Origin of the sequence: Cryobacterium adonitolivorans, from assembly GCF_004402695.1 — a bacterium.
Classification (GTDB): Bacteria; Actinomycetota; Actinomycetes; order Actinomycetales; family Microbacteriaceae; genus Cryobacterium; species Cryobacterium adonitolivorans.
In genome coordinates this window covers 57,426-112,200 of sequence record NZ_SOFL01000028.1, presented here as the reverse complement: position 1 = coordinate 112,200, position 54,775 = coordinate 57,426, and the positions used below count along the sequence as shown (strand labels likewise).

Annotated in this window: 56 protein-coding genes, 4 tRNA genes and 1 pseudogene (1 of these 61 running past the window's edge); 37 read left to right on the top strand and 24 right to left on the bottom strand. The window is 67.9% G+C overall.

Features of this window, described 5'->3' with window-relative positions; all coding sequences use genetic code 11:
• Nucleotides 1-10: 10 nt before the first annotated feature.
• Both E3O42_RS08665 and E3O42_RS08660 read right to left on the bottom strand, forming a co-directional pair.
• Complete coding sequence (locus E3O42_RS08665; protein WP_134453548.1) at nucleotides 11-1,066, bottom strand: sigma-70 family RNA polymerase sigma factor; 1,056 nt, start codon at nucleotides 1,064-1,066, stop codon at nucleotides 11-13.
• Nucleotides 1,063-1,410 carry a hypothetical protein gene (locus E3O42_RS08660; RefSeq protein ID WP_134453547.1) on the bottom strand — a complete coding sequence of 116 codons (348 nt, stop codon included), beginning with the start codon at nucleotides 1,408-1,410 and terminating at the stop codon, nucleotides 1,063-1,065. Before E3O42_RS08660 ends, E3O42_RS08665 begins: the two co-directional genes overlap by 4 nt.
• A gap of 185 nt (nucleotides 1,411-1,595) precedes the next feature.
• Here E3O42_RS08660 and E3O42_RS08655 point away from each other — a divergent pair, with 185 nt between their 5' ends.
• The 3 genes from E3O42_RS08655 to E3O42_RS08645 all read left to right on the top strand — a co-directional run bounded on the left by E3O42_RS08655 (nucleotide 1,596) and on the right by E3O42_RS08645 (nucleotide 4,768).
• On the top strand, nucleotides 1,596-2,507 hold the full coding sequence (locus tag E3O42_RS08655) for a 1,4-dihydroxy-2-naphthoyl-CoA synthase (RefSeq protein ID WP_134453546.1): 912 nt from the start codon (nucleotides 1,596-1,598) through the stop codon (nucleotides 2,505-2,507).
• Nucleotides 2,508-2,515: 8 nt separating this feature from the next.
• Complete coding sequence (locus E3O42_RS08650) at nucleotides 2,516-3,661, top strand: AMP-binding protein (protein ID WP_174844238.1); 1,146 nt, start codon at nucleotides 2,516-2,518, stop codon at nucleotides 3,659-3,661.
• Nucleotides 3,662-3,865: 204 nt separating this feature from the next.
• Nucleotides 3,866-4,768, top strand: a complete 903-nt coding sequence (locus E3O42_RS08645; protein ID WP_134453545.1) for a 1,4-dihydroxy-2-naphthoate polyprenyltransferase — start codon at nucleotides 3,866-3,868, stop codon at nucleotides 4,766-4,768.
• A gap of 39 nt (nucleotides 4,769-4,807) precedes the next feature.
• On the opposite strand, the gene E3O42_RS08640 is transcribed toward E3O42_RS08645, so the two are convergent.
• Nucleotides 4,808-5,098 (bottom strand): DUF4229 domain-containing protein, encoded by a 291-nt coding sequence (locus E3O42_RS08640; RefSeq protein ID WP_134453544.1) that lies wholly within the window; start codon nucleotides 5,096-5,098, stop codon nucleotides 4,808-4,810.
• Nucleotides 5,099-5,168: 70 nt separating this feature from the next.
• Between E3O42_RS08640 and E3O42_RS08635 the strand changes: the two genes are divergently transcribed.
• From E3O42_RS08635 to E3O42_RS08625, 3 genes are all read left to right on the top strand, one after another.
• Nucleotides 5,169-5,603 (top strand): PLD nuclease N-terminal domain-containing protein, encoded by a 435-nt coding sequence (locus E3O42_RS08635; protein ID WP_134453543.1) that lies wholly within the window; start codon nucleotides 5,169-5,171, stop codon nucleotides 5,601-5,603.
• On the top strand, nucleotides 5,596-7,362 hold the full coding sequence (menD, locus tag E3O42_RS08630) for a 2-succinyl-5-enolpyruvyl-6-hydroxy-3-cyclohexene-1-carboxylic-acid synthase (RefSeq protein WP_134453542.1): 1,767 nt from the start codon (nucleotides 5,596-5,598) through the stop codon (nucleotides 7,360-7,362). Before E3O42_RS08635 ends, menD begins: the two co-directional genes overlap by 8 nt.
• A 122-nt stretch (nucleotides 7,363-7,484) precedes the next feature.
• The gene (locus E3O42_RS08625; RefSeq protein WP_134453541.1) at nucleotides 7,485-7,793 is read left to right on the top strand and encodes a hypothetical protein; all 309 of its coding nucleotides are present in this window, start codon (nucleotides 7,485-7,487) and stop codon (nucleotides 7,791-7,793) included.
• 39 nt (nucleotides 7,794-7,832) lie between these two features.
• Here the strand turns inward: E3O42_RS08625 and E3O42_RS08620 are convergent, their stop codons facing one another.
• Nucleotides 7,833-9,065 carry an isochorismate synthase gene (locus E3O42_RS08620; protein ID WP_241984730.1) on the bottom strand — a complete coding sequence of 411 codons (1,233 nt, stop codon included), beginning with the start codon at nucleotides 9,063-9,065 and terminating at the stop codon, nucleotides 7,833-7,835.
• A gap of 66 nt (nucleotides 9,066-9,131) precedes the next feature.
• Here E3O42_RS08620 and E3O42_RS08615 point away from each other — a divergent pair, with 66 nt between their 5' ends.
• Genes E3O42_RS08615 through E3O42_RS08600 form a run of 4 tightly spaced genes read left to right on the top strand, consistent with a single transcriptional unit; the run spans nucleotide 9,132 to nucleotide 13,203 of the window.
• Nucleotides 9,132-9,857 carry a class I SAM-dependent methyltransferase gene (locus E3O42_RS08615; RefSeq protein ID WP_241984729.1) on the top strand — a complete coding sequence of 242 codons (726 nt, stop codon included), beginning with the start codon at nucleotides 9,132-9,134 and terminating at the stop codon, nucleotides 9,855-9,857.
• A gap of 31 nt (nucleotides 9,858-9,888) precedes the next feature.
• Nucleotides 9,889-10,959 (top strand): polyprenyl synthetase family protein, encoded by a 1,071-nt coding sequence (locus tag E3O42_RS08610; protein WP_134453540.1) that lies wholly within the window; start codon nucleotides 9,889-9,891, stop codon nucleotides 10,957-10,959.
• 10 nt (nucleotides 10,960-10,969) lie between these two features.
• A complete protein-coding gene (locus tag E3O42_RS08605; protein WP_134453539.1) occupies nucleotides 10,970-12,367 on the top strand; it encodes an FAD-dependent oxidoreductase in 1,398 nt (465 codons plus the stop codon).
• Between the two features lie 14 nt (nucleotides 12,368-12,381).
• Nucleotides 12,382-13,203: an alpha/beta hydrolase gene (locus tag E3O42_RS08600; RefSeq protein WP_134453538.1), complete on the top strand. Its 822-nt coding sequence runs from the start codon at nucleotides 12,382-12,384 to the stop codon at nucleotides 13,201-13,203.
• 75 nt (nucleotides 13,204-13,278) lie between these two features.
• Here the strand turns inward: E3O42_RS08600 and E3O42_RS08595 are convergent, their stop codons facing one another.
• On the bottom strand, nucleotides 13,279-13,767 hold the full coding sequence (locus E3O42_RS08595) for a YajQ family cyclic di-GMP-binding protein (protein ID WP_134453537.1): 489 nt from the start codon (nucleotides 13,765-13,767) through the stop codon (nucleotides 13,279-13,281).
• 50 nt (nucleotides 13,768-13,817) lie between these two features.
• The gene (locus E3O42_RS08590) at nucleotides 13,818-14,834 is read right to left on the bottom strand and encodes a LacI family DNA-binding transcriptional regulator (RefSeq protein WP_134453536.1); all 1,017 of its coding nucleotides are present in this window, start codon (nucleotides 14,832-14,834) and stop codon (nucleotides 13,818-13,820) included.
• A gap of 156 nt (nucleotides 14,835-14,990) precedes the next feature.
• Between E3O42_RS08590 and E3O42_RS08585 the strand changes: the two genes are divergently transcribed.
• From E3O42_RS08585 to E3O42_RS08575, 3 genes are all read left to right on the top strand, one after another.
• Nucleotides 14,991-15,072, top strand: a tRNA-Tyr gene (locus E3O42_RS08585).
• A 131-nt stretch (nucleotides 15,073-15,203) separates the two neighbouring features.
• Entirely contained in the window at nucleotides 15,204-16,037 is an 834-nt protein-coding gene (locus tag E3O42_RS08580) for an inositol monophosphatase family protein (RefSeq protein WP_134453535.1), read from the top strand.
• 245 nt (nucleotides 16,038-16,282) lie between these two features.
• Nucleotides 16,283-17,629, top strand: a complete 1,347-nt coding sequence (locus tag E3O42_RS08575; protein ID WP_134453534.1) for a M23 family metallopeptidase — start codon at nucleotides 16,283-16,285, stop codon at nucleotides 17,627-17,629.
• A gap of 115 nt (nucleotides 17,630-17,744) precedes the next feature.
• On the opposite strand, the gene E3O42_RS08570 is transcribed toward E3O42_RS08575, so the two are convergent.
• Both E3O42_RS08570 and E3O42_RS08565 read right to left on the bottom strand, forming a co-directional pair.
• Nucleotides 17,745-18,506, bottom strand: a complete 762-nt coding sequence (locus tag E3O42_RS08570) for a GTP pyrophosphokinase (RefSeq protein ID WP_241984728.1) — start codon at nucleotides 18,504-18,506, stop codon at nucleotides 17,745-17,747.
• A gap of 131 nt (nucleotides 18,507-18,637) precedes the next feature.
• Nucleotides 18,638-20,308 (bottom strand): glycoside hydrolase family 13 protein, encoded by a 1,671-nt coding sequence (locus E3O42_RS08565; RefSeq protein ID WP_134453533.1) that lies wholly within the window; start codon nucleotides 20,306-20,308, stop codon nucleotides 18,638-18,640.
• A 173-nt stretch (nucleotides 20,309-20,481) separates the two neighbouring features.
• Between E3O42_RS08565 and E3O42_RS08560 the strand changes: the two genes are divergently transcribed.
• The 6 genes from E3O42_RS08560 (at nucleotide 20,482) to E3O42_RS08540 (ending at nucleotide 24,912) form a co-directional block, all read left to right on the top strand.
• Nucleotides 20,482-21,714, top strand: a complete 1,233-nt coding sequence (locus E3O42_RS08560; protein ID WP_134453532.1) for a sugar ABC transporter substrate-binding protein — start codon at nucleotides 20,482-20,484, stop codon at nucleotides 21,712-21,714.
• Between the two features lie 125 nt (nucleotides 21,715-21,839).
• Complete coding sequence (locus tag E3O42_RS08555) at nucleotides 21,840-23,465, top strand: ABC transporter permease subunit (RefSeq protein ID WP_174844237.1); 1,626 nt, start codon at nucleotides 21,840-21,842, stop codon at nucleotides 23,463-23,465.
• 1 nt (nucleotide 23,466) lies between these two features.
• On the top strand, nucleotides 23,467-24,384 hold the full coding sequence (locus E3O42_RS08550; RefSeq protein WP_134453530.1) for a sugar ABC transporter permease: 918 nt from the start codon (nucleotides 23,467-23,469) through the stop codon (nucleotides 24,382-24,384).
• Between the two features lie 154 nt (nucleotides 24,385-24,538).
• The gene (locus E3O42_RS18330) at nucleotides 24,539-24,682 is read left to right on the top strand and encodes a hypothetical protein (RefSeq protein WP_206751225.1); all 144 of its coding nucleotides are present in this window, start codon (nucleotides 24,539-24,541) and stop codon (nucleotides 24,680-24,682) included.
• A 53-nt stretch (nucleotides 24,683-24,735) separates the two neighbouring features.
• Nucleotides 24,736-24,807, top strand: a tRNA-Thr gene (locus E3O42_RS08545).
• 31 nt (nucleotides 24,808-24,838) lie between these two features.
• Nucleotides 24,839-24,912, top strand: a tRNA-Met gene (locus E3O42_RS08540).
• Nucleotides 24,913-25,514: 602 nt separating this feature from the next.
• On the opposite strand, the gene E3O42_RS18490 is transcribed toward E3O42_RS08540, so the two are convergent.
• The 7 genes and pseudogenes from E3O42_RS18490 to E3O42_RS08515 all read right to left on the bottom strand — a co-directional run bounded on the left by E3O42_RS18490 (nucleotide 25,515) and on the right by E3O42_RS08515 (nucleotide 30,513).
• The gene (locus tag E3O42_RS18490; RefSeq protein WP_241984727.1) at nucleotides 25,515-26,159 is read right to left on the bottom strand and encodes an ice-binding family protein; all 645 of its coding nucleotides are present in this window, start codon (nucleotides 26,157-26,159) and stop codon (nucleotides 25,515-25,517) included.
• Between the two features lie 90 nt (nucleotides 26,160-26,249).
• Nucleotides 26,250-26,510, bottom strand: a pseudogene (locus E3O42_RS18950) (Ig-like domain-containing domain); the annotation flags it as partial.
• A 576-nt stretch (nucleotides 26,511-27,086) separates the two neighbouring features.
• A complete protein-coding gene (locus E3O42_RS18175; protein ID WP_174844236.1) occupies nucleotides 27,087-27,275 on the bottom strand; it encodes a hypothetical protein in 189 nt (62 codons plus the stop codon).
• 203 nt (nucleotides 27,276-27,478) lie between these two features.
• Complete coding sequence (locus E3O42_RS18725) at nucleotides 27,479-27,610, bottom strand: hypothetical protein (RefSeq protein ID WP_255455024.1); 132 nt, start codon at nucleotides 27,608-27,610, stop codon at nucleotides 27,479-27,481.
• A gap of 40 nt (nucleotides 27,611-27,650) precedes the next feature.
• Nucleotides 27,651-28,769 carry a Gfo/Idh/MocA family protein gene (locus E3O42_RS08525; protein WP_134453528.1) on the bottom strand — a complete coding sequence of 373 codons (1,119 nt, stop codon included), beginning with the start codon at nucleotides 28,767-28,769 and terminating at the stop codon, nucleotides 27,651-27,653.
• Nucleotides 28,769-29,476: a ThuA domain-containing protein gene (locus tag E3O42_RS08520; protein ID WP_134453527.1), complete on the bottom strand. Its 708-nt coding sequence runs from the start codon at nucleotides 29,474-29,476 to the stop codon at nucleotides 28,769-28,771. The genes E3O42_RS08525 and E3O42_RS08520 overlap by 1 nt, the downstream gene beginning before the upstream one ends.
• 35 nt (nucleotides 29,477-29,511) lie before the next feature.
• Entirely contained in the window at nucleotides 29,512-30,513 is a 1,002-nt protein-coding gene (locus E3O42_RS08515) for a LacI family DNA-binding transcriptional regulator (protein ID WP_134453526.1), read from the bottom strand.
• A 201-nt stretch (nucleotides 30,514-30,714) separates the two neighbouring features.
• On the opposite strand from E3O42_RS08515, the gene E3O42_RS08510 reads away from it, so the two are divergent.
• The 8 genes from E3O42_RS08510 (at nucleotide 30,715) to E3O42_RS17970 (ending at nucleotide 40,155) form a co-directional block, all read left to right on the top strand.
• Nucleotides 30,715-32,022: an ABC transporter substrate-binding protein gene (locus E3O42_RS08510; RefSeq protein ID WP_420897874.1), complete on the top strand. Its 1,308-nt coding sequence runs from the start codon at nucleotides 30,715-30,717 to the stop codon at nucleotides 32,020-32,022.
• An 8-nt stretch (nucleotides 32,023-32,030) separates the two neighbouring features.
• Nucleotides 32,031-33,041 carry a carbohydrate ABC transporter permease gene (locus E3O42_RS08505; protein ID WP_134453525.1) on the top strand — a complete coding sequence of 337 codons (1,011 nt, stop codon included), beginning with the start codon at nucleotides 32,031-32,033 and terminating at the stop codon, nucleotides 33,039-33,041.
• Nucleotides 33,041-33,925 carry a carbohydrate ABC transporter permease gene (locus E3O42_RS08500; RefSeq protein ID WP_134453524.1) on the top strand — a complete coding sequence of 295 codons (885 nt, stop codon included), beginning with the start codon at nucleotides 33,041-33,043 and terminating at the stop codon, nucleotides 33,923-33,925. Before E3O42_RS08505 ends, E3O42_RS08500 begins: the two co-directional genes overlap by 1 nt.
• 62 nt (nucleotides 33,926-33,987) lie before the next feature.
• A complete protein-coding gene (locus tag E3O42_RS08495; RefSeq protein ID WP_478213363.1) occupies nucleotides 33,988-36,408 on the top strand; it encodes a beta-xylosidase/alpha-l-arabinosidase in 2,421 nt (806 codons plus the stop codon).
• Nucleotides 36,409-36,619: 211 nt separating this feature from the next.
• Complete coding sequence (locus tag E3O42_RS08490) at nucleotides 36,620-37,753, top strand: acyl-CoA dehydrogenase family protein (protein ID WP_134453523.1); 1,134 nt, start codon at nucleotides 36,620-36,622, stop codon at nucleotides 37,751-37,753.
• Entirely contained in the window at nucleotides 37,750-39,204 is a 1,455-nt protein-coding gene (locus E3O42_RS08485; RefSeq protein WP_241984726.1) for a bifunctional PIG-L family deacetylase/class I SAM-dependent methyltransferase, read from the top strand. The genes E3O42_RS08490 and E3O42_RS08485 overlap by 4 nt, the downstream gene beginning before the upstream one ends.
• A complete protein-coding gene (locus tag E3O42_RS08480) occupies nucleotides 39,201-39,902 on the top strand; it encodes a glycosyltransferase (protein WP_166787934.1) in 702 nt (233 codons plus the stop codon). The genes E3O42_RS08485 and E3O42_RS08480 overlap by 4 nt, the downstream gene beginning before the upstream one ends.
• A 91-nt stretch (nucleotides 39,903-39,993) precedes the next feature.
• Nucleotides 39,994-40,155, top strand: a complete 162-nt coding sequence (locus E3O42_RS17970; protein ID WP_166787933.1) for a hypothetical protein — start codon at nucleotides 39,994-39,996, stop codon at nucleotides 40,153-40,155.
• 56 nt (nucleotides 40,156-40,211) lie between these two features.
• Here E3O42_RS17970 and E3O42_RS08475 read toward each other — a convergent pair whose 3' ends face one another.
• Complete coding sequence (locus E3O42_RS08475; RefSeq protein ID WP_241984725.1) at nucleotides 40,212-40,958, bottom strand: SGNH/GDSL hydrolase family protein; 747 nt, start codon at nucleotides 40,956-40,958, stop codon at nucleotides 40,212-40,214.
• A gap of 54 nt (nucleotides 40,959-41,012) precedes the next feature.
• A complete protein-coding gene (locus E3O42_RS08470; RefSeq protein ID WP_134453519.1) occupies nucleotides 41,013-41,567 on the bottom strand; it encodes a HEAT repeat domain-containing protein in 555 nt (184 codons plus the stop codon).
• Nucleotides 41,568-41,674: 107 nt separating this feature from the next.
• On the opposite strand from E3O42_RS08470, the gene E3O42_RS08465 reads away from it, so the two are divergent.
• A complete protein-coding gene (locus tag E3O42_RS08465; RefSeq protein ID WP_134453518.1) occupies nucleotides 41,675-41,917 on the top strand; it encodes a MetQ/NlpA family ABC transporter substrate-binding protein in 243 nt (80 codons plus the stop codon).
• Nucleotides 41,918-41,973: 56 nt separating this feature from the next.
• Here the strand turns inward: E3O42_RS08465 and E3O42_RS08460 are convergent, their stop codons facing one another.
• Complete coding sequence (locus E3O42_RS08460) at nucleotides 41,974-42,450, bottom strand: GNAT family N-acetyltransferase (protein WP_166787932.1); 477 nt, start codon at nucleotides 42,448-42,450, stop codon at nucleotides 41,974-41,976.
• 109 nt (nucleotides 42,451-42,559) lie between these two features.
• Between E3O42_RS08460 and E3O42_RS08455 the strand changes: the two genes are divergently transcribed.
• The 3 genes from E3O42_RS08455 to E3O42_RS08445 are packed head-to-tail and all read left to right on the top strand — an operon-like array spanning nucleotide 42,560 to nucleotide 44,619.
• Nucleotides 42,560-43,006, top strand: a complete 447-nt coding sequence (locus E3O42_RS08455) for an FAS1-like dehydratase domain-containing protein (RefSeq protein ID WP_134453516.1) — start codon at nucleotides 42,560-42,562, stop codon at nucleotides 43,004-43,006.
• Complete coding sequence (locus E3O42_RS08450) at nucleotides 43,003-43,443, top strand: MaoC family dehydratase (RefSeq protein ID WP_134453515.1); 441 nt, start codon at nucleotides 43,003-43,005, stop codon at nucleotides 43,441-43,443. Before E3O42_RS08455 ends, E3O42_RS08450 begins: the two co-directional genes overlap by 4 nt.
• A 6-nt stretch (nucleotides 43,444-43,449) precedes the next feature.
• Nucleotides 43,450-44,619 (top strand): UDP-N-acetylmuramate dehydrogenase, encoded by a 1,170-nt coding sequence (locus E3O42_RS08445; RefSeq protein WP_134453514.1) that lies wholly within the window; start codon nucleotides 43,450-43,452, stop codon nucleotides 44,617-44,619.
• Nucleotides 44,620-44,723: 104 nt separating this feature from the next.
• Here the strand turns inward: E3O42_RS08445 and E3O42_RS08440 are convergent, their stop codons facing one another.
• The 5 genes from E3O42_RS08440 to E3O42_RS08420 form a co-directional block, all read right to left on the bottom strand.
• Complete coding sequence (locus tag E3O42_RS08440) at nucleotides 44,724-45,341, bottom strand: response regulator (RefSeq protein WP_134453513.1); 618 nt, start codon at nucleotides 45,339-45,341, stop codon at nucleotides 44,724-44,726.
• Nucleotides 45,338-46,627 carry a sensor histidine kinase gene (locus tag E3O42_RS08435; RefSeq protein ID WP_134453512.1) on the bottom strand — a complete coding sequence of 430 codons (1,290 nt, stop codon included), beginning with the start codon at nucleotides 46,625-46,627 and terminating at the stop codon, nucleotides 45,338-45,340. The genes E3O42_RS08440 and E3O42_RS08435 overlap by 4 nt, the downstream gene beginning before the upstream one ends.
• Nucleotides 46,628-46,655: 28 nt before the next feature.
• Complete coding sequence (locus E3O42_RS08430; protein WP_134453511.1) at nucleotides 46,656-47,528, bottom strand: ABC transporter permease; 873 nt, start codon at nucleotides 47,526-47,528, stop codon at nucleotides 46,656-46,658.
• On the bottom strand, nucleotides 47,525-48,421 hold the full coding sequence (locus E3O42_RS08425; protein WP_134453510.1) for an ABC transporter ATP-binding protein: 897 nt from the start codon (nucleotides 48,419-48,421) through the stop codon (nucleotides 47,525-47,527). Before E3O42_RS08425 ends, E3O42_RS08430 begins: the two co-directional genes overlap by 4 nt.
• A gap of 240 nt (nucleotides 48,422-48,661) precedes the next feature.
• Nucleotides 48,662-49,882 carry a pyridoxal phosphate-dependent aminotransferase gene (locus E3O42_RS08420; protein WP_166787931.1) on the bottom strand — a complete coding sequence of 407 codons (1,221 nt, stop codon included), beginning with the start codon at nucleotides 49,880-49,882 and terminating at the stop codon, nucleotides 48,662-48,664.
• A gap of 197 nt (nucleotides 49,883-50,079) precedes the next feature.
• Between E3O42_RS08420 and E3O42_RS08415 the strand changes: the two genes are divergently transcribed.
• From E3O42_RS08415 to E3O42_RS08390, 6 genes are all read left to right on the top strand, one after another.
• Nucleotides 50,080-50,152 (top strand) — tRNA-Trp (locus tag E3O42_RS08415).
• A gap of 42 nt (nucleotides 50,153-50,194) precedes the next feature.
• A complete protein-coding gene (gene secE / locus E3O42_RS08410; RefSeq protein WP_066592261.1) occupies nucleotides 50,195-50,467 on the top strand; it encodes a preprotein translocase subunit SecE in 273 nt (90 codons plus the stop codon).
• A 105-nt stretch (nucleotides 50,468-50,572) separates the two neighbouring features.
• Complete coding sequence (gene nusG, locus E3O42_RS08405) at nucleotides 50,573-51,541, top strand: transcription termination/antitermination protein NusG (RefSeq protein WP_134453509.1); 969 nt, start codon at nucleotides 50,573-50,575, stop codon at nucleotides 51,539-51,541.
• 108 nt (nucleotides 51,542-51,649) lie between these two features.
• Nucleotides 51,650-52,081: a 50S ribosomal protein L11 gene (gene rplK, locus E3O42_RS08400; RefSeq protein WP_066592266.1), complete on the top strand. Its 432-nt coding sequence runs from the start codon at nucleotides 51,650-51,652 to the stop codon at nucleotides 52,079-52,081.
• Between the two features lie 137 nt (nucleotides 52,082-52,218).
• Nucleotides 52,219-52,908: a 50S ribosomal protein L1 gene (gene rplA, locus E3O42_RS08395; protein ID WP_134453508.1), complete on the top strand. Its 690-nt coding sequence runs from the start codon at nucleotides 52,219-52,221 to the stop codon at nucleotides 52,906-52,908.
• A 234-nt stretch (nucleotides 52,909-53,142) separates the two neighbouring features.
• Nucleotides 53,143-53,787, top strand: coding sequence for a GntR family transcriptional regulator (locus E3O42_RS08390; protein WP_166787930.1), 645 nt, complete (start codon nucleotides 53,143-53,145; stop codon nucleotides 53,785-53,787).
• 11 nt (nucleotides 53,788-53,798) lie between these two features.
• On the opposite strand, the gene E3O42_RS08385 is transcribed toward E3O42_RS08390, so the two are convergent.
• Nucleotides 53,799-54,775, bottom strand: the 3' portion of a protein-coding gene (locus tag E3O42_RS08385; RefSeq protein ID WP_134453506.1) for an ABC transporter permease subunit. Its footprint extends 691 nt past the window's final position; 977 of the gene's 1,668 nt are visible here — the last part of the coding sequence; its start codon lies off the right edge, out of view; it ends in the stop codon at nucleotides 53,799-53,801.

The following is a 54,775-nucleotide window of genomic DNA, read 5'->3' as shown; positions in this document are numbered from 1 at the left end:
GTTTTCGCTTCTAGTCCCTGAGATATCGCTCGAGTCGTGGCACCTTTAGGAGGGCCAAAGCCCGCTTCTCGATCTGCCGGACCCGCTCCCGCGTCACGCCCTGGATTACCGCGATCTGGTCGAGGGTGCGCGGCTCCTCACCTGTGAGACCGAAGCGGGCCGTGAGGATGGACCGTTCCCGGTCGGGCAGGGCGTCGAGATAAAACGTGATGTCGGCCGCTCGCAGCGTGATGGTGGCGCACTCGTCGGGCTGGGGTAGATCGTCGTCGATGATCAGCTCGGCGATGTCGCCGATGCCGTCGCCGACCGGGGCGTGCAGCGAGATGGGCTCGTTGTCGTACTGCAGCAGGCGGGACACGTCGCGCACCGCGATCTGTGACAGCTCGGCGATCTCCTTGAGCGTCGGTTCCCGGTCGAGTGTGCTCGTGAGGTCCCGGCGGATGCGCTTGATCTTGTTGAGCTTCTCGGCGGTGTGCACCGGAATGCGGATCATGCGCGACTTGTCGGCCATGCCGCGGTGGATGGCCTGGCGAATCCACCAGGTGGCGTAGGTGGAGAACTTGAAGCCGGTCATGAAGTCGTACTTTTCCACCGCCCGCACGAGGCCGATGTTGCCGTCCTGCACGAGGTCCATGATCGGGACGCCACGACCTGAGTAGTGCTTGGCGATGCTCACTACGAGACGCAGGTTGGCCTCGATGAAGTGGTTCTTCGCCCGCCGGCCCTCGAAGACCAGGCAGGTGAGCTCCCGCTTGAGCTCGGGGTTCACTGCGGTGCCCTCAGCTTCGGCGCGGGACATCTTCTCTTCGGCGAACAGTCCGACCTCGATCTTGCGGGCCAGATCCACCTCGTCCTCTGCGGAGAGCAGGGGGCCCTTGCCGATGCGGCGCAGGTAGTCGCCGAAGGCATCCGTGGACGCCCGGCTGTATCGGGAGGTGGCCGCGGCACTGGCGGCGGCCGACGGCGAATACGACGATGGGGTGGACTCAGCCGGCGGCGCTGCCGGGGCCTGGGTCCTGGTGCGAGCGGTTGCTCGGGCGATGGGCGTCTGAACGATGGTTGTCATGCGAGGACCCCCCGGGTGAGAAGACTGGCTGTTGCACGGTCAAAAGAAGTGAAGTAGGCACGTTCCCGTGGGCGACCGAGGTTGGTCACCTCGAAGGCGCTGCCGACGATCTGGATGAAGCCGAGCAAGGCGGTCGGGTCGTCCTGCTCGATGGCATGGTCCGCGACCCGCCATTCCGTGGGGGAGAGTTCGGTGATCTCGACGTCCGCGAGGGCAACGGCTGAACTCTCGACGGTGCCGTTGGATATCGGTGTCAGGACAGGAGCAGTGTGGGTTTCGGCGCTGGTGACGGATGCGTGTTTGGGTAACGCGGTGTCGGGTGCCGAGGGGCTGTTGTGAAACATGACCACCTCCAGGTCTTTCGGGTGAGATAAGTACACAACTCGGCGTCTGGCCCATTCAAGGGGTTGACGGGGACGACGCCGAGGAGGTACACCTGAAGAGCCCTCATGTTGTGTGAGCGGTCCCAGGCGTCCGACCGACCCTTCCGCCTACCCCGCAGCCAGAACCTGCCGCGTAGGCTGAAGCCATGCCCGACCTGGTTTCAGAGATCTTCGACCCGACCCAGTGGCGTTCGGTGGATGGCTTCGGCGCTCTCGCCGACATCACCTATCACCACGACCTCACCGGCCGCATCGCCCGCGTGGCCTTCAACCGCCCGGAGGTGCGCAACGCCTTCCGGCCGCAAACCGTAGACGAGCTTTACGCCGCCCTCGAGGATGCCCGCACCAATCCGCACATCGGTGTGGTGCTGCTCACCGGCAACGGACCGAGCCCGCGTGACGGCGGCTGGGCGTTCTGCTCGGGAGGCGACCAGCGCATCCGCGGTCGGGACGGCTATAAGTACGGTGAGGGCGAGACCGCCAGCGGCATCGACAAGGCCAGGGGCGGTCGCCTGCACATCCTCGAGGTGCAACGCCTGATCCGATTCATGCCCAAGGTCGTCATCGCCGTGATCCCGGGTTGGGCGGCCGGCGGCGGGCACTCGCTGCACGTGGTTTGCGACCTCAGCATCGCCAGCGCCGAGCACGGCAAGTTCAAGCAGACGGATGCCGATGTCGGCTCCTTCGACGGAGGTTACGGCAGCGCCTACTTCGCCCGCCAGGTCGGCCAGAAGGCGGCCAGGGAGGTCTTCTTCCTCGCCCGGGAGTATTCCGCCCAACGCGCCTTCGAGATGGGGGCGATCAACGCCGTCGTGCCGCACGCCGAGCTGGAGAACGAGGCGCTGGACTGGGCGCGCACCATTCTGACCAAGTCGCCCACGGCCATCCGCATGCTCAAATTCGCCTTCAACGCGGTGGACGACGGCATGGTCGGGCAGCAGGTCTTCGCGGGGGAGGCCACCCGCCTGGCCTACGGCACCGACGAGGCCGTCGAGGGCCGGGACTCGTTCCTTGAGAAGCGCGAACCGGACTGGTCGCCGTACCCCTGGCAGTTCTAGGAGATGCGGTGAGGCCCGTTCGCGTCGTTCCCGTCGGGGATCCGCTGCACCTGCTGGCAGAGTTGCGCCTGGCGCTCTCCGCCACCGGCGACGCGCTGCTGCCGGCGCCTTCGGCCCAGAACGGAACCGGCTCCGGCCGGGACTGGCTCGGGCTTGTGCCGCGCCGCGTGGCCGTGGTGATCGAAACGTCGGGCTCGACGGCCGCGCCCAAGCGGGTGATGCTCAGCACCGACGCGTTGCTAGCCTCCGCGGCGGCATCGAGCGTCGCCCTCGGCGGCGACGGTCAGTGGCTGCTGGCCCTGCCCGCTCATTACATCGCCGGGGTACAGGTGCTCGTGCGGTCGATCGCGGCCGGCACCGAGCCCGTACTGCTTCCGCCGGGTCACTTCGACCCGGTTGTGTTCGCCGAGTATGCCGGCCGCCTCGCCGAACCGTTGCGCTTCACCTCGCTGGTGCCCGTGCAGCTGGCCCGGCTGCTGGATGCCGCGGACGCCGACCCGGCGATCCTGGCCGTGCTCCGCCGGTTCACCGGCATCCTCGTGGGCGGCCAGGCCGTCGCCCCGGCTCTGATCGACCGGGCCGCACGGCACCGGATCCGGGTGTTGCGCACCTATGGGTCGTCGGAGACCGCCGGCGGCTGCGTGTACGACGGCGTCCCGATCGGCAACACCCTGGTGCGCGCCGTCGACGGTCAGCTCGAGATCAGCGGTGCGGTGCTCTCCGACGGGTACCTCGACGACGCGGAGCGCACCGGCGACAGATTCCTGGACGACCAGGGCGTGCGCTGGTACCGCACGGGCGACCTGGGCACGGTCGCCGCCGACGGCACCGTGAGCGTCACCGGCCGGGCCGACAACGTGATCGTCTCCGGCGGCGAGAAGGTGTCGCTGGATGCCGTCGAGACCCTGGTGCGCACCCTTCCCGGCCTGGGCGAGGCCTTCGTCGTGCGCGCGGCCGACCCTGTCTGGGGGCAGGCGCCGGTGGTCGTGCTGGCCGCGACCGTGGCGCCGGCGCTGGAATCCGTGCGCGCCGCCGCAGCTTCGGCTCTGGGCCGAGCCGCCCGCCCCGCTCGCATCGTGACCGTCGAGACCATCCCGCTCCTGGCCTCCGGAAAGCCGGACCGGCAGGCGTTGGAAGCGCTGATCGCGCGCTGAGGCGGCGGCCGTACCGGATGCCGGGGAGCCCGGCGGGCACCCGGACGCGGCCAGTAACATGATGGCGTGGCTAATGGAGCGCGGCCGAACGAGCCGAAACAACAGAAATCCCGTCAGACCGGCCAGAACGGTGCCCGGAACGCGGCACCGGTCGGGCACAGGAACTCGGCGAAGTCGGGCAATCCAGCCCGGAAGAACGGTGCGATGACCGGACCCGGACGCAGCGGACCGGCCACAGCCGGCGACTGGATCTCCGGCGCGCGCCTCCGCACCCTGCCTCTGGCCGTCGCACCCGTGGCGCTGGGAACGGGAGCCGCCGTCGTGGCCGGTGGCGCCGGCGAGTTCCACTGGGTGCGGGCACTGCTCGCGTTGGTGGTGGCGGTGAGCCTGCAGATCGGCGTGAACTACGCGAACGACTATTCCGACGGCATCCGCGGCACCGACAACCACCGGGTCGGCCCGGCCCGCCTCACCGGCGGTGGAGCCGCCAAACCCCGCGCCGTGCTGACCGTGGCGCTGGCCTTCTTCGGCGTCGCCGCCGTCGCCGGACTGGTGCTCGTGGTCGTGAGCCAATACTGGTGGCTGCTCACCGTCGGAGCCCTGGCCATCGTGGCGGCTTGGTTCTACACCGGCGGCAAGAAGCCCTACGGCTACCTGGGCCTGGGTGAACTCTTCGTGTTCGTCTTCTTCGGCCTGGTGGCCACCACCGGAACCACCTACGTACAGGTGGGCACCGTCAACGTGGAGAGCTGGCTGAGCGCCGTGGCCATCGGCCTGATCGCCTGCGGCGTCTTGATGGTGAACAACCTGCGCGACATCAAGCCGGACAAGGTGGCCGGCAAGCGCACCCTCGCCGTGTGGATCGGCGCCAGGGCCTCCCGTGTGGTGTTCTGCGTGTTCCTGCTGGTGCCCTTCGCCATCGCGGGCTTCTTCGCGCTGTTCTACCCGCTGGCCTGGTTCACCTTCTTCGTGCTGCTGCTGGTGCTGCCGGCCTGCCTGATCGTGGCGACCGCGAAGACGGCCAAGGAACTGATCCTGGCGCTCAAGCTCACCAGCCTGGCGGCGCTGCTCTACGGCATCCTGCTCGGGCTGGCCTTCGCCCTGTAACCTCACAACAGAGCGGCGTGCTGCCGGCTCAGCGGAGGGTCAGGGCGCAGGCGGGGTGTGGCCGGCCTCAGCGCGGTCGACCGCGGCGTCCTCGGACTCGGCGTCCGGGTGCACAGGTTCCTTGTCGCGGTGCCGCACGGCGTAGAGACCGCGGGCCACGGTGTCGCGCCGGGCGCGAAGGAAAATGTAGGACAGGCACAGGCCGATCACGGCGGCGAGCAGTGCCGCCAACCAGCCCTCGATGCCCAGCAGCGACAGGATCACGAACGGCACGGCGAACATCAGGACTCGGAGCACGGTGAACACCAACCAGGCTGGAACAGCTTTCATACCTGCAGCTTAAACCGTGCCGCTGTGAGTACTCACCGATCTCTCGGCTGACCGGCCTACAATTGGCCGTATGTTCCGCCTGTTGTTCGGCCTCGGAGTCGTTGTCGTCATTCTCACCGTCTATGCAGTGGTGGATTGCGCGCTGTTCGACCGCAATCGCATACGTGGCGTGCCCCGGTGGGCATGGATCCTGATGATCATCCTGCTTCCTGTTCTCGGCGCCGTCCTGTGGCTGGTGATCGGCCGCGGCCGCCGCAGCAACACCGCCAACCCCGGCGGCAGGGTCACCCGGTCGATGGCCCCCGACGACGACCCTGACTTTCTGCGTGGTCTGGACCGCGTGAAGGACCAGGACCAGCGCATCCGCGATCTCGAGCAGGAACTGGCCGATTTCGACAAGATGGACCCGCCGGCCGACGAGGCGCCCCGTCCCGGCACCGCCGGAGTCGACCCCAAGAAAACCGAACCCGGTGAGGGCGACCAGCCGGGCCGACGGGATGCCTGAGACCACCGAGGACATCGGTTCGACCACCCCGCCTGACACGGCACCCGTGCATCAGGTTGCGGCCAGCAGCCCCGCCACCGACTTCAGCGTGGCGTTGCTGGCCGAGTTCGTGAGCCTCGGCGTGCGCGACATCGTGCTCAGCCCGGGGTCACGGTCCCAGGCGCTGGCCCTGGCCGCTGCCGAATTCGAACGCCTCGGCCTGCTGCGCCTGCACGTGCGTATCGACGAGCGCGGCGCCGGGTTCCTCGCGCTCGGGCTTGCCATCGAGAGCGGGCGCCCCGCGCTCGTGGTCTGCACCTCCGGCACCGCCGTGGCCAACCTTCACCCCGCGGTACTCGAGGCACACCACTCCGTGGTGCCCATGATCCTGCTCACCGCCGACAGGCCGGCCGAGCTGCGGGGCATCCGCTCGAACCAGACCACGGTGCAGCCGGGCATCTTCGCCGGGGCCGTGCGCCTCTGCACGGACGTGGCCGCCCCCGACGGAACCGTGGGGGAGTCCGAAGCCGCGACCGCCCTGGCGCGGCTTGCGTACGCGACGGCGCTGGGTACCCAGACGAACAACCCCGGACCCGTGCAGCTGAACCTGGCGTTCCGCGAGCCGCTGTCGGCCGCCGTCGACCTCGCAGCCGTCGCCGCCGATGCGTCGCCTAGCCGGCCGGATGCGGCGGCGCCCGCTGTCAACGCCGGCCCGCCGCTTGCGTTGCCGCCAGGTCCCCGCACCGTCGTCGTGGCCGGCGCGGGTGCCGGGCCGGCCGCGGAGGAGCTCGCCCGTCTCGCCGGCTGGCCGCTGATCGCCGAGGTCTCCAGTGGTGCCAGGTTCGGCCCGAACCTTGTCGTGGCCTACCGCGAACTGCTCGGGCACGCCGACTTCGGAGGCCAGGTGCAGCGCGTGATCGTGTTCGGCCACCCCACTCTCAGCCGGGAGATCCCGGCGCTCGTGCTGCGCGATGACGTGGAGACCATCGTCGTGGCCCCCGCAGGTCTCGAGTGGTACAACCCCGGCCACCGGGTTGCCAGGTTCGAGCGTGCCGTCGTCGCCTCCGACACGGCGATCGCCGTTGCGGGCACTCGCGAGGCCCGGGCCTGGGCGGGCAGGTGGGTGATGGCGAGCAGGAACATCCTGGCCCAGGACACCCAGCTCGACGCCCCGGCTTTCGGTGCCCACGGCATGACCAAGGCTGAGTTCGCCGCGATGAGGGCACCGGTCACCCGGGCGATCCTCGCCGACGCCGTCTGGCGCGCGTCCTGGCCGCACGACCGCCTGGTGCTCGGCGCATCCAGGCTGATCCGCGAGCTGGACACCCGGGTCACCGGCAAGAAGATCCCCGTGCACTCCAACCGGGGCCTGGCCGGCATCGACGGCACCATCGCCACGGCGCTGGGCATCGCGTTGGCCAGCCAGGCGGGTGCGCATCCGCTTTCGACGGGCACGACCCGGCTGCTCGTCGGCGACGTGACCCTGCTGCACGACGTCGGCTCACTGCTGATCGCGCCCGGTGAGGTGCGGCCGCGGCTGCAGGTGATCGTGGGCAACGACGGCGGCGGCACCATCTTCGACGGTCTCGAGGTGGCGGCCACGGCCGCCCCGTCCGCCATCGACAGGGTGCTCTTCACCCCGCATCAGGTGAACCTCGAGGCCCTCGCCACCGCCTACGGCTGGGACTACACGCGCGCCGCCACCCGCAGCACCCTCGAATCGGCGCTCACTGCCCCGGCCAGCGGCCCGATCCTCGTCGAGGTACCCCTGGCCCGCTAGCTGCGGAGACGGGCCTCTTCTGTTGCACTCTCCCCGGGAGGCGGCGGTGCGGGGCGTTGGCGGGTTTGGTACCGTTGCTCTCATTCCCTGCCAGATGTGCGGGAACGGCCAAGGAGCGCGCCATGCCCGGTAGAACCGCATCACCAGCACCGGCCGCCTTCCCACCGGCCCGCGCCCGCGCCGACACACTCGCGGTGTCCGCCATGATAATTGGCGTCGTCGCTTTCCTCGGCGGCTGGATGCCCGTGCTGGGCCTGATCCTCGGCACCACCGGCGTGACCCTCGGCCTCGTGGCGAGGCGTCGCTCGAATCGTCCGGAGCTGGGCCTGACCGCCCTGATCCTCTCGATCCTGGCCGTACTGACCAACATCGTGGTCGACGTGATCGTGGTCGTCTCCATGGTGACCCAGGTCAACAACCTGCCCGGATAGGCGCAGTCTGCGGCCGGCCCGCGGATGTCTGGGCGGCTGCTAGCCGAAGGCCTCGACCACGGGGCGAAACTTCATCTTGGTCTCGGCCAGTTCGCGGTCGGGAACCGAATCCAACACGATGCCGCAGCCGGCGTAGGCCGTGACGTCCCCGGCGGGGGAGACCTGCGCGCAGCGGAGCGCGATGGCCCACTCGCCGTCGCCGTCGGCGCCCACCCAGCCCACCGGCCCGGCATAGCGACCACGGTCGAAGGGTTCGAGTTCGCGGATGAGCGCGAGCGCCTCCCGGGTTGGCGTGCCGGCGACGGCCGCGGTCGGGTGCATTGCCGCGATGAGGTCGAGCGACGTGGAGCCGTCGCTCAGGGTGCCCTCGAGGTCGGTGGCCAGGTGCCACAGGTTCGGCAGCTTCACCGTGAACGGGATCTCGCTGGTCGTGAGAACCGAGGTGTGCGGGCGCAGCGCGGCCAGCACGCTCTGCACGGCGAACTCATGTTCGTCGCCGTCCTTGCTCGACGTGGCCAGCGCGAGCGCGGCCTCGATGTCGGCCGCCGCATCCGCCCCGCGGGAGATGGTGCCGGCGAGCACCCGGGCGTTGACCTCGTTGTGGTCCGCCCGGATGAGGGTCTCCGGGCTGGATCCGACGAGGCCGTCGACGGCATAGGTCCAGCAGTCCGGGTACCCCAGCGCCAGCTCGGTCAGCAGCCGGCGCAGGTCGGACTCGGCCGGCAGGTGGCCGACGAGGTCGCGCGCCAGCACCACCTTGCTCAGGTCCTGGGCGCCGATGCGCGCAACGGCGGCCGCCACCGCGTCGCGGTAGCCGGCCGGCTTCAACGCGCCGGGCAGGAGCGAGATGCGGTACTCGTCGCCGAGCGGGCGCATGGCCAGCGGAGTCTCGGGAGCGGCCTGGCCGGTGGGCCAGATCCGGGTGACCCAGCACTGGCCGTCCTCGCGGCCCACGATCAACTCGGGCACGATCAGCACGCTGGTCTGGCTGGAGGAGTCGTCGAAGGCGAAGGTGCCGAAAGCCAGAAGCCCGGTCCCGGTGCGGGCGAGCGGGTCTGTGACCGTGGCGGCCGCGACGACGTCGCGCCACGCGGCGGCGGCATCCGTCATCCGGGTGGGCCCGGAAAACTCGAGGCGCAGTGCGCTGCCGAAACCGGCGAGGCCCTGATTGCGGCGCATCCAGAGCAGCGGCGTGCGCTCGTCGAGCAACAGGATCAATTGGCGAATGTCGGCAATCGGGGAGGTTTCAACCGTTAGAGCGGGCGCATTCACTCGTCTACCCTACGCCCGCGCCCGCGGATACCCGGTCTGCGGCCCAGCGCAATCTAGAATGGGCGGGTGAGTAGAGCAGATCTTAATAAGCAGCCAGCACAGGTCGCAGCCATGTTCGATCTGGTCTCGACGCACTACGACCGCACCAACGCGTTGCTGTCCGTGGGCAATGCGTCCCTGTGGCGCGTCGCGACCACGCGGGCCGTCAACCCGCAACCGGGCGAGCGGATTCTCGACATCGCCGCCGGCACGGGCACCTCGAGCGTGGCGCTGGCGCACACCGGCGCCCATGTCGTGGCCGCCGACTTCTCCGAGGGCATGATCAAGGTCGGCCGTGAGCGGCACGGCGACAACCCCAATGTGGAGTTCGTGCAGGCGGATGCGACCAAACTGCCGTTCAAGGACGGCGAGTTCGACGCCGTCACCATTTCGTTCGGGCTGCGCAACGTCGTCGAGCCCAGGAAGGCCATCGCCGAGTTCTACCGGGTCACCAAGCCCGGCGGCCGGGTGGTCATCTGCGAGTTCTCCACCCCGCCGTTCACGCCGATCCAGCTGGGTTACTTCGCCTACCTGAACCACGTGATGCCGCGCATCGTCAAGCTGGCCTCCTCCAACGCCGAGGCCTACGACTACCTGGGTGAATCGATCGCAGCCTGGCCGGACCAGCCCACGCTCAGCGCCTGGCTCCGCGACGCCGGGTACGACGCCGTCGCGTACCGCAACCTCACTGTCGGTATCGTGGCTCTGCACCGCGGAATCAAGACCGCCGACGCCCCCGAAACAACCTCCTGAAACTCCCAGATCCGATAGTTAGGCTGACAGAGTGAAATTGACCGCCCCCGTGGCCCGCCGGAGCCCGTCGGTAACGTCGCAGCTGGGCCTGAGCGATCGCATCTTCTCCACCTCCGCCGACCGCGGTCTGGCGGCCAGCATCGAGTCAGGGTTGGACAACGTCACGACGACCCTGCTGGGCGAACTCGTGTTCGCAGACGAAATCGCTTCGGTCACGAGCCGGTACCTGCTCGATGCCGGCGGCAAGCGGGTGCGTCCGATGCTCGCGCTGCTCACCTCGCACCTCGGCGACGGCACCGTACCCGATGTCATCAAGGCCGCCGCCGCCATCGAGATCACCCATCTCGCCTCGCTCTACCACGACGACGTGATGGATGACGCCGAGAAGCGTCGCGGAGTACCCAGCGCCCAGGTGGTCTGGGGCAACTCCATCGCCATCCTCGCCGGTGACCTGCTGTTCTCCCGCGCCAACCAGCTGATGGGCCGACTCGGCGAACGCGCCGTGCGGCTGCAGGGCGACACCTTCGAACGCCTCGTGCTGGGCCAGCTGCACGAGACCATCGGCCCCAAGGACGGTGAAGACCCCGTCGATCACTACATCCAGGTGCTCGCCGACAAGACCGGTTCCCTCATCGCTGCCGCGGCGCAGGCCGGCATCATCTTCTCCAACGCCCCCGCGGAGTTCGAGGAACCCGTCGTGCAGTTCGGCGAGCGGATCGGCGTTGCCTTCCAGCTCATCGACGACGTGCTGGACCTCTCCCCGCAGCCGAAGGAGACCGGCAAGGTCCCCGGCACCGACCTGCGCGCCGGCGTGGCCACCCTGCCGCTGCTGCGCCTGCGCGAGCGGGCCGCCACGGATGCGGGGGCCGCCGAGCTCGTCGCCCGACTCGAGGCCGATGTGATGAAGAGCCAGGGCGTGGCCACCGAGGCCGCAGACTCGGCCATCACAGCGCTTCGGGAACACGACGTGACCACCCAGACCCTCGCGGAGGCCCACGGTTGGGCCCGTGATGCCGTTGCCGCCCTTGCCCCGCTGCCGAACGGCTCGGTCAAGAAGGCGCTCACCCGCTTCGCCGAGACCATCGTCGAGCGATCCAGCTAGAAAGGCTTCCATGACCAAGTTGCGATTGGCCATCGTCGGTGCGGGCCCCGCCGGCATCTACGCCGCAGACATCCTCCTGAAGGCCGAACGGAACTTCGAGGTTTCGATCGACCTGTTCGACCACCTGCCCGCTCCCTACGGACTGGTGCGGTACGGCGTGGCCCCGGACCACCCGCGCATCAAGGGCATCATTAACGCGCTCCGCGATGTGCTCGACCGCGGCGACATCCGCCTGTTCGGCAACGTGCGCTACGGCACCGACATCACCCTGCACGACCTCAAGAAGCACTACAACGCGGTCATCTTCGCGACCGGTGCCGTGCACGACGCCAACTTGCCCATCCCCGGCATCGAACTTGAGGGTTCCTACGGCGCCGCCAGGTTCGTCAGCTGGTTCGACGGCCACCCCGACGTGCCGCGCACCTGGCCGCTCGAGGCGCAGTCCGTCGCCGTGATCGGCAACGGCAACGTGGCGCTGGATGTCTCCCGCATGCTCGCCAAGCACGCTGACGACCTGCTGCCCACCGAGATCCCCGCCAACGTTTACGAGGGCCTCAAGGCCTCGCCGGTGACGGATGTGCACGTGTTCGGTCGCCGCGGCCCCACTTCGGTGAAGTTCACCCCGCTGGAGCTGCGCGAACTCGGCGAACTCAACGACGTGGACATCATCGTTCACGACGAGGACTTCGACTACGACGACGCCGCCCGCGCGGCGGTGGCGAGCAACAAGCAGGTCTTCGTGATCGACAAGGTGCTCAACCAGTGGCGCAAGCGCGAGACGGGCAAGGCGTCGCGCCGATTGCATCTGCACTTCTTCGCCCGCCCGGTTGAGGTCACCGACGACGGCAACGGCCACGTGGGCGGCTTCCGGTATGAGCGCACCGCACCTGATGGCCATGGCGGCGTTGTCGGCACCGGCGAGATCCGCGAGCTGCCGATCCAGGCCATCTACCGGGCGGTCGGCTACTACGGCTCCTCGCTGCCTGGCGTCCCGTTCGACAAGAAGCGCGGGGTGATCCCCAACCGTGAGGGCCAGGTGCTCTGGAAGGGTGAGCCCGGCTTCGAGTCCAGCACCGCCAGCCAGCAGATGTACGGCGTCTACGCCACCGGCTGGATCAAGCGCGGACCCGTGGGCCTGATCGGTCATACCAAGTCCGACGCGATGGAGACCGTGCGTCACCTGATCAACGACGTCGGCAACTGGTGGCGACCCGAGGCACCGGATGAGCAGAGCATCGTGGACCTGCTCGAGGCCCGCGGCGTTGAGTACACCAACCTCCACGGCTGGCACCGGCTCGACCAGCACGAGCTGGCGCTCGGCGCCGAGCAAGGCCGCGTGCGCGTCAAAGTCGTCCCACGCCACGACATGGTCGAGGTTTCCCGGGCCAACGTCCCCGCCGAACTGTAGTCAAGCCGCGAGCCGTGAGAAAAGCCCCGAAAAATGAGCGATTTCGGGGCTTAGCTCACGGCTCGCGTGTTGTCGCGTGGCAGGAAGACATCCTGGGGAGTGACTACCAGGCAGCCACCCTGCCTCTCGGCAGCGACGAAGAGGGGGAGGTCGTCGCCACCCTGGTGAGGCACCGCCCGCCGCTGACCGACCTGGTGTCGCCGGTCGCCCCGGCGCGCGGCACCGATGTGCTCTACCTGCACGGCTGGTCGGACTATTTTTTCCAGACGGGGCTCGCCGAGCACTGGCACGGTCTCGGCGCCCGGTTCTACGCACTCGATCTGCGCAAGTACGGGCGCAGCCTGCGGGAGTACCAGACGCCCGGCTTCGTGGCCGACCTGGCCACCTACGACGCCGACATCGACGCCGCTCTCGCCGCGATGGGCCATGGCGAAAACACCGAACGGCCCTCTCGGCGGCGGCTGGTGCTGATGGGGCACTCCACTGGCGGCCTCACCCTCAGCCTGTGGGCGGCCAGGCACCCCGGCCGGGCCCAGGCGCTCGTGCTGAACAGCCCGTGGCTGGAGTTCCAGGCCGGCGGGGTGGGCCGGGCCTTCATCGCCCCTCTCGTGCAGCTGGGCGCCCGCGTGCAGCCGCTGGGGACCCTGCCCCAGGTGGACCTGGGCTTCTACACCCGCTCGGTCTCGGCCGAGTTCGACGGCGAATGGTCCTACGAGCCGCGTTGGCGCCCGGCGCGCGGCTTCCCGGCGCCCAGGGCCTGGCTGAACGCCGTGCTCGAGGGGCACGCCGCCGGCTACGCCGCGCTGACCCGATGGTTACACGCGTACGCGCCCTGACCATCCGCGAACTGTGAGAAAAGCCCCACATCTCGGAAGATCTTGGGGCTTAACTCACGGCTCGCGGGAGGGGAACTAGCGGAAGTTGACGAACTGGAGGGCCACGTCGAGGTCCTTGCCCTTGAGCAGGGCCATTGTGGACTGCAGGTCGTCGCGGCTCTTCGAGCTCACGCGCAGTTCGTCGCCCTGGATCTGGCTCTTGACACCCTTGGGGCCCTCGTCGCGGATGATCTTGTTGATCTTCTTCGCGTTCTCCTGGTCGATGCCGGCCTTCATGCTGGCCTCGATCCGGTACTCCTTGCCGGAGGCGAACGGCTCACCGGCGTCGAGGCTGCGCAGCGAGATGCCACGCTTGATCAGCTTCGACTCGAACACCTCGAGGATCGCCTTTACGCGTTCCTCGGTGTTCGCCTTCATGAGCACCTTTTCGCCGCTCATCTCGATGGATGCCCCGACGTTCTTGAAGTCGTAGCGCTGCGCCACCTCTTTGTGAGCCTGGTTGAGCGCGTTGTCGATCTCCATGGGGTCGACCTTGCTGACGATGTCGAACGTAGAATCTGCCATGAGAGCCATGTTACCGAGAAGGGCAGGATGCCGCCCGACGGGGGCGTCGATCAGTCGCCGGGGCGCGCCGTACTCGAGCGCACGATGAGTTCGAACGGCATCGGGGTGTTCAACGCCGCCTGGTCGTGCTGGCCGGGGTGCAGCTGGTCCATCAGGATCTCCACGGCCTTGGCGCCCTGGCCCTGCGGGAACTGCGCGATAGTGCTGAGCCCGAAGAAGTCGGCCAGTTCGTGGTCGTCGATGCCGATCACCGAGACGTCCCGCGGCACGATCAGGCCGAGGTCCCGTGCGGCCAGGATGCTGCCGATCGCCATCTCGTCCGACGCGGCGAAGATCGCCGTCGGCCGGTCGTGCGGGCTGCCCAGCAGCTGCTTCGCCGCCTGGTAGCCGCCACGGATGGTGAAGTCGGCCGGTTGGAACAGCTCGGGGGCCACGCCGAACCCGGCGGCCTCCAGGGCGGCCTCGTAGCCGAAGCGCCGGTTGGTGGGCAGGTGGAAGTCGAGGTCGTAGTCCTTGGTGCCGCCGATGTGGGCGATGCGGGTGTGGCCGAGGGCGAGCAGGTGCTCGGTCGCGAGCCGGGCCACGGCCGCATCGTCGATGGTGAGGGTGCGCACGCCAGTGATCGGGCCGCCGACGCCCACGAGCGGCTTGCCCAGCGCGTGCAGCCTGGCCACCTCGCTCTCGGTCAGTTCCAGGGAGATGGCGATCACGGCATCCACCCGCTGGCGCAGCAGGAAGTGCTCGAAAACGCTGCGCCGCTCGTCGCCACCGCCGGTGAGGTTGTACAGGGTGAGGTCATAGCCGTTGTGCAGCAGCTCCTTCTGGGCGCCCTCGACGACGCTGGAGAAAAACCACCTGTTGAGGAACGGGACGACCACGCCGATGTTCTTCATGCGGCCCGACGCGAGGCTGGACGCGTTCGACGACACCACGTAGCCCAGCTCGAGCGCCGCGGCCTTGACCTTGAGCCGGGTGGTGGGCGACACGTGGCCGTTGCCGCTCAGGGCGCGCGAAACCGTGGCGGTGGAGACGCCCGCGCGGCGGGCGACCTCGTCGATTCCGACCATTCGGGTTCCTTATCGGCGTGCTGGAAGGGGTGTGAAGTGATCATATCCACCGGTTTGGCGACTGGCCGCCCACCCTGATTTCGCACTTCGGCCCTTCGGCTTGTATTCTGTCTGAGCGTCTCCGGTCACGTGGCTACATATGGCCGGGTATGCACTGGCGAGTTACCCAAGCGGCCAAAGGGATCTGACTGTAAATCAGACGGCGTAGCCTTCGTGAGTTCGAATCTCGCACTCGCCACAGCAAGAATGGGGCAAGACCAGCAGCACCTGCACCATCCAAACGCGCCGGACTTCCGGCGCGTTTGTGCGTTAACGCGCTGTTTGCCGGTGCTTCTGCCGCCGGAGTGCGCTCTGGCGTAGCGTGGTCAGATGACCGCTCCCGCTACCACCGAACTGCTCGCCCTCGCCCAGGAGACCGCGATGGTCGCCGGAGAGCTCGCCCGTCGCCGGCGAGCGGAAGGCGTTCAGATCGCCGCGTCGAAGTCGTCGCCGGAGGACGTGGTCACGCTCGCGGACCGGGAGACCGAGGCGCTCATCCGCGGCCTGCTCGCGGATGCGCGACCCGACGACGGCTTCTACGGCGAGGAGTCCACCGCCAGCGCGGGCACCTCCGGGCTCACCTGGGTGGTCGACCCCATCGACGGCACCGTCAACTACCTCTACGGCATTCCCTGCTACGCCGTGAGCATCGCCGTGGTCGAGGGTAACCCCGACCCGGCCAGCTGGAAAGCCCTGGCCGGCGCGGTGCGCAACCCGGCCATTGACGAACTATTCTCCGCCCGCGCCGGCGGCGGGGCGCACCTGAACGGACGCGCGCTGCAGGTGTCGAGCGGGGTGCCGCTGTCGTTGGCCCTGTTCGGCACTGGTTTCTCCTACGACTCCGTGCGCCGCACCCGCCAGGCTCAGGTGCTGCACGGCCTGATCAGCCGGGTCCGCGACGTGCGGCGGATGGGCGCAGCCTCGCTCGACCTGTGCTCGGTTGCTGCCGGCCGGCTGAACCTCTACTACGAGCGCGGACTGCACCCCTGGGACCACGCCGCAGGGGCCCTGGTCGCCGCGGAGGCCGGAGCCCGCGTGGGTGCGTTCGGCGCCGATCGTGAAGGCCTCAACCTTCTCATCGCGGCCGCGCCCGATCTCTACGCGGCAGCCGAGCCGCTGCTCACGAATCTTTTCGAGCAATTTATGGCGGACGACGACATTTGAGAATCGGAGCGCCGGCGACGGCGCCTCACCCGCACGATGGCGGGGCAGACGCCCGATTCACTATCACGCCGGACACATTCCGCGCATCCTCCACAGGGAGGTAAGCACCCCGTTTTCGGGTGTGATTTGCCGACTTCAAATGGCCATCCGTCGCCCCGCAAGCTAGCCTTTATCTATTCGTTACTTTGGCTCACGTCAAAACGCGAGCCTCTTGCCCTGCTTAACGCGCCGAAAGTACCCGTCCTTTGTCACGTCACACCCCGTTGTCGGATGCCCCCGCAGCCGACTCCAGTGACCTCTCACAGAGCGAGCTCGGCCACACCGATTCGACCGAGTCGGCCCGTGCGGCCGCCGCACCGCGACGCGCGCTCACGCGTCGCGAGCAGCGCGAGCTCGAGCGCCGCGCGGAGCTCGCCGCCGAACCGACACCGGTAACCGAGCCCGCAGGCACTGAAACCGCCGACTTTGTTGCCGACGCCCACGTGGAACCCGAGGCCGTGACCGAGTTGTCGCCCGAGGCGCACCTCCTTGTCGGTGCCGGACTGGCCGAACCTCACCTCGAGGCCGTTGTTATCAAGGAACGCGATTTGGCCCTGCCTGCCGAGCCGGCCTACGAGCAGATCCCGAGCGACGTTTCCCCGAACACCACGACCACGACGATCATCCTGCCGTCTCGCGCGGCCCTGCGCGCCCAGCTGCGCGCCACGCAGGCGAGCGACGAGGAGTTGCCGGGCGACGGTGACGCTGCGGCGTCAGAGGCCCGCACGGAGCCGCGCGAGCCTGAGAGCACGCTGCCCACCTACGTGCCCCGCACCCGGGCGCTGCCGTCCTCCGCCAAGCCCGGTACGGCGTCGGCGCGCTCCGGCCACCACCGCATGCGCATGCTGGCCACCAAGGGTGGTTCGATCATCGCGATGTCCTTCATCGCGCTGATGGCCGTCGCCACCTCGATCCCTGCCGACGCGTTGTTGTCCTCCAGCGACGTGCAGGCCGCGGCCCTCGAGGCCAACAAGCCCGTGAGCGGCGCCGAGCCCGCCCAGACCATCAACCTGGCCAACGGCACCGACACCATCACCGTCGAGCAGGACAGTTACGAGTCGCAGTCCATCGCCGAGGTCGCTGCGGCAAGCGGCATCCGCATGGAAGACTCGTTCAGCAACAACCCGAACGGAGCAATCCAGTGGCCGTTCGCGGTCGGCGTGCACGTGGGCGACCAGTTCGGCTACCGCAACTGCGCCGGTTGCTCGGTCAACCACGGCGGCCAGGACTTCAACCCCGGCGTCGGAGCACCCATCCAGTCGATCGCCGACGGTGTGGTCAGCTTCGCCGAGGACGGTGAGGGCAGCCTCGGCGTACATATGATCATCGATCACATGATCGACGGCAAGCTGGTCTCCAGCGTCTATGCGCACATGATCCACGGCTCGATGCTGCTGAAGACCGGTGACGTCGTCAAGGTCGGTCAGGTCATCGGCAAGGTCGGTTCCACCGGTATGTCTACCGGCCCGCACCTGCACTTCGAGATCCGCCTCGGCGGAATCGCCGGAACCAAGGTCGACCCGCTCGCCTGGCTCTACGCCAACACCGACTAGCGCTCTGCCTCGTTGGTCGAAGTCGTTGGACCTCCCGCCGCGGATCTCGGCAGGCCCGATCAACGTGGGGTTACGGCTTGCGCTGCCCGCTCCCGTAGACCCGTGAGGGGCAGGGTCAGACGGCCCTGGCGAGGAAGGCCTCGAGCAGTGACCGGGGGAGCGGGAACGGTGCGAGCCCGTCCGCGGCGGGCTGGGTGGGCCGGGACTTCCGGGGCGCCACGGGCTCGGCAGACTCGTCCAGCGACACGACCTGGTCGTGCAGGCGCTCCATGTCGATGTCGAGCCGGTTAGCCACGTCAGCGGCCTGCTTGAGTTCGCCCACGAGCGCGGCCGGCACCGCGCCGTCGTACTTGTAGAAAATCTTGTGCTCGAGGCTGGCCCAGAAGTCCATGGCCACGGTGCGGATCTGCACCTCGACCGTGACGGGCTGCACCCGGTCGGACATGAACACCGGGATCGCCACGATCAGGTGCAGGCTCTTGTAGCCGTTGGGCTTGGGGCTCTTGATGTAGTCCTTGACCTGCAGCACGGTGATGTCACGCTGGCCGGTGAGCATCTCGAGCACCCGGTAAGTGTCGGAGATGAAGCTGCAGGTGATGCGGATGCCTGCGATGTCCTGGATGTTCTCGCGGATGCCCTCGAGGTCGAGCGGGTAACCCTTGCGGTTGGCCTTCTTGAGGATTCCCTCCGGCGATTTCAGCCGGTGGCTGACGTGCTCGATCGGGCTGTAGTCGTGGATCGCGCTGAATTCTTCCTTGAGGATGTTGACCTTCGTCATCATCTCGTCGGTTGCGAACTTGTACGACATCATGAACCGAGTGAGCTCGGTCCGGATATCCCGGAGGTCACTGGGCCATTCGACATCATGGTCGGTCACGAGTGCTCCCCTATCAACGACGGCCCAGCGAACGCCGGTGACCACCTCGAGTCTGCCATCCCCCGCATCGGTACTCGCTGGGAGCGCGCTGCGAGCGGGGGGAGTGGCGACTGGAGAGTTCCGGCTGGGTGTCAGCCCTGCATCCACACCGTGGTGTCACCCGGCAGCGTGCGCCCGGTGAGGGTCGCGCTGGTAAGCAGCACATCGCCGGCCGGCAGCTCGACGGGCAGGTCGCCGGTGTTGGCGACCACCACGACATTCCGGTTGCGGAATACGAGCACGCCTGCGCTCGGCGAGGGCAACCACTCCACCGAGCCGAGGCCGAGCTCGTGCCCGCGGCGCAGTGCGAGGGCATCGGAGTAGAGCTCGAGGGTCGAGCCCTCCACGCCGGCCTGCGCGTCGCGGGCCAGCGTTGCCCATTCGGCGGGCTGGGGCAGCCAGCTCTTCGCACTCGGCCCGAAGCCGTAGGACGGCGCGGCGCCCTCCCACGGGATGGGTACCCGGCAGCCGTCGCGGCCATAGCGCTCACCGTTGGTGCGGAACCAGGTGGGGTCCTCGCGCGACGAGTCGGGCAGGTGGATGACCTCGGGCAGCCCGAGTTCCTCGCCCTGGTAGATGTAGCTGGAACCCGGCAGCGACAGCATCAGGGCGGATGCGGCGCGGGCGCGACGCAACCCGACCGCGGTGTCCGGCAGGCCGACGGTGTTCGGCCCGATGCCGTGGCCCTGCAGGTTGTCGGCCGTGAGTGCGAGCCGGGAGGCGTGCCGCACGACGTCGTGGTTGGAGAGCACCCAGGTGCTGGGCGCACCCACGGAGCTGAAGGCGGCGAGCGAGTCGTCGATCACGCTGCGGAGCGCTTTGGCCTGCCACGGGGTCTCCAGATAGGCGAAGTTGAACGCCTGGTGCATCTCGTCCGCACGCACCCACTGCGCCACCCGGTCGAGCGGGTCGACCCAGGCTTCGGCGGCCAGGATGCGGTCACCGTCGTACTCGTCGATCACCAGGCGCCAGTCGCGGTAGATGTCGTGCACGCCGTCCTGGGCCCAGTACGGGGCGCCCGCCACGGGCTCAGCCACGACGCCGGGCTCAAGTGCGGTGGTCGCGCCGCCCATGCTGCCGCCGTCGACGGGTGGGGTGTAGTCGGGCAGGCCCTTGGCCTTGATCATTCCGTGGGCGACGTCCACCCTGAAGCCGTCGACGCCGCGGTCCAGCCAAAAGCGGAGCACATCACGGAACTCGGCGCGCACCCATTCGTTGTCCCAGTCGAAGTCGGGCTGGGTGGCGTCGAAGAGGTGCAGGTACCACTGGCCAGGGGTACCGTCGGGGTCGGTCGTGCGGGTCCAGGCGTTGCCGCCGAACACGGACTCCCAGTTGTTCGGGGGAAGTTCGCCGTTCTCGCCGAGGCCGTCGCGGAAGATGTAGTGGCCGCGCTCTTCGCTGCTGGGACCGGCGGCCAGGGCGGCCTGGAACCACGGGTGGTCGCTTGAGGAGTGGTTCGGCACGATGTCCACGATCACCCGAATCCCCAGGTCATGCGCGGCGGCCTGCATCGCGTCGTAGTCGGCCAGGGTGCCGAAGAGGGGATCGACATCACAGTAGTCGGAGACGTCATAGCCGGCGTCGCGCTGCGGCGACGTGTAGAAGGGGGACAGCCAGATGGCGTCCACCCCCAGTTCTGCGAGCTGCGGCAGCCGCGAGCGGATGCCGGCGAGGTCGCCCATGCCGTCGCCATTCGCGTCAGCGAACGACCGTGGGTAGATCTGATAAATAACGGCGTTACGCCACCACTCTGTGCCTGTCATGACGGACAGACTACGGCATTTTGAAGGTCGTGCAAGCGCTTCCACAATCACAGCCCGTGGATGTGGCACTTGATCTGTCGATAACCGCACACTTGGTTGCTAATCGGTGAGATGGCAGGTATACATGTAAACGCTTGCACAAATTGTCAATGTTGATTATGAAAGGCACACCAATGATGGTGAAGAAGAATGGCCTGCTCGCCGCCGGCGCAATAGCCGTCGCAGCGTCCCTGGCCCTGGCCGGCTGCTCGGCTGGTTCGAACTCGAGCGGCTCCTCGTCGGATGCCGACTCCAGCGGACTGACTGTGTGGGTGGACGCCGACCGCGCCGCCGTCATGAAGGACGCTGCTGCGGCCTTCACCAAGGAATCCGGCGTCAAGGTCAAGCTGGTGCAGAAGGACTTCGCCAAGATCCAGGAAGAGTTCATCGCCCAGGTCCCCACCGGCAAGGGCCCCGACATCACCATCGCCGCGCACGACTGGCTCGGCAACTTCGTGAGCAACGGTGTGGTGCAGCCCGTCGAGCTCGGCGATACCGCGGCCGGCTACCAGCAGGTCGCCGTCACCGCCATGAGCTACGAGGGCAAGACCTACGGCGTGCCGTACTCGATCGAGAACATCGCCCTGCTGCGCAACACCGCGCTGGCGCCCACCGCGCCGACAACCTTCGACGAGATGACCGCGGCCGGTGTCGCCGCAGGAACCGAATTCCCCTACCTCGTGCAGATCGGCCCCGAGGCTGACCCGTATCACCTGTACCCGTTCCAGACCTCCTTCGGGGCCCCGGTCTTCGGCACCAACGCCGACGGCAGCTACAACCCTGAGGACCTCACCGTCGGCAACGCCGGCGGAGAGGCATTCGCGACCTGGCTCGCCGCAGAAGGCGCAGCAGGCCGCATGAGCGTGAACCTCACCGGCGACATCGCCAAGGAGAAGTTCTACGCCGGAGCCTCGCCGTTCCTCTTGACCGGACCGTGGAACGTTCCGGACGCCCTGGCTGCCGGTATCGACGTGTCCGTCGACGCCGTGCCGGCGGCCGGCGGCCAGGCTGCCCAGCCCTTCGTGGGAGTGCAGGGCTTCATGGTGAGCGCCAAGACCAAGAATGCCATCGCGGCGAACGAGTTCCTGGTGAACTACATCGGCAGCGAAGAGGTACAGACCGCGCTCTACGACGTCGGAGGACGCCCACCGGCGCTGACCGCCGCGTTTGACGCCGCCAGCTCCGACCCGATCACCGCTGGATTCGGCGCCGTCGGCGCCTCCGCCGTGCCCATGCCCAACATCCCGCAGATGGGCAAGGTCTGGCAGTTCTGGGGCGTCACCGAGGCTGCGATCATCAGCAACCAGGGTGACCCCGTGCAGCTGTGGCAGAAGATGACCGCGGACATCGCGGCCGCCATTCAGTAACACCCCCGTTGGGGTGCGTCCGGCCTCCAGGGGCCGGGTGCACCCCAACACCCGCAGCACAGCGCTACCCGCACGGACACCCGCCGCCAGGCACACCGCGCCTTGAGGCAAGCAGAGAGCAGAGAATGATGACCCTCCCCGGAACCGAGCGCGATCGGGCCCAGATCGTCGCCGCCAAGAACTCCAGGCAGGCGAGCCGCATTGCGGAAGCCGCATCCGCCGGTATCAAGGTGCTGCTGGTTAAGGTCCTGCTGCTCGGCATCGTCGACGCGATCAGCGTCTACGCCCTCTTCGTGCTCGTCATCAAGCAGGACTGGCTGGTCTTCAGCCTTGTGCTGCTGGTCACCCTCGTCGTCAACTGGATCTACTTCCGCGCCAAGGGCCTGCCGGCCAAGTACCTCACGCCGGGCCTGATCTTCCTGATCATCTTCCAGATCTTCGTCGTCGGCTACTCCGGCTACATCGCCTTCACCAACTACGGCACCGGCCACAACAGCACCAAAGAAGACGCGGTCAACTCGCTGATCCTCTCCTCGCAGGAACGCGTGCCTGATTCGGCCAGCTACGCCGTCACCGTGCTCGAACAGGCCGGCACCTACAGCTTCCTGGTCACCGACCCCGACCACGAGATCAGCGTCGGCAACCCGGACGCACCGCTTGAGCCCGTCACGGATGCCGAGACGGATGCGTCCGGCCAGGCCATCGCGCTGCCCGGCTACACCACGCTGAACTTCGCCGACATCGTGGCCAACCAGGAGACCATCGCGGCCCTCGCGGTGCCCGTCTCCGACGACCCCAACGACGGAAGCCTTCGCACCCCGGACGGTTCCGCCGCCTACCTTTACCTCTCCGACCTCGTCTACGACGAGGTCGCCGGCACCATGACCGACGCCAGCACCGGTGTCGTCTATACCGAAGACCCCTCGAAGGGCTCGTTCGTCGCCGAGGACGGCGCCGACCTGCAGCCCGGCTGGAAGGTGGAAGTGGGCCTGGCCAACTTCGCCAAAGCCTTCGGCACCGACTCCATCCGCGGCCCGCTGATCAGCGTGACCCTGTGGACCTTCGCCTTCGCGTTCCTGTCGGTGGCCACCACCTTCGCGCTGGGCCTGTTTCTGGCGATTGTGTTCAACGACCTGCGGATGCGCGGCCGCAACGTCTACCGCGTCGTCATGATCCTGCCCTACGCCTTCCCTGCCTTCCTCTCTGCGCTGGTCTGGGCCGGCATGCTCAACCCGCAGTTCGGTTTCATCAACCAGGTGCTGTTCGGCGGGGCGGAGATCCCCTGGCTCACCAACGAGTGGCTGGCGAAGTTCAGCATCATCTTCGTGAACCTCTGGCTGGGCTTCCCCTACATGTTCCTGGTCTGCACGGGAGCGCTTCAATCCATCCCCGGCGAACTGCAGGAAGCGGCCACCGTGGACGGCGCCAAGCCCTGGCAGGTGTTCAGGCTGATCAAGCTGCCGCTGCTGCTCGTGTCGGTCTCTCCCCTTCTGATCGCCTCGTTCGCGTTCAACTTCAACAACTTCAACCTCATCTACATGCTCACCAACGGTGGGCCGCGGGACGTCACGGCGGGGGTGAACGTCGGTGCCACCGACATCCTCATCTCGATGGTCTACAAGGTGGCCTTCGTCGGCGCCAACCGCGACTACGGACTCGCGAGCGCCTTCTCGATCCTGATCTTCGTGCTCGTCGCCCTCGTGTCGATCATCAGCTTCAAACAGACCAAGGCGCTAGAGGAGTTGAACTGAGATGACCATCGCCCCGACCATCGCAGCCCCGGACACGTCCGAGTACATCCCCGTCAGGCAGCCCTTCAACTTCGGCCGCTGGTTCCGCGCCACCGGCTGGCGGCACCTGGTCGGCGCCGTCATGGTGGTCTTCTCCGCCTTCCCGCTGCTTTACGTGCTCTCGGCGTCGCTGCACCCCGGCGGCACCCTGATCACCGCCAACGGCCTGTTCAGCGAGGTGGACCTGGGCAGCTATATCACCCTATTCAACCTGCCGCAGCAGCCCTACGCGGCCTGGTACGGCAACACCCTGCTGATCGGCGGGATCACCTCCGCCGGCACCGTGTTCCTCGGCGCCCTGGCCGCGTATTCGTTCTCCCGGATGCGCTTCACCGGCCGCCGGGCGGGCCTGCTGATGCTCGTGCTCGTGCAGATGTTCCCGCAGCTGCTCGCCGTGGTGGCGATCTTCCTGCTGCTCAACGGCATCTCCGACATCTTCCCGGCCATCGGCCTGGACACCCAGATCGGCCTGATCATGGTGTACCTCGGCGGCGCCCTGGGCGTGAACACCTACCTGATGTACGGGTTCTTCAACACGATCCCGGCGTCCATCGACGAAGCAGCGAAGCTTGACGGCGCCGGCCATGCCCGCATCTTCTTCACGATCATCCTGCGCCTGGTCGCCCCCATCCTCGCGGTGGTCGGGCTGTTGTCGTTCGTGGGCACCACCAACGAGTTCGTGATCGCCAGCATCGTGCTCATCACGCCGGAGAAGCAGACCCTCGCGGTGGGCCTCTACCAGTTCGTCTCGCAGGAGTTCTCGAGTAACTACTCGGTCTTCGCGGCCGGAGCCGTGCTCGCGGCCCTGCCCGTGATGGCGCTGTTCCTCTGGCTGCAGAAGTACATCGTCGGCGGTCTGACGGCCGGTTCGGTCAAGTAACCGCCGGATGCAGCCGCACCACCTGCTCCCGCACCACGACGGCTCCCCGCACCAACGCCGACGCCGAGCTGGCGCCGGTGGCCGTGGGCCTCGGTGACCCTGCCAACGCGGGTGGACTGCGCTGGTTGCACGTGGGCGAGGACGCGCTCGTATAGTGGGCGGATCGGCCGTCTGCTCGGTGTCCGGCGCCGGCCTCCGGCTGGTCGCCACCGGCGCATCCTTCACGGCCTGGGCACTGCCCGGCGTCACAATCGCCACGGATGGCCGGCCTGTGTCACCGACGGGTCTCGCGAGGTGATAATGTTTACCGGTTGCCAAAAGCACGGTTCAGCTTCAGATGTTTGAGGTTTTGCCCCCTTAGCTCATTGGTAGAGCACTTCCTTGGTAAGGAAGAGGTAGTGGGTCCGATTCCCACAGGGGGCTCAGGCTTGAGAGCTAGGCTCTGAAGGTCTAAGGCGGGGTAGCTCAGTTGGTTAGAGCACACGGCTCATAATCGTGGTGTCGCGGGTTCAATTCCCGCTCCCGCTACACATAAAGGCCCTTTGATCAGGAATTCTACCGATCACAGGGCCTTGCTTTTTGGCCGGACTGCGAGACCGCCGACGATCCCCACGCCGGTGCTATCTACCCCTTCTGGGTCTCTCCAGTTGACTCAGCTCGGTCTTCGTCCTCCTGGCCCTGGTCGTCCTCTACGGACTGTGGATGGTCGTGCGCCGAGACAAGAACTCGCCGGCGCCATAACGCTGGCTACTCGCTCGTAAGGGAATGATGCCGTGCATCCAGCCAGGGCAAGAGCGGTCAGCCCGGCGCCGAGAATGCTGGCAACGATCTTGTTCATCGTCTCTCCTTCGATTGTTCCGAGCCGGCCCGTTGACAACCGAACCTCGCGGCGGCCAGTGAAGTCGCCAACGAGAACGGTTGGCCACACGATTCGCTCAACAGCAAGGCCGCCATCTTCATCCCGGCCTACGGCGCCGGTCGGATTGAGCGCAAAACGGCGCACCTGAGGAATCTCAGGTGCGCCGGCTCGTTCTGGACTACAGGTGCGGGAGCAGGTGACCAGTCGAGCGGGTTATCCCTCTGGTCGGCCTGCTCCGATTGCTTTGCTCGTCGCACCTTTGTCCACAGGCCTACTGCGCGGGCAGCGTCACAACGTTGCTTTGCAGGGTGACCGCGGTCTGCGCGAGGAGGCGGCCGTTGATCGACGCACCAGTCTTCATAGCAATCAGGGTCTTGCCGAGAATAGTTCCCTCGAAGTGGGCGGTGGTTCCGACCGACACTGATTCGGCGACCTGCCAGAAGACATTCTTCGCCTGCGCGCCACCCGCGAGGGTGATGTTTTTGGCGGAGGCCTGGTCGAGTCCGCCGGCGACCTGGAAGATCCAGATGTCGTTCGGGCCCCCGGTAAGCGTCACATCCGTCGAGATGAGCAGGTCAGTGTTCCACTTGTAGAGTCCGGGGGTTAGCGTCAATCCGCCGATTTCACCAGCGCCGAGGTTGATCGCGTTGGGTAGGGTTCGTCCGGCGGCGTCGGCGTATGCGAGCTCCATGTCGCCAACCGTAGTGGTGAGCAGGGTCGCATCGGTGGTTTTGCACGCGGGGCCGCCCGCGTCGACGGTGTAGATGATGCCGGTCGCAACCTCGGGGCAGCTGAGGTGGATGGCGGCACCGGTGATCGGGCTGGAACCGACATTTCCGTTGACAACCGACGCGGGAACATTCGTTACACCTGTCTTCGACAGGATCGCGAAGGTCGAGGCGACACCGAGTTCCACCGGAGCTTGTCCGGTAAACGGCTCGGGCGTTGTGGTAAATGTCCACACGACCGGCTCGGCTAGTGACCCGCCTGCAGCGCTCAATGCTGCTTCTGTGATCGTCGCGGTGTAGCGCGTGTTCGGCAGCAGCGCCGGAGCGGTCGGGGTGAAGGTCGCGACGGTGTTCGAGGCCGTCAGTGCGACGGTTCCGGAAACGGTGTTCCCAGTCTCTTCGGCAAGAGTGAATGTCGACACCGATCCGGCTGGGGTCGAGGCGATCGTCGCCGGTGCGAGCGGCTGGCTGAAGGTCGCCGACACCGACGTGCCGGTGACGATGTTGTTGCTCGCGTTCAGGCTGGTCGGAACCCGCATGGCTCCGCTGGCGGGTGTGACAGAAGCGATCGTCGGGACGGTTGTTGGGGCCCTCGTATCGGAAGCGGCCAGCACGCTCTGCCCGGCGCCGCCGAGACTGACCAATGAGGTGATCAACAGTAGTGTCAGGGTCAGTGCCGAGGTGCGGGTGGCGGAAAAGTGTCTGGTAATGGTGGTTTCCCCTTCAATGTACGCCCGCGATGGCGGGTGCAGGGCAGGGCCAGAGTGGCCCCCGATGCTACGCATCAGGGTTCTGGTAACGCTTCATAATCCCCCAGAAACTGTCTACCTGCAGATTAGGGTGTCCACCCGCATCCGAGGGGCAATCGGCGAGTGATAGTCAGAAACGTTGCATGAACATTTCCTGCGGGTCGTGGTCGGCGTTCACCGAGACACCGCAGCTATTACCTCGAGGCTTCCGCCGTGATTTGCCGAAGGCTTACGTCTCCTGCACCACGCGGTTTGTTGCCGGACACGCAGCGCCGCCGCCGCCGGATGCCTCGAACTTCGCACCACAACCCGGCGCTCATCAGACCTGAGCAAGCACTCGGCCGACGTGTTTGCCGAGGCTGAGAATCACACCGTCCAGATCACTCGTCGCGACGGTGAGACATGGTGCTGATGTCGCAGCGCGAAGCGGACGCCCGCGCTGAGCTTCTGCAATTCGCCGCAGACCAGATTCGCATCGACCGGCGCCCGCAAAGGATGGGGCAACGTGGCTGCGACGATCCGGAACCCGATGGTAGACGCGTGGGACTTCTTCACGAAGACCCCCACCGAGCGCAAGAGCGTAGATCACCGGCCTTGACCAGCGACAAGAAAGAGAGAAGACCAGCCTTGTCCGACATCGTGAGAGAGCGCGCCCAGTGGCCAGGCGCCCGTAAGACGGCCGGCGAAAGTGCCTTTATCGGGGTCACGTCCCGCTGAGCGGTGGAGTTCTCAACACCGTGCAGGTCAGTGGTTTTAGTCTAGGCGGCGAGTTCGGGGAGTATCACCGCCTCGTCGAGGTCCTCGATGGGGTTGTCCATGGTGGTCAGCTCGAGCATCGATTCTTCGGAAAAGTAGAGGAAGCTTCGAGCCTCTTCTTTGCCCGTCGCCATGCCGTGGAACGCACCTCGTAAGGCGGGAAAAGTGACATTTCTAGGACGGAATTGGCCACAGCGTCCTTCCGAGCCACTGGGCTCGGGGCGTCAGCGGCACGGGGGCAGGCCGCTCGGCGGTAGTGGTCGTGTCGATGCGGCGGCCCTCTGAAGCGGCGCGCAGCAAGGACTCCATGACGTCGAGCACGTGCAGGGCGAGTTCACCGTTGGCGCGCGCCATGGTGCGATGCGGCGCCCGGATCTGGTCGAGAAGCCCGATGCCGCGCACGCCGTCGACGTAGCCGGCCAGCGGGTCGAGCGCCTGGAAGCCGCCATCAGTCGCGCGGCGGAGGCTGGTGGGCCCGTCGAAGGTGTTCGGGTCGCCCACGGCGAGGGTGCCGTCGGTGCCGTGCACCTCGAGCGGCGACGCCAGGGTGGCCGCGGAATCGAAACTCATAGTGATGGTCGACAGCGCACCGTCCTCGTGCTCCAGCACCCCCGTGACGTGAGTGTCGACGAAGACCGGGATGCTCTCGCCGGCCCGCGGCCCGGTGTGGATGACCCGGTGATCCTGGGGTCGGCAGGACGCGCCGGTCACCGAACGGATGGGGCCCAGCAGGTGGATCAGCGCCGTGATGTAGTACGGGCCCATGTCGAAGAGCGGGCCGCCGCCCTCGCGGTAGTAGAAGTCCGGGTTCGGATGCCAGAGCTCGTGCCCGGCGGTGACCATGACGGCCGACGCCGCCACGGGGCGGCCGATCAGCCCGTCGTCGATCGCGGCGCGGGCCGTCTGGATGCCAGTGCCGAGCACGGTGTCCGGCGCTGATCCGACCCGCACGCCCGCGCGGGTCGCGGCCGCAAGGATGCCGCGGCCCTCGGCCAGGGTCACCGCGAGCGGCTTCTCGCCATAGACCTGCTTGCCCTGATTGATGGCGCCGAGCGCGATCTCGGCGTGGGCGGCCGGGGTGGTGAGGTTGAGCACGGTGTCAACGTCGTCGCTGGCGAGCAGCTCGGCAACCGTCAACGCGCGGGCGGCCGGCAGCCCCGACGCGACAGACCGCGCCCGGTCGGGATCAAGATCGGCCACGGCCGTGATGACCACGGCGTCGCTGGCTGCCAGCGTCTCGAGGTAGACGGCGGAGATGACTCCGAGGCCGATGATTCCGAGGCGCTGGGGCATCAGGCGCCCTGCTCGGTTTGTGTGCGGGTCGCCCACAGCATGCCTCTTTCGATGATGGTGCGCACGGATGGGTCCTGGAGGACATCGAGGCTGTGCCCCGGCGTCGTCACGACGATCCGGCCGTTGCCCCAGCGCCGCGTCCAGACCGCCGGCGATGTCAGCGGCCGGTGCCACGGCTGCCAGGCCCGGGCCGGATGCGTCGTCGTCGCGAGCACGTCGCATAGGTCGTCGTGCAGAACCCAGTACTGCTCCGTCGTGAGGCTGAAATCAGCGAGGCCCACGGTGACCGGATGCGTCCGGCCCTCAGCGGTCACGGTGACCAGGTGCTCGAGATAGTTATCCTCCTCGCCCCCCTCCCGCAGCTCTGGTGCCTTGGCGGGGTGCGTCACGAACTGGCCGCCCACGAGCTGCAGGTAGTCGGCGGACGCCCGGTACGAATCCGCGATGCCGCCGTGCCAGCCGGTCAAGCCGGCGCCGGCGGCGACGGCATCCCGGAGGCCCGCCACCTGGTCCGCGGTGATCTCCGACATCGTGACGCTCTGCACGATGAGGTCGGTGCCCGCCATCACCCTGTCATCGGCGTAGACCGCCGGCGATTCCTCGATGCGAACTTCGTACCCGTGGTCCCTGAGGAACGGGACGAACAGCTCGGTGCTCTCCACCGGCCGGTGGCCGTCCCAGCCGCCCCGCACTATCAGTGCCTTCATGCCTACCTCCTTGTAGCCGCACCAGGTCGAAAAGATCAGATGTGGGGTGGAGCCGTCGTCGCCCGGCGCACGAGCCCGGTCGGCAGCCGAATGTGGTTCTGCGGCAGTGTCTCGCCGTTCAGCAGGGAGACGAGCATCCCGGCCGCGGTGGCGCCGAGCTTCTTCATGGGCTGCCGGATGGTGGTGAGCGCAGGGTTCATCTGGGAGGCCTCTGGAATATCGTCGAAGCCGATCACCGAGAGGTCGCCGGGCACCTCGAGTCCGAGCTCTGCGGCGACCTGGATGATCGCGATCGCCGAGAGGTCGTTCGCGGCGAAGACCGCCGTCGGGCGGTCCGTCATCGACAGGAGCGACGCGGCCGGTGCCTTGGCCGTTTCGCGCTTGTACAGGCCGACCCTCACGAGGGCGGGGTTGAACTGGATGCCCGCATCTGCGAGGGCCTGGCGGTAGCCGGCCTCGCGCAGGGTGGCGCTTCGCAGGTCGGGTCGGCCGGCCAGGAAGCCGATCCGGCGGTGGCCGAGCTCGATCAGGTACCGCGTGGCCTGCAGGGCGCCGCCGAAGCTGTCCGATTCCACCGTCGGGAGGTCGGCGCGCCCGGTGTGCGGGTCGATGGCGACGACGGGGATGTCGGCCGAGGTCGTATCGACCGTTGGTGTGACCATGATCGCCCCGTCGATCAGCGTGCCGCTGAGCCGGCTCAGGGAGCGCCGCTCCCACCCGTTTGTCTCCCGCTGCCGGGATCCGCTGTACGCGAGCAGGTCGTAGCGGGAATCCGCGAGGGCGACGCCGACGCCCTTGAGGATCTCCGCGCTGAACGGCTCAAAATCGGCCACCAGGATGCCGATGACGCTGGTGCGGCGCGACCTCATGCTGCTGGCCACGAGGCTCGACTCGTAGCCCAGTTGCTGCACCACGTCGAGCACCCTGGCCGTGGTCGCAGCCGAAATACCGTACCGGCCGTTCACGGCCTTGGAGACCGTCGCCACCGAAACGCCGGCCGCGGCGGCGACATCATGGATCGTGGCACGTGGGGTCATAGGTTCAGCATAGGGTGACATGGAAACTGATTTCGAAAACGTTTGACACTTCTTTTTTCCGCTGTGACACTGAGGCAATCCGGAACGCGCAGGGCAGCCCTGTCGAAGCCCGGACCGAACAGCAGCCCGTCAGGGCGCGGCTTCACACCAAGACCATCGACGACCGATGGTGTCCCTCAATGAAGAGAAAAGGTTGAACCAATGAAGGTGAACCCCACCACGGCGAAGAGGATCTTCGCAGGAACAATGGTCCTGGGCCTTAGCGCCCTGGGCCTAACAGCCTGTAGCGCCGGCTCCTCAGGCGACGCGTCCTCCGGGGGTGACGTCACGATGAGCCTCTGGCAGAACTCCACCACCGGGCCCGGCCAGGAATTCTGGGACAAGACCGTCGCCGACTTCGAGGCCGACAACCCCGGCGTCACCATCGACGTGCAGGCGATCCAGAACGAAGACCTGGACGGCAAGCTCCAGACCGCGCTGAACTCCGGCGACGCACCCGACATCTTCCTGCAGCGCGGCGGCGGCAAGATGGCCGCCATGGTCGCGGCCGGCCAGCTGATGGACCTCACCGGCGGCATCTCCGACCAAGTCAAGTCGGAGATCCCCGAGGGCTCCTTCATCGCGAACACTCTCGAGGACAAGGTCTACGCGATGCCGGTGGCCGTGCTCCCCGGCGGCATCTTCTACAGCCAGGACTTGTTCGATGCCGCCGGTATCACCGAGGCGCCCGCGACGATCACTGACCTCGAGACTGCCGTTGAGAAGCTCAAGACCAGCGGGGTGGCCCCGATCGCGCTCGGCGCCAAGGACGCCTGGCCCGCCGCGCACTGGTTCTACTTCTTCGCGCTGCGCGAATGCAGCCCCGATGTCCTAACCGAGGCCGCAGACACCAAGGACTTCTCGGATGACTGCTGGATCAAGGCCGGCGAGGACCTCGAGAGCTTCGCCGCCACCGAGCCCTACAACCAGGGCTTCCTGACCACCGCCGCCCAGCAGGGCGCCGGCAGCTCCGCCGGCCTGGTCGCCAACCACCAGGCAGCCATGGAACTCATGGGCGCCTGGAACCCCGGCGTGATCGCCTCCCTCACCCCCGACGCGAAGCCGCTCGCCGACCTGTCCTGGTTCGCGTTCCCCGAGGTTGACGGTGGCGAAGGTGAGCCCGGCTCGATCCTCGGTGGCGTGGACGGCTACTCCTGCTCGGTCGACGCCCCGGCGGAATGCCTTGACTTCCTCAACTACATCGGCAGCTCAGATGTGCAGAAGGAGTACTACGCGGCCTTCAACGCCCCGCCGGTGAACACCGTGGCCCAGGAAGCCGTCACCGAACCCTACCTGCAGAAGATCATCGAGGCCTACAACGCGGCCCCGTACGTCTCGCAGTGGCTCGACACCGTCTACGGCCAGAACGTCGGAAACGCGCTGAACGTCGGCGTGGTCGACCTGCTGGCCGGCAAGGGCAGCCCGGAGCAGCTGATCCAGGCTGTCAACGACGCAGCCAAGAAGGCCTAGGCCGGCTCATGTCAGTTCGCGAGAACACTCCGACGCGATTAGAGGTGGATCTCGCGAACGGCGGGGACGCGGGCACCACGCCCGTGGCCCCGACTGTGCGCCGCCGCCGCAGCAGTTCGGGGGGAGCCAGGGTCGAGATCGCGGTCCTCGTGGGCCCCGCGCTGATTGTCTTCCTCGGCTTCGTGATCTTCCCCGTCGTGATGGCGGCCTACTACGGCTTCTTCAGCTGGCAGGGCTACGGCCCGCCCACCGATTTCGTCGGGTTCCGCAACTACGTCACAATCCTCCAGGACCCGACCTTCCAGGAAGCCCTCACCCACAACGGCATCATCGTCGTTCTCTCCCTCGTTCTTCAGGGACCGGTGGCGATCCTCCTCGCGCTGCTCCTGAACCGGAAACTACGCGGCCAGTCCCTCATCCGGGTGCTGATCTTCGTGCCCTATGTAATTTCTGAGGTCGTCGTCGGCACCGGCTGGAGCCTGATGCTGCAGACCAACGGCGCCGTCAACGGAATGCTGGAGAACCTGGGACTGGGCGCTTTCACCCAGGACTGGCTGTCCCACCCTGACATCGCCATCTGGACCCTCATGGTGATCATCACCTGGAAGTACGTCGGCTTCGCCGTCATCCTCTTCCTCGCTGGCCTGCAGGGCATCCCCGAGGAACTCCCGGAGGCCGCGGCCATCGACGGCGCCTCCTTTTGGCAGATCCAGCGGCACATCACACTGCCGCTGCTGGCACCCACGCTGCGCATCTGGGCGTTCCTGTCGATCATCGGCGCCCTGCAGCTCTTCGACCTCGTCTACATCATTTGGGGTCAGTACATCGCCTCCACCGCGGGAACCTCGACAATGGCGACCTACCTCGTCGCGAACGGCCGGAACGCCGGCAACTACGGCTACGGAAACGCCGTCGCCGTCGTGCTCTTCCTGATCTCGCTCGTGGTCGCGCTGATCTACCAGCGCTTCGTGCTGCGCCGGGACACCGAGGGCGCCATCACTGGAAAGGGAAAGAGCTGATGACCGTCATCACGACGCCCGCTGTGGCGCTGCCGCCGGCCAATCCGTCGGCCCCGATCAAGGCGAACCGGCGGTGGGGAACCCCCGTCGCCTACGTCGTCGCTGTTATCGTGATCGGCCTGATGCTGGCCCCGGTGTTGTTCATCATCATCGGCGGGTTCCGCACCAACGCCCAGATCACCACCGACCCGTCCGGCTGGCCGAGCGTATGGAACATCGGCAACTACCTCGATGTGCTCACGGGAGGCACGTTCTGGCGGCTCGTGGGGAACTCCCTGATCGCCGGTCTCGCCACCACTCTCGGCGTGGTGCTGCTCGGCCTGATGGCGAGTTACGTGCTGGCCAGGTACTCCTTCCGCGGCCGCGGCCTGCTTTATGCCACGTTCGCCGCTGGCCTGATGTTTCCGATGACCGTGGCCATCACCCCGCTCTACCTGGTGGTGAAGAACCTGGGCCTGATGAACTCGCTCGGCGGCGTCATCCTGCCGCAGATCGCCTTCGCGTTGCCGACGACCATCATCATCCTGGTGCCGTTCCTGCGCGCCATCCCCGATGAGATCCAGGAGGCCGCCTTCATCGACGGCTGCAGCCGGCTGGGCTTCTTCTGGCGGATGATCGTGCCGCTGGCCATGCCCGGCGTCATCACGGTGGGCATCCTGGCGTTCATCGCCAGCTGGAACAGCTACCTGCTGCCGCTGTTCATCCTGAACAATGACGCGGTGTTCACCCTGCCCCTGGGCGTGCAGTCGTTCGCGTCGCAGTATTCGGTGGATACTGCGAAGGTGTTGGCCTTCACTTCGCTCTCCATGATTCCCGCGCTGGTGTTCTTCGCCCTGTTCGAACGCCGCATCGTCGGCGGGCTGACCGGCGCGGTCAAGGGTTGATCGGCTGCCCGCGGTAATCGCAGCCTGATTCGTCGACGTAGTAGCAAGAGAAAGAGACCGTTGTGACCTTCCCAGAATTGCCTGCGGCATCTAAACGCGTGCGCGAGCTGCTTGCCCGGATGACCCTCGAAGAGAAACTCGCCCAGCTTGTCGGCTACTGGGTGGACCAGGGCGGCGAGGTCGTCGCCCCCCTCGCCGGTGAAATGGCCACCTCGACGAAGTACGAGGACGCCACACTGCACGGGCTCGGCCACCTCACCCGGGTGTACGGCACCCGGCCGGTCGATCCCGTGGAGCGGGCGGAGTGGCTCTGGGCTGAGCAGCGCCGCCTCACCGAGCACACCCGGCTCGGCATCCCCGCCATCGTGCATGAGGAGTGCCTGACCGGGCTCGCGGCGTGGAAGGCCGCGACCTTCCCGACCCCGCTCGCCTGGGGGGCCGCATTCGATCCCGCCCTGGTTGAGGAGATGGGGCTTCTGACTGGGCGCTCGATGAAGCAGCTCGGCATCCACCAGGGTCTCGCCCCGGTGCTGGACGTCATCCGCGATCCGCGCTGGGGCCGGGTCGACGAGTGCATCGCCGAAGATCCCTACGTTGTCGGCACCATCGGTACCGCGTATGTCACCGGTCTCCAAGCGGCCGGTGTACACGCGACCCTCAAGCACTTCGTGGGATATTCGGCCTCGCAGGCCGGCCGGAACCACGCCCCGGTGCACGTCGGGATGCGGGAGATCAACGACGTGTTCCTGCCCCCATTCGAGATGGCGGTGCTCGACGGCGGGGTGCGCTCGGTGATGAACTCATATGCTGAGATCGACGGCGCGCCCGTCGGCGCCACGCCGGAATACCTCACCGAGATCCTCCGCGACCGGTGGGGCTTCGACGGTGTCGTCGTTTCCGACTACTTCTCGGTGGCGTTCCTGCAGCTGATGCACGCTGTCGCCGCCGACCGGGGTGAGGCCGCGGAACTCGCGCTGGTCGCCGGGATCGACGTGGAGTTGCCCACCGGCGACGCCTTCCTCGCGCCCCTGGCCGCGCGGGTGCGGGCCGGGCTGACCGAAGAGGCGCTCATCGATCGGGCCGTGCTGCGGGTGCTCTGCCAAAAGGAGGACCTGGGTCTGCTCGACGAGACCTTCACCATGGCGCCCACCGAGATCGACCTCGACTCCCCGGAGCACCGGCGGGTGGCGCGTGTCCTGGCCGAGGAATCGCTGATTCTGCTGACCAACGACGGGGTCCTTCCGCTCCTGGGCGCCGGCGAGCGAGGACCCGGCACCATCGCTGTGCTGGGCCCGAACGCCGACTCGACCGAGGCTCTGATGGGATGCTACTCGTTCGTGAACCACGTGCTCGCCCACCATCCGGACGTACCGGCGGATCTGGACATGCCCACGGTGCTGGAGGCTTTCCAGCAGGAGTTCCCCTCCGCGGAGATCGTGTTCGCCCCGGGCTGTACGGTGGAGGGGTCCGACGACTCCGCGATCGCCGCCGCCGTGGAGATGGCTCGCGCCGCCGACGTGGCCGTAGTGGTCGTGGGCGACCGGGCCGGCCTGTTCGGGCGCGGCACCGTGGGTGAAGGCAACGACGTGGAGAGCCTCGAGCTCCCCGGGCTGCAACGCCAACTCGTGGAGGCCGTGGTGGCATCCGGCACCCCCGTGGTCATGGTGCTGATGACGGGTCGCCCGTATGCCGTGGCGTGGGCCATCGACGGCCCGCACGCGCCGGCGGCAGTGCTGCAGGCGTTCTTCCCCGGTGAAGAGGGCGGAGTCGCGATCGCCTCGGTGCTCTCCGGCACGGTCTCGCCCACCGGGCACCTGCCCGTGTCGCTGCCCAGGTCTGCCGGCGCGCAGCCGTACACCTACCTGCACCCGATCCTGGGCGGCCCGTCGGATGTGACCAGCGTGGACAGCACCCCGGTGCTGCCGTTCGGGCACGGTCTGAGCTACACCACCTTCGACCGAACCGGGTTGGCGGCCGACGCCACGGTCGTGGCCGGCGGTGCCTTCTCGGCGAGTGTACGCATCCGCAACACCGGCGCGCGGGCCGGCACCGATCTCGTACAGCTCTACGCGCGTGATGTGCACGCGAGCGTCACCCGCCCGGTCGCGCAGCTGCTCGGCTACCACCGCGTCACGCTCGAGCCCGGCGAAGAGGCCGTGGTGCGCTTCGAGGTTCCGACGGCCAGGCTGGCGTTCACCGGCCTCCGCCACGAGCGCATCGTCGAGCCGGGCCAGGTGGACCTGTGGGTGGGCGCATCGTGTGCCGACAAGCAGACCGCGGCGGAGATCACCATCACCGGCGCCGTGCACCGGGTGACCGTGGCAGACGGGCGCCTGGTGCAGAGCCAGGTCGAGCGGTTGGCCGCGCGTCGCGGCAGAGCCGGGAATCCGGCCGCCACCGCGCGTCTCACAACGCTGCGGGCAGAGGAAGGGGCAGGCCACCCCGATGACGGCCCGCCCCATGCGGTGGTGCTTCGGGTGTGACCTCGGTCGGGCCCTCTCAACGGTGCCTCAGGGTCACACTTCGGGGAACACCCCCGTATGGGGGGATAATATCCCGGTTTTTCCTTCTTCGTAAGGAGTCAGGCGCGATTTCTTCGGGCGAACGGTGCGATGTTTGGCAGGATGTTCTGACACGTACCGCCACGCGGCATCGGAGACTCCGGGCAGCCGCTGTGCCGGATCAGGGGGAGACATGACGACGCAGCCGGGCACCGCAGCCGTACCCGCGGTGGTGACGGTCGGGGGAGTCAGCAGGGGTCGCGGATCGCGGCGGCCGGAGGACCACGAGCGGCTGGCCCACCTCGCCGAGGCGGCCTGGGCCGTGGACGGCAACGCGGAGCGGGCCATCCGGTTCGCCGTGGCGTCGGCCGGAACCCTGCCGCAGCCCGGCTCTGGGCACACGAGTGCCCTGTTCGACGCCCTCGCCACCGTGGCCGCGGCCGACCTCACGGCCGCCCGGGTGCTCGAGGCGCACACCGATGCCCTCGCCATCCTGCAGCAGGCGCCGGGCGGCACGACCGAGGCGGTCGCCGCCGGCGCGGGGTGGAGCGGTTCGGAGCCGAACAGCTGGGGCGTCTTCGCGGCGGAGAGTCCGGGCATGAGGGTGGCCGCCACCCGCAGCCCGGGAGGCTGGCAGGTAAGCGGCCGGAAGCCCTGGTGCTCGCTCGCCGGCTCGCTCAGCCACGCTCTCGTCACGGCACACACCACGCCGGAGGGAGAACAGCCGGCTCGTCGGCGGCTCTTCGCCGTGGACCTGGCCGACGCCGGTGTCACGGTTCAGGAGGACGCCTGGTTCGCGACGGGACTCAGCCAGGTGCCCAGCTGCCCGGTTGAGTTCACCGATGTTCCGGCGCTGCCCATCGGCGACGACGGCTGGTACCTCACCCGGCCCGGTTTCAGCTGGGGCGGCATCCAGGTGGCCGCCTGCTGGTGGGGCGGCGCCGTAGGCGTGGCCCGGCAGCTGCGCGCCGCCGCGGAGCGGCGGGAACCGGATCAGATCCTTCTGGCCCACCTGGGCGCGGTGGACATGGCCCTCGTCGGCGCGGGCGCGGCCCTGGCTGACGCCGCCGCGGCGATCGACCGCGGCGAGGCCTTCGGCGAGTCCGGCGGGCTGCTCGCCGCCCGGGTGCGCGGCCTCGTCGCCCGCACGGTAGACGAGGTGCTCGGCAGGACCGGGCACGCGCTCGGACCGGCCCCGCTCGCCCTGGACGCCCGGCACTCCCGCCGGGTGGCCGACCTCACCCTCTACGTACGCCAGCACCACGCGGAGCGGGACGATGCGGCACTCGGCAGCCGCCTGCTCGCGGGGGAGGCGGCCTCGTGGTGAGCTTCACCCACGACGCTGGCGGCACCAGTGAACGGCTCTGGGACAAGGCCGGCTGGTCGGACCGGATCCGGCCGCTCGCGCTGGGGGACTGCGCCCGGCTGATCGTGGTCGCCGCCCACCCCGATGACGAGTCCCTCGGCGCCGGCGGTCTGATCGCCGTCGCTGGGCAGCTCGGCATGGCGATCACGGTGATCCTCGCCACGAACGGTGAGGCGTCGCATCCGCGTTCGCCCACCCTGACGCCCGACGATCTGGCCGCGGTGCGCCGGGTGGAGATGGTGAACGCCGTGCGTGCTCTGGCGCCGGCGGCGACGGTGCGCCTGCTCGACCTGCCCGACGGTGACCTGTCCCAGCACCGCAACAGCCTGGAGGAGGCCGTGTCGCAGGAGGTCGCGGCGGAGGAGGCAGGTTCCTGGCCGGCCAGGGCGACGTGGGTCGTCGCCCCATGGCGGCTGGACGGGCATCCCGACCACGCGGCCGCGGGCGAGGTGGCGGCTTTCGTCGCCGGCCGCACCGGCGCCAGGCTGTTGGAGTACCCGATCTGGGCGTGGCACTGGTCGGCGCCCGAGGACCCGGTCTGGCCAACAGGCGACGGTGGCACCGAGCTGTGGAGCCTCGACCTCGACGCGGCGGCGCGGGAACGCAAGAACACTGCCATGGCGGCGCACACCAGTCAGGTGCAGCCGCTGTCGGAACGGCCCGGTGACGAGGCCATCGTGCAACCGGGTTTCGCCGCCCATTTTGAACGGCCCTATGAGGTCTTCATCGGCGCCGTCCCGTTGGACGGGGCTGCGGCCGGCGCCGAGCCGGCCGGCGCCGCAACAACCGGCACGGGGGCGCCCCCGGCGAGCCTGACGGCCGGCTTCTTCGACGAGTTCTATGCGGGGTCGGCGGATCCCTGGGGATTCGAAACCCGGTGGTACGAGGCCCGCAAACGCGCCGTCACCCTGGCGGCACTGCCGCTGCCGCGCTACGGCGCCGCCCTCGAACTGGGTTGCTCGATCGGCGTGCTCAGTCGCGACCTCGCCGACCGCTGTGACACCCTCCTGGCCACCGACATCAACGCGCAGGCGCTGGCCGTGGCCCGTGACCGACTCGTTGGACTGCCCGGCGTAGTGGTGGAGCGGCGCGCCCTGCCGGCGGAATGGCCGGCCGGCACCTTCGACCTGGTGGTGCTGTCGGAGATCGGCTACTACTGCTCGCCGGCGGACCTGGCCGTGCTCCTGGAACGCTGCCGGCAGAGCCTGCGCCCGAACGGCGCCCTGGTGGCCTGCCATTGGCGGCACCCGGTGGGGGAATACCCGCTCGGCGGCGACGAGGTGCACGCGGCGCTCGCCGCGTTGCCCGGACTCGACCGCACGGTGCAGCACGTTGAACGCGACTTCGTGCTGGAAGTCTATGAGCCGTGCCCCGCCCCCTCCGTGGCGCAGCGGGAGGGGCTGGTGCCGTGACGACTCGCATCGACCGTCTTATCGTGGTGGTGCCGGCCCGCAACGAGGAGAGCCGGCTGCCGCGGTGCCTGGCCGCGCTCGCCGACGCCGTGCAGGCCCTGGAGGAAGAGCGCGGCGCAGCCGCCCCGGCCGTCTCGGTCGTCGTGGTCCTGGACCGCTGCACCGACGGGTCGGCCGATGTCGTGGCGCTGTGGCCGCAGTTCCGTGCGCTGGAATGCGCGGCAGGTTCGGTCGGTTCCGCTCGCCGGGAGGGAGTGGCCCACCTGTTGTGCGACGCCGCGGCTGCGCACACCTGGGTGGCCACGACGGATGCCGACTCCGCGGTCCCCCGGCGGTGGCTGGCGGTGCAGCTGGCCCTGGCCGAGGCCGGCACCGAACTGGTGCTCGGAACGGTGCTGCCCGACGAGGAGCTGCCGGTGCTGGAGCGTGCCCGCTGGCACGAGTCGCACAGCCTGGTCGACGGACATCCGCATGTGCACGGCGCCAACCTGGCCGTGCGCGCCGACCGCTACCTGCAGGCCAAAGGGTTCAGCGACGTCGATTCCGACGAGGACGTGCTTTTGGTGGCGGCGCTCCGCACCCTCGGTGCGCGCGAATGCCGCACTGCGCTCATCCCGGTGCTCACGTCCGGCCGGCTGGACGGCCGGGTGCCGGGCGGATTCGGCGGCTATCTCGCCGGCCAAGTGACGACACACTGACGAAAACTCAGAAATAGCTCGCGATCAGGGCCCCGCTGGGTCTACCATCTCGAACACGAGGAAACCCTCGGCTCTAGGAAAGGTTTGAAAGATGAATCTTCTACTTATCATTATCGCCGTCGTGGCGGTGGTCCTGCTCATCACCGGCGGGCTCGTCGAGTCGCTCCAGTTCCTTCTCTGGGTCGGTGTGATCCTCGCAGTGATTGCCGTCATCGTCTTCCTGGTCCGGATGATCTCGGGCCGCAAAGTCTGATTCGTCCTCGACAGCACTGACGGGCCGCGGGGGAAACCACGTGGCCCGTCTGCGGTCTACGGCGTCTCGACGACGGTCAGCGCGGGCCGCTTGGGCGGGCGGCCGTCGCCGGACGACCGGCCGGTGAGCCGGCGGCCGATCCAGGGCAGCACGTACGCGGCGTAGTACGCGGCGGTGTCCTGGATGCGTTCCCGCGGCGGGGCTTCGCCGGCTGCGCCCATGGCCCATCCGGCGGGGACCGGCACGTTCAGCGCGCTGAGTACGTTCGTTGCGACCCTGGTGTGCCCGCAGGCGTTCAGGTGCAGCTTGTCGGCCGACCAGAACCGGCTGTTCATGAGCTCGGTGTCGATCCAGTTGTCCACCAGGGTGACTCCGGGCTTGCCGAAGGTGTCCCTGGCAGCCTCGGCGAGCTTGTCGCCGCGCTTCTGCATCAGGGAGCCCAACGGCAGGTGCCGGGACGGATTTCCGCCGCTGAGCACCACAACGTGGATGCCGTCGGCCACGGCCCGGTCGACGACCCGGTCGAGCAGGTCGACGACGTAAGAGATCTCCACCCGGGGGCGCATCATGTCGTTGCCGCCGCCGCACACGGTGAGCAGATCCGGTTTCAGCGCCAGGGCCGGTTCCAGCTGGTCGTTCACGATCGGTCCGAGCAGCTTTCCGCGAATGGCGAGGTTCGCATACGAGACCGGATCGGGGGTGGCCGCAGCCAACCCGATCGCGACGAGGTCGGCCCAGCCGCGCACCTGGCCGTCGGGCAGGTCGTCACCGACGCCCTCGGTGAAGCTGTCGCCGATCGCCACATACCGCCGATACGGCTGTGTACTCTGGTGCGGAGTGGGGATGGCGTTCGTGGGTTACTCCTTGGGAAGGTCGAGCCGGGTAATGATGGCGTCGCGTGCCTGCTGCGCCGCACGGCGCACGTCTTTGTCGGGGTCGCGCAGGCGCACCACGATGGTGGGGATGTCCTGTTCGCGACCCTGCACGGCGAGGGCGTTGAGGGAGGCGACCCGCACGCGGGGCACCTCGTCGGTGGTGGCCTTCACGAGCTTCGGCGCAACATCCAGGCCACGCAGTAGCACGACCTTCGCGCACATCTCGCGGATACGCCAGGCCTCGTTGTTCAGGCCCACGACCACGTACGGAGCCGCGGAGTCGTTCCACACGTGCAGCAGGGCGCGGGCGCCCCACAGCTCGGGCCAGTACAGCGCGGGTGCTCCCTCGAGGATGCCGAGCGCGTGCCGGCCGCCCACGTAGAGCAGGAAGTCCTTGCCGGCGTTCTTGCCGCGCATCAGGGCGACGGAGTGGTCGACGACGGTGGACTCGCCGTAGTGTTCGACGGCCTTGGCGATGCGTTCGGCGGTGGGCAGGTCGATCGGAAGATCGGGGTGTGGGGTCAATTTGTTATGCATAACGAGTCAACGTTATCCCGCGAAGGGGGTCGGCGTGGCGTCCGGGGGCCGAGCGACGCATTTCGTCACAGTGATTTGGCGCACGGCGTTGCGATCGACCGCAGGCCGTGCAGGACGTCGACGTCGCGTTTGTCACCATCTCGTTTGCGCTGCCGGCCGGCCTCACCGCCGACCAGGCCATCCTGATCGAGGGTAAGGACAGCCCGTACGCCAACGTGCTGGCCACCACGCCCGAGCTCGAGCTCGAGAACGACCCCCGCATCGTCAAGCTGAAGGAGCTGCTGCTCTCCGATGAGACGCAGGCCTACATGGAAGAGACCTGGGGCGCACTGGTCATCCCCTCCGTCTGACCCGGATGAGCCTGCTCACGCAGGCTGGCGCCCCGGCACTGTTGGCCGCTACGGCCTCAGTGGCGGGGCTTCGCCGTGACGGCGTCGAGGTCGAGCTCGAAGGCCGTGGCGTTCTCGTAGGGGCCGTAGCTGCCGATCTCGACGAAGCCCAGCCGACGGTACAGCGCCAACGCCTCCGGCTGTGCATGGCCGGTTTCGAGCCGCACCGTCTGATAGCCGAGCTGGCGGGCGAGGCCGGCCAGTTCGCGCAGCATCCGGATGGCGTAACCCTGGCGGCGGTAGTCGGGGTTCGTCCACATGCGTTTGATTTCCACGACGGTCTCGTCGATGCGACGGATGCCGCCGCCCGCGACCGTGGTGCCGTCGTCGACAAGCACCACGAATGCGCCGGTCGGCGACTCGAACTCGCCGGCGTCGACATCCAGAACCGACTCGCCGGCGCCGTGCCCGTAGCGGGCGTCGTACTCCTGGCGCAGGCCGGTGAGCAGGGGGGCAACCTCGGGGGCGGTCAGTGCGACCTGTACGTAATCCACTGGGCCCACTCTGCCCTAACCGGCCCGGCTGGACAATTCTGCGCTCCACCGCAGCCCGGCCGCGGCGGCCGGCCCGCACACGCTTGCGTGTCGCAAGTACACTCGGTACGTGTCCGTGAATCCAGCAATCCAGGGTCGGGTCTTTCCCGCCGTGCCGCCGTATCTCGTCGGCCGGGAGAAGGTGCGCGAGTTCTCGCGTGCAGTCTTCGCGACCAACCCGATCAATTTCGACCCCGATGCCGCCCGCGCCGCCGGTCACAGCGACATCGTCGCGCCGCCGACTTTCGCCGTGGTGGTGCAGGAGGCGACCCTCGCCCAGCTGCTCGCCGAGCCCGACGCCGGCATCGACTTCACCAGGGTGGTGCACGGCGACCAGCGCTTCAGTCACACCCGCCCGATCGTGGCCGGTGACGAACTCACCGCCACACTTCGAGTCACCAGCGTGAAGAGCCTCGGCGGCCACTCGATGGTCACCGCGGAATCGACCGTTGTCGACGCGACCGGTGCCCACGTGGTCACTGCCACCTCCACCCTCGTCGTCAGGGGAGACGAATGACCAGCAGCGCACCTGTCACGCCCAGCCTCGACGGCCTCACCCTGGGCGACATCGTCGCCGAGAGCAGCTTCCCGCTCACCCGGGACTCCCTTGTGCGCTACGCGGGCGCCTCGGGTGACTTCAACCCGATCCACTACCGCGACGACGTCGCCCACGCGGTGGGACTGCCCGGCGTGCTGGCGCACGGCATGCTCACCATGGGCCTGGCCATCCAACCCGTCGTGGACTGGGTCGGCGACTCCTCTCGGGTGCTCGACTACCAGGTGCGCTTCACCCGGCCGGTGCCGGTGGACCCCGACCTCGGCGCCGTCGTCACCGTGGTCGCCAAGGTGGGCGCTCTCGACACGGATGCCGGCGTGGCCAGGATCGACCTCACCGTGACCTTCAACTCCGTCACCGTTCTCGGCAAGGCGCAGGCGCGCGTCTCGCTGGTCTAGGCGGCCATGACCGACCCCGTGACCCTGGCCGAGCTGACGACCCTGCGTGTCGGCGGTGCGCCCACGCGCCTCGTCGCGCCGGCCGATGAGGCCGGCCTGATCCAGGTCGCCCTCGACGCCTGGGGCTCCGACGAACCATGGGTGCTGCTCGGCGGTGGCTCGAACACCGTCGCCGCCGACGTCGGCTTCGACGGCACCGTCATCCACGTGCGCACCCGGGGTGTCGAGGTGCTTGCTCCGGCGCGCGAGGCCGGCACCGACGCGGATGTCGACGGGCGCGCGGTGCGTATCCGCGTGCAGGCCGGTGAACCGTGGGACGAGCTCGTCGCCCTCACCGTGGCCAACGGTTGGGCCGGCATCGAGGCGCTCTCCGGCATTCCGGGGACCACCGGCGCGGCCCCTGTGCAGAACATCGGCGCTTACGGTCAGGAACTGGCCAGCAGCCTGGCCGCCATCGATTTCCTCGACTTCGAGAGCGGCGAGGTGGAACGGCTCAGCGCCGCAGAGCTCGGACTCGGCTACCGCACCTCGGTGCTCAAGCAGGGCCGCCGCGGTGTGGTGCTCGCCGTTGAACTCGACCTGCGCGACATGTCGCCGCAAGCCGCCGTGCTCGGCAGCGCCCTCAGCCGGCCTGTGAACTACCCGCAACTGGCCAACGCCCTCGGGGTGCAGGTGGGCGACCGGGTGCCGCTGGCCGAACTGCGCCAGAGCGTGCTCCGGCTGCGCGCCAGCAAGGGCATGGTGCTTGACGCGACGGATCGCGACACGTACAGCGCCGGGTCGTTCTTCACCAACCCGATCGTGACCGAGAGCTTCGCGCGCTCCCTGCCCGACGACGCCCCGCGCTGGAAGCAGGCTGAGATCGAGCTGCCCGACCGGGTCATTCCGCTCGACGAGTACGCCGGTGTTGGACCGATGACGGGCACCGAGGTCCTGCGCACGGTGAAGCTCAGCGCCGCCTGGCTGATCGAGAACTCAGGCATCCGCCGTGGCTTCCGGCTGCCCGGGTCCGGCGCCGCGATCTCGAGCAAGCACACACTGGCCATCACCAACACCGGCGGCGCCACCGCCGACGAGATCGGTCAGCTCGCCCGCTTCGTGCAGCAGCGCGTGCAGGCCGACTTCGGCGTGATCCTGCAACCCGAACCCGTCTTCGTCGGCTTCACGCTGCTCTAGCCGCGACGCGTCGGGTGCCGAGAGGGCAGTTGGGGCCCCTTGTGGAGCGCGTACTGGGCCTCAAGTGCCCTCTCGCGAGAGGTGCAGGGGGTGCGGGGAACGCGTCAGAGCAGGCGCAGTTCCATGGCCAGGGTGACCGCCCGGGTGCGGTCGCTCACCCCGAGCTTCTCGAAGACGTGCAGCATGTTCACGGTGGCCTCGCCGATGAACAGCGACCTGGCGATCTGCGGGTTGCTCTCGCCGGCAGCCACCAGGCGCAGCACCTCGAGTTCGCGGGCCGACAGCCGGGGCGCCGGCAGGGCATCCGTCCGCACCCGTTGCACCAGCCTCGCGGCGATAACGGGCGCGAGCACGGTCTGGCCGCCGGCCACGGAGCGCACCCCCTCGATGATCTCCGCCTGCGGCGCGGCCTTGAGCAGGTAGCCGCTGGCGCCGGCGGCGATCGCGCCGAGGATCTGGTCGTCCGACTCGTAGGTGGTGAGGATCAGCACCCGGGTGGCCGGGTTCTCCGCCAGAATCTGAGCCGTCGCCGCGGCGCCGTCCAGGTGCGGCATCCGCAGGTCCATCAGCACCAGGTCGGGGCGCAGCTGTTCGGCCAGGCGCACGGCCGCGGCGCCGTCGGCGGCCTCACCGACCACCTCGATGTCGTCGGCGGCGCCGAGCAGGCCCACGATGCCGCCGCGCACGATCGGATGGTCGACGGCGACGAGCACCCGGATCATCCGTGGCCGCCGGCATTTACGGCCTGCGCAGGCACAGGCAGTGCCGGCAGCGGCAGCACCTGCACCGGCAGGGTCACCCGCAGTACCGTGCCGGTGCCGTTCGCAGCGTTGGCCACCTCGAGCCGGCCACCCACCAGGCTGACCCTGTCGCGCATTCCCGCCAGCCCGAAGCCGTTCTCGGACTCCGGGCTGTAGTCGCCCAGGCCCTGGCCGTTGTCGGTGACCGTGAGGGTGACCTCGTTGTACGTGCGGTCGACGGTGAGGCGGGCGGCGCCGGCACGGGAGTGCTTGCGCACATTGGCGAGGGCCTCCTGGCCGCAGCGCAGCAGGACCACCTCGAGGGCGCGATTCAGCGGGGGATGAGCCCCGAGGTCGAGGCTGGTGAGGTCGAGCGTCACCTGGATCCCGGTCTCCCGTTCGAAGCGTTCCGCGAGCCTGGTCACGGTGTGAGCGAGGTCGCCGTCGGCGGCGCGCACCGGCGACATCGACGCCACGAGAGCGCGGGCCTCGGTGAGGGCGTCACGCCCGGTCGACTCGATCAGGTCCAGGCTGTCGGCCACGGCCGAGGTGTCGCCGGGCAGCGCGGCCAGCTCGGAGCGGCCGCGTTGGGTGAGCATGACCAGGCTGGTGAGGCTCTGCGCGATGGTGTCGTGGATCTCGCGGGCCAGTCGTTCCCGCTCGGCCGAGCTGCCGGCGTCGCGGTGCAGCACCGCGAGTTCTTCCTGGGCCGCGGTGAGCTTCTCCACCAGCCTGCGCTGGGCGGCCCCGGCGTCGGCGATTCGGGTGATCCAGGTGCCCATCGCCAGCGCGAAGACGAAGGAGATCGCCTCAATGGCCGTGGCCTGCACGGCCGCGTCGGCCGTGCCCCACATGCCGATCCACAGGCCGAGCCCGGCCGACAAGGACAGCAGGGCGCTCAGGACGACGGCGCCGGAGAACGACCGTGCCAGGGCCCAGAGGATCGGAAAGGCCACCGTCTGCGCGGTGGCCAGGCTGGGGTCGAACGCCGTGGCGGCACCGCAGGCGACGATCAGGGTGATCTGGAACAGTCGGGCGGACACGGGGAACGCCTCGTGGTCGAATCCCGAGTCGCCGGCGCTCCCCGACGCGTCGGGCGAGCGGAGCATTCGCCGGCCCCAGACGAGGTAGCCGATGCCGATGGTCGCGAGCGAGAGCACCCCACCCGTGCGTGCGACCGGGCCGGAGCCAGAGTTATCCGCCGCCATGAGCACAAGAACGATGAGGGACCCGGTCACGATCAGGTCCCACCACCGCCGCGCATTCATGCGCTAAGCATCCCATGCGGCCGGCGCATCAGGCGTCCTTACGGATCCAGCGGAAGGTGAGCCGACTGCCGACGAGCCCCACCACCAGCCAGATCAGCAGCGCGATCGCCACCAACCCCAGCTCCCAGGCACCGTTCTGCTCCTGGGCGGCGAAGCCCTCCGGCAGGAACACCGCACGCATGCCCTGCGCCATCCACTTGAGCGGGAACAGGCCCGCGACGTTCTGCATCCACTCCGGCAGGGCGTTGAACTGTAGGTAGACGCCGGAGATGAACTGCAGCACCAGCACGATCGGGATCACGACGGCCGAGGCGCTGCGTCCGGAGCGGGGAAGCGCCGAGAGGGCGATGCCCAGGAACGCACAAGTGATCACGCCCAGCAGGAACACCCAGGCGAAGGTGACCCACTTCTCCGGCTCGGTGGGCAGGGCGATGTCGAAGACGAACCGGGCCACGATCAGCAGCAGAACGGCCTGCAGGATGCCGGTGACGAGCACCTGGCCGATCTTGCCGATGAAGTAGCTCAGCGGCGACAGCGGGGTGCCGCCGAGCCGTTTGAGGGTGCCGTCGCCCTTCTCGCCGGCGATGTCGATCGCGAGGTTCTGCAGCCCGGAGAGCAGCATGCCCGCGGCCAGCATGCCGGGCAGGTAGTACGCGCCGACGCTGATGCCGCCGGAGCCGTCTGGGTCGGTGCCGATGTTGCCCTGAGCGCTGAACGCGGCCGTGAAGATGCCCAGCATGATGAATGGGAACAGGAACGTGAAGAAGACCGTGTCGGTGGAGCGGAAGTACAGCTTGATCTCGAAGCCGATCCGGGCCAGGCCCAAGCTGAAGAGCCCGTGCCGAGCGGCGCGGTGACCGGCCGGCTGGGACAGCGGTCGCGGGGTCAGTGTCGCGCTCATGCGAGCACCTCCGTGCTTGCGGTGTCGCTGGTGCTGCCGGCCGCGTGGCCGCGCACCAGGCCCAGATAGATGTCTTCGAGGCTGGGGCGGATGACCTGCAGTTCGGCGGGTTCGCTGCCGAGGTCCCTGGCCAGTTGGGCGACCAGGCCGGCAGGTGTCTCGGTGCGCGTCTCCCGCTGCGCCCCGTCGGCGTCCCGCCAGCGCACCAGCGGGATCCGGGCGGCGGGGCCGCCAAGTTCGTCGATGGCGCCGATGTCGATGAGCTTGCCGCCCACGATGATGCCGGCGCGGTCGCTGAGCTCCGCCGCCTCATCGAGGTTGTGGGTGGTCAGCAGGATGGTGGTGCCCTCCGACTTGAGGGTGCGGATGAGATCCCAGAACTGGTGCCTGGCCTCGGGGTCGAAACCGGTGGTCGGCTCGTCCAGGAAGAGCAGTTCCGGCCGGCCGATGATGCCGAGCGCGACATCCACCCGGCGTTGCTGCCCGCCGGAGAGCCTGTGGATGCGGGTCTTCGCCTTCTCCTCAAGCCCGACGGCCGCGAGGACCTCCTCCACCGGGCGCGGGTCCGGGTACAGGCTCGCGAAGTGCCGCAACTGCTCGAGCACGGTGGCGTTGCCGCTCTCGCCGCTGGACTGCAGGACGATGCCGATGCGGGCCTTCCAGTCCAAACCGGCGTGCTGCGGGTCCTCGCCCAGCACCGTGACGTCACCCTCTGAGCGGTCGCGGTAGCCCTCGAGGATCTCGATGGTGCTGCTTTTGCCGGCCCCGTTCGGGCCGAGCAGCGCGAAGGTCTCGCCGGGGCCGATGTCGAAGCTGATGTCGTTGACGGCGTCGAACGGGCCATACGACTTGCTCAGCCGCGAGACGCGCACGGCCGGAGGTGAAGTAGTCATGTACCCACAATCGTCCCGGTGCCGAGTCTGGGCAACACCCTCCCGACCGACCTGCCCATCCACCACCCGGTGGATGCCAAAGGTCGATAGGGAACGAGATCGCCGCACGTGCCATACCGCCGGCCGAGTCGTTCATGTACAGCGTGGTGAGTTGCCCGACCGCGCTGGTGGAGACCGGCGCCAGCCCCTTCGAGGAGCTGAGGGCCGGCCTCGCCGTCATCGTCGAGACGGGTCCCCGAGCTACGAGAACAGCTTCTGGAGGCGCTGGACGCCCTCCAGGAGCGCGTCGTCGCCGAGGGCGTATGACAGGCGCAGGAATCCGCTGGGGCCGAAGGCCTCACCGGGAACCGCGGCCACCTCGGCCTGGTCGAGGATGAGGTCGGCCAGCTCCAGCGATGAGGTGGGGGTGACCCCGCCCCAGGTGCGGCCGAGCAGCCCGGTCACGTCAGGGTAGACGTAGAACGCACCCTGCGGGGTGGGCGTGCGGATGCCGGGAATCTTGTTGAGCTCGGCGACGATGAGCTTGCGACGGCGGTCGAACGCGACCCGCATGGCCTCGGCATCGTCCTGCGGGCCGTTCAGCGCCGCGATACCGGCGCGCTGGGAGATGTTCGACACGTTGGACGAGAGGTGCGACTGCAGGTTGGCCGCGGCAGTGATCGCATCCTGCGGTCCGACCATCCAGCCCAACCGCCAGCCGGTCATGGCGTAGGTCTTGGCGACTCCGTTGACCAGGATTGTGCGGTCGGCCAGCGCCGGGACGGCCTCGACGATCGATACCGCTTTTGTCACTTGCCCTGAGCTTGTCGAAGAATAGGTCAGGTTCTGGTAGATCTCATCGCTGATGACCCAGAGTCCGTGTTCCTGGGCCCATTCGCCGATGGCGCGGGTCTGCTCCTCTGAATAGACGGCGCCGGTGGGGTTGGACGGCGAGACGAACAGGAGCACCTTGGTCTTCTCGGTGCGGGCGGCCTCGAGCTGTTCCACGGTGACCAGATACCCCTGGTCGCTGCCGGCGAACACGTCAACGGGCACGCCGCCGGCCAGGCGGATCGCCTCGGGATAGGTGGTCCAGTACGGCGTGGGCAGCAGCACCTCGTCACCCGGGTCAAGCAGGGTGGCGAAGGACTGGTAGACGGCCTGCTTGCCGCCATTGGTGACGAGCACCCGGGACGGGGGTACCGCCAGGCCGCTGTCGCGCAGGGTCTTCGCGGCGATGGCCTCGCGCAGGTCCGGCAGCCCGGCTGCCGGCGTGTACCGGTGGTTGCGCGGGTCCTTCACGGCTTCCAGCGCTGCCTCGACGATGTGCGGCGGGGTGGGAAAGTCAGGCTCGCCCGCGGCGAAGCTGATCACCGGCCGGCCGGCCGCCTGCAGCGCTTTGGCCTTGCCGTCGACCTTGAGGGTCGCGGACTCCGCAATAGAGCCGATTCTGGTGGAAATCCGTTTGATGTCGTGTGCCACGCTACGAGCATACGGGGCACACGTGTTGCCGCACAGTGTTGCCGCACAGTGATGCCGCGCAGCCGCCGAACAACCCCTCGGAGTGCCGCTGGCTTTACAGGGCACTCGCCGTGACCTAGACTTGATCCGGTAGTTGAAATCTGCCAAGCTTTTTTGCGCCTATTTTGGTCGTTGGAAGCTGGACGGTTTCGCTTCATAGGGTGGTGGCTCAATTGGTAGAGCAGCGGTCTCCAAAACCGCAGGTTGCAGGTTCGAGTCCTGTCCGCCCTGCAAGTCGGTGGTCTTTCTGCCGGCCCACGAAAGGTGTAACAGGTGGCCCGAAAAGTTATCGACGAACCCAGCGAGGAAATCGTCGCCAACGCCAGAGTGGCCCGCGAAACCAAGCGCGGACCGTTCGCTCGGGTGTCCCTGTTTATCAAGCAGGTCCTGGCCGAACTTCGCAAGGTCGTCACCCCGACCCGCAAGGAACTGCTCAGCTACACCGGAGTGGTTCTGATTTTCGTCGTGATCATGATGGCGCTGGTATCGGCACTGGACTGGGTGTTCGCGCTCGTCGTCACGTACGTATTCGGCACTCCCAGTTGACCCGTGCCGCGAGAGCGGCACCCAGACTGATCATGAACGTGGATCGGTGAGCGAGCATCCTGGTGCGGCCTCACGCCCACGCAATAGAAGAAGGATTGATATTTAGTGACTGAGACCAATCGCGACGACGTCGACTGGGCCACCGCCGCAGAGCAGTCCTCCAACGACGATGAGGCGCAGGAGGGCAACACCCTCGCCGCTGACGAAACGTCCGTCGAAGCCGCCGAGCAGGTCGCCCTGCACGTCGAAGACGAGAACGCCGACATCGAAGACGATCTCGACGCCGCCCTGGACGCTCTCGCCGAGTCGACCGACCCCGAAGCCGACGCCATTGTCGAAGACGCCCTCGACATCGACTCCGCCGACGAGGCCGAGGCTGCCGTCGAAGCCGTTGACGACGAAGAAGAGGTCGACGGCGAAGCCGAGGACGCCGAAGCATCCGCAGAAGAGGCCGAAGACGAAGACCCCTACGAGACCTTCCGCAAGGAGCTGCGCTTCCAGCCCGGCAAGTGGTTCGTCATCCACTCCTACGCCGGTTTCGAACGCCGCGTGAAGTCGAACATCGAGAACCGCAAGCAGTCGATGGCCATGGAAGATTACATCTACCAGGTCGAGGTTCCGATGGAAGACGTCGTCGAGATCAAGAACGGCCAGCGCAAGATGGTCACCCGTGTTCGCATCCCCGGCTACGTGCTGGTGCGCATGGACCTCAACGAAGACAGCTGGTCGGTCGTTCGTCACACCCCCGGCGTCACCGGCTTCGTGGGCAACGCGCACAACCCCACCCCGCTGCGATTCGAAGAGGCATTCGGCATGCTCAAGGGCCTCGTCGAGATCAAGGATGTTCCGGCCACCAAGTCCGGCGCCCCCGGCAAGGCCGCCCAGCGCGTTCTGCCCGCCGAGATCGACTACGAAATCGGCGAGACCATCACGATCAAGGAAGGCTCGTTCGCGGGCCTGCCCGGTTCGATCAGCGAGATCAAGCCCGAGAGCGGCAAGCTCATCGTGCTCGTGTCGCTGTTCGAGCGTGAGACCCCGGTCGAGCTCAGCTTCGACCAGGTCACCAAGCTTTAGGCTCTGCCCGGCTTCCAGTCAGCAGCGCCCTGAACCACCGGGGCCCATCCGGGCCACCGGGAGAGCGACCTTCGCGGCCGCTCGAACATCAATAACGAAGGAAGAACAATGGCACCGAAGAAGAAGGTTACTGGTCTGATCAAGCTTCAGATCAAGGCCGGCGCCGCCAACCCCGCACCGCCCATCGGGCCGGCGCTGGGACAGCACGGCGTGAACATCATGGAATTCTGCAAGGCATACAACGCCCAGACCGAATCCCAGCGCGGCAATGTCATCCCGGTTGAGATCACCGTTTACGACGACCGTTCGTTCACGTTCATCCTGAAGACCCCGCCCGCAGCGGAGCTCATCAAGAAGGCCGCCGGAGTTGCCAAGGGCAGCGGAACGCCGCACACCGTCAAGGTTGCCAAGCTCACCAAGGCGCAGGTTCGTGAAATCGCCGAGGCCAAGATGGTTGACCTCAACGCCAACGACCTCGACGCCGCGTCGAAGATCATCGCCGGAACCGCTCGCTCCATGGGCATCACGGTCGAGGGCTAAAACCCTTTCGTTCGATTCGTCGAACACCCGCCGACGCGCACCGGTCGAATAGACCCTGCCGACAGGCACCAAGTGGAAGAGCCAGCCAGGCTCACGAAAACCACGCTCTCAGCACATGCATCTACAGGAGATTCAAAATGGCACCCAAGTCAAAGGCCTACCGCGCTGCGGTCGAGAAGATCGAAGCCGATAAGTTCTACACCCCCACCGAAGCCGTCACCCTCGCTCGCGAGACCGGTTCCGTCAAGTTCAACTCCACCGTCGAGGTGGCGCTCAAGCTCGGCGTCGACCCGCGCAAGGCAGACCAGATGGTCCGCGGCACCGTGATTCTTCCTCACGGCACCGGCAAGACCGCCCGCGTCATCGTCTTCGCAACGGGCCCCGCGGCTGACGCAGCGATCGCTGCCGGCGCCGACGAGGTCGGTGGCGACGAGCTCATCGAGAAGGTGGCCGCCGGCTACACCTCGTTCGACTCCGCCGTCTCGACCCCCGAGCTCATGGGCAAGGTCGGTCGTCTCGGTAAGGTCCTGGGCCCGCGCGGCCTCATGCCCAACCCGAAGACCGGAACCGTGACGCCGGACGTGGCCAAGGCCGTGAACGACATCAAGGGTGGAAAGATCGCCTTCCGCGTCGACAAGCACTCCAACGTGCACTTCGTCGTGGGCAAGGCCTCGTTCTCGGCCGACCAGCTCAACGAGAACATCGGTGCAGCACTCGAGGAGATCGTTCGCCTCAAGCCCAGCTCCTCCAAGGGTCGCTACATCATGAAGGGCGCCGTGTCGACCACGTTCGGCCCCGGCATCCCCCTCGATGTGAACAGCATCTAAGGATTTCACGGACGCGCTTCGTCAGGAGCGCACGGTGAATTAAGGCGCGTAAAAGGGCCCGTCCAAGGACGGGCCCTTTTTCGCGCCCTGCTCACGATGGTGCAAACGGGGACCGGCCACCCCCAATACGCGGCGTTCAGGCGTGATTTGCGGCGTATCCGCCCGCCGGGCGCCTCCAGTGTGTAAAGCTCAACATGCGGGTGGGGTGTGCCCCTGTCAGCGGACGGGGGACCGGTGGCGTCTACAGGTGGTGAAACGGTCTACCTGACCCTGCGCGCCCGGATCCTGTCAGGTGAGTTGAGCGCCAACACCACGCTGAGGGAACAGGCTCTTGCTGCGGAACTCGGAGTGAGCCGGACGCCGGTGCGGGAAGCCTTGCGCCGCCTGGACGAGGCCGGACTCGTGACCTTCGTGCCCAATCGCGGTGCCACCGTCGTGGCCTGGACCGTCGAGGAACTCCGCGAGACCTATATTGTGCGCGCCGGACTCGAGAGCCGGGCAGCAGGTCTGGCCGCCAGCCGCATCACGGTGGATGAACTCGACAGGCTCGCCGTGCTGATCGACGCCATGGAACCCGTGCTGACAGCGGATGACGACGCAGGCATCGCCGCATTGGGAAGCCTCAACGCCGAATTCCACCACATCGTGGTTGCGGCCTCCCGCAGCCCCCAGCTGATGACCCTCACGTCGTCCGTCTCCCGGGTGCCGCTGATGGCGGATGCCTTCCGTCGGCGCGGCACCGAGTACCGGGCGAGGAGCAACCACCAGCACCGCGACATCCTCACCGCGCTCCGCACCGGAGACTCGATGTGGGCCGAGGTGGCCATGCGGGCGCACATCCTCGGAGCCCGCAACGCCATCTCGGGCGCTAAGGGCTGATTCGTCGGTGGTCAGAGGCCGATCGGCTGAGGCCCCGACGGGCCGTCGGCGAGCAGCCGCCGGCTGTGCGGGTGACGGGGGTCGTGCAGCAGCTCGCGGACCGAAGCGTACTCGACAATGGTGCCGTCGCTCATAACCGCGACACGGTCGCACCCGGTGATGATCTCGGCCCTGGGCGACGCCACGATGAGGGTGAAGCCGCGCTCCCGCTGAAGTGCGTGCAAAGAGTCGAGGAAGCTCTCCTCGTCGGCAACGTCGAGGCCCCCGGTCGGATTGTCGGCGACGAGGAGCTGCGGCTCGCGAACCAGGGCGCCCGCGAGCAGGACACGTTGACTGGTCACGGCCGAGACCTGATGCGGATACGCCCCGAGCACGGCCTCGGTGTCGTCGATGCCGACGGCGGTCAGCAGCGACGCGACGGCGAAGTGGGTTCGTGAGCGGGAGCCTTCAGGCCGTCCGGTCAGGATTCCGGTGAGCTGGTGCCCGATGCGGATGTCGGGGTCCAGTCTGTCCGCTGCCGGTGCGGCGAGGAACCCGATGTGGTGCCCGCGCAGGTGCCGGAACTCCCCCTCGGCCAGGCCGACGAGCTCTGTCCCGTCGAACAGGATCGACCCGGAGAGCACAGGACGGCCGAGCGGGAGCAGGCCCGCGATGGCATGGCACAGCATGGAGGTGGCGTCATCGCCGCCGCCGACGACCGCCAGGGCCTGACCCCGGGCCGCCGTGAGGCTGATGCCGCGCAGGAACTCTCGAGGCAGCTGAGCCGAGCCGGCATGGAGGTGCAGATCACGGATATCGAGGAGATCGGTCGAACGAAACCTGGTGGACGGCACGGACGGTCCGGCCTGACGACGGTCCGCCATGAGGACGGCGGCGAGCCCACCGTGAACGGCCCTCGCCTGCGGCCGGTTCCGGGCCGCGGGGCCGAGGGCCCCCGAAGCGACAGTAATGGCGGTCATGGTCACTCCGACGACACACAGTAAGGAGG

Bases quoted from the DNA above. Each gene is read 5' to 3' on its own strand.
- E3O42_RS08655 (WP_134453546.1), top strand. From the start codon at position 1,596: ATGCCCGACCTGGTTTCAGAGATCTTCGACCCGACCCAGTGGCGTTCG.
- E3O42_RS08635 (WP_134453543.1), top strand. From the start codon at position 5,169: ATGTTCCGCCTGTTGTTCGGCCTCGGAGTCGTTGTCGTCATTCTCACC.
- E3O42_RS08445 (WP_134453514.1), top strand. From the start codon at position 43,450: ATGACCGACCCCGTGACCCTGGCCGAGCTGACGACCCTGCGTGTCGGC.
- E3O42_RS08525 (WP_134453528.1), bottom strand. From the start codon at position 28,769: ATGCCCCAGCGCCTCGGAATCATCGGCCTCGGAGTCATCTCCGCCGTC.
- E3O42_RS08450 (WP_134453515.1), top strand. From the start codon at position 43,003: ATGACCAGCAGCGCACCTGTCACGCCCAGCCTCGACGGCCTCACCCTG.
- E3O42_RS08580 (WP_134453535.1), top strand. From the start codon at position 15,204: ATGACCGCTCCCGCTACCACCGAACTGCTCGCCCTCGCCCAGGAGACC.
- E3O42_RS08425 (WP_134453510.1), bottom strand. From the start codon at position 48,421: ATGACTACTTCACCTCCGGCCGTGCGCGTCTCGCGGCTGAGCAAGTCG.
- rplK (WP_066592266.1), top strand. From the start codon at position 51,650: ATGGCACCGAAGAAGAAGGTTACTGGTCTGATCAAGCTTCAGATCAAG.
- E3O42_RS08435 (WP_134453512.1), bottom strand. From the start codon at position 46,627: ATGAATGCGCGGCGGTGGTGGGACCTGATCGTGACCGGGTCCCTCATC.
- E3O42_RS08625 (WP_134453541.1), top strand. From the start codon at position 7,485: ATGCCCGGTAGAACCGCATCACCAGCACCGGCCGCCTTCCCACCGGCC.
- E3O42_RS08645 (WP_134453545.1), top strand. From the start codon at position 3,866: ATGACCGGACCCGGACGCAGCGGACCGGCCACAGCCGGCGACTGGATC.
- E3O42_RS08595 (WP_134453537.1), bottom strand. From the start codon at position 13,767: ATGGCAGATTCTACGTTCGACATCGTCAGCAAGGTCGACCCCATGGAG.
- E3O42_RS18725 (WP_255455024.1), bottom strand. From the start codon at position 27,610: ATGGCGACGGGCAAAGAAGAGGCTCGAAGCTTCCTCTACTTTTCCGAA.
- E3O42_RS08555 (WP_174844237.1), top strand. From the start codon at position 21,840: ATGATGACCCTCCCCGGAACCGAGCGCGATCGGGCCCAGATCGTCGCC.
- E3O42_RS08660 (WP_134453547.1), bottom strand. From the start codon at position 1,410: ATGTTTCACAACAGCCCCTCGGCACCCGACACCGCGTTACCCAAACAC.
- E3O42_RS08605 (WP_134453539.1), top strand. From the start codon at position 10,970: ATGACCAAGTTGCGATTGGCCATCGTCGGTGCGGGCCCCGCCGGCATC.
- E3O42_RS08505 (WP_134453525.1), top strand. From the start codon at position 32,031: ATGTCAGTTCGCGAGAACACTCCGACGCGATTAGAGGTGGATCTCGCG.
- E3O42_RS08430 (WP_134453511.1), bottom strand. From the start codon at position 47,528: ATGAGCGCGACACTGACCCCGCGACCGCTGTCCCAGCCGGCCGGTCAC.
- E3O42_RS17970 (WP_166787933.1), top strand. From the start codon at position 39,994: ATGAATCTTCTACTTATCATTATCGCCGTCGTGGCGGTGGTCCTGCTC.
- E3O42_RS08500 (WP_134453524.1), top strand. From the start codon at position 33,041: ATGACCGTCATCACGACGCCCGCTGTGGCGCTGCCGCCGGCCAATCCG.
- E3O42_RS08665 (WP_134453548.1), bottom strand. From the start codon at position 1,066: ATGACAACCATCGTTCAGACGCCCATCGCCCGAGCAACCGCTCGCACC.
- E3O42_RS08590 (WP_134453536.1), bottom strand. From the start codon at position 14,834: ATGGTCGGAATCGACGAGGTCGCCCGCCGCGCGGGCGTCTCCACCGCC.
- rplA (WP_134453508.1), top strand. From the start codon at position 52,219: ATGGCACCCAAGTCAAAGGCCTACCGCGCTGCGGTCGAGAAGATCGAA.
- E3O42_RS08470 (WP_134453519.1), bottom strand. From the start codon at position 41,567: ATGCATAACAAATTGACCCCACACCCCGATCTTCCGATCGACCTGCCC.
- E3O42_RS08515 (WP_134453526.1), bottom strand. From the start codon at position 30,513: ATGACCCCACGTGCCACGATCCATGATGTCGCCGCCGCGGCCGGCGTT.
- E3O42_RS08520 (WP_134453527.1), bottom strand. From the start codon at position 29,476: ATGAAGGCACTGATAGTGCGGGGCGGCTGGGACGGCCACCGGCCGGTG.
- E3O42_RS08490 (WP_134453523.1), top strand. From the start codon at position 36,620: ATGACGACGCAGCCGGGCACCGCAGCCGTACCCGCGGTGGTGACGGTC.
- E3O42_RS08550 (WP_134453530.1), top strand. From the start codon at position 23,467: ATGACCATCGCCCCGACCATCGCAGCCCCGGACACGTCCGAGTACATC.
- E3O42_RS08440 (WP_134453513.1), bottom strand. From the start codon at position 45,341: ATGATCCGGGTGCTCGTCGCCGTCGACCATCCGATCGTGCGCGGCGGC.
- E3O42_RS08560 (WP_134453532.1), top strand. From the start codon at position 20,482: ATGATGGTGAAGAAGAATGGCCTGCTCGCCGCCGGCGCAATAGCCGTC.
- E3O42_RS08640 (WP_134453544.1), bottom strand. From the start codon at position 5,098: ATGAAAGCTGTTCCAGCCTGGTTGGTGTTCACCGTGCTCCGAGTCCTG.
- E3O42_RS08510 (WP_420897874.1), top strand. From the start codon at position 30,715: ATGAAGGTGAACCCCACCACGGCGAAGAGGATCTTCGCAGGAACAATG.
- menD (WP_134453542.1), top strand. From the start codon at position 5,596: ATGCCTGAGACCACCGAGGACATCGGTTCGACCACCCCGCCTGACACG.
- E3O42_RS08565 (WP_134453533.1), bottom strand. From the start codon at position 20,308: ATGACAGGCACAGAGTGGTGGCGTAACGCCGTTATTTATCAGATCTAC.